The sequence below is a fragment of the Mucilaginibacter sp. P5_A6 genome (genome assembly GCF_056400585.1).
Genome location: NZ_JBFUKZ010000033.1, coordinates 1 through 49,375 on the forward strand (window position 1 = coordinate 1; position 49,375 = coordinate 49,375).

Genomic DNA, 49,375 nt, shown 5'->3' on the forward strand with positions numbered 1-49,375 from the left:
TGTCCCTGTCAAATATTTGCAAACCCGCCGCAAAAGTGCCTATCCATAACCGGTTTGATGAATCTTCCAGGATACTCCATACCCGGTCATCAGCAATGCTCGTGGGCACCTCGTCATTATGTTTGTAGTGAATAAATTTTCTTCCGTCAAAATGGTCCAGCCCGCCAAAATAGGTACCTATCCATAGTTGCTGGTCATGGTCGATACATAAGCTGACAATAATATCACTGCTGAGGCTGTTCGGGTTTCCCGGATCGTGTTTATACTGGGTAAACCTGCCTGTTTTGCGGTCAAAATAAATTAAGCCGCCCCCGTTGGTCCCGATCCATATATTACCTTTTTTATCCCTGGCAAATTTATTAACATCTTCAAAGCTGAGACTCCGGGGATCTGAGGCAAAGTGCCTATATAACGGGAACCTGATAATATTTTTATGATAATAGCTTACCCCCTCCCTGAGCGTACTACCCCACATAATGCCGGTGTTGTCTTTATAAAGCCATAAAGTGTTCTGTCCCAATGATTTTGCATCATCTTCCCTATTTAGTAAATAAGTAATTTTGAGGCTTTTCTTGTCCAATACGTTTATTCCGCCATGATCTGTAGATATCCAGATAAGGCCGTCATCGGCTTGAATAATATTAGTAATGATGTTCGAAGTAAGCGGTGTCTCCGCTGATTCTTTTGAAATTTGCCGGAACTGTCCCGTCCGGGGGCTGTAATAATAGGCACGGGAGTCTATATTCGGATTATACACCCAAAGATCGCCTTCACTGTCAATAGTTATCGAGTAGTCCCTGCCCTTATTATTAGCTGCTTTTTTAAAAATATCAGTATGGTAGGTAATTGCATTACGTTTTACATCAAATAACTCCACTACGCCGTCGTCATAAGCAAGCCATATATTGCCGGTTGCATCCAGCACCATATCTGTAACCAAGCTTGAATATAATGATGGGCTGGAACTATGGTGATGATAATAACGCGTGGCAGTTTTTTTCAGCTCGTTATACCTGTAAAGGCCCGAACCGGGACACAAAAACCAGAAATCGCCTTTGCCGTTGTGAAGTATCTTGGAAACGAACGGATACCCGGGAAGTTTGCAAGCATAGAGCATCGACGATACGTCATTGTTAAACTGCTCGGTTTCGGGGTCATAAAAGGAATATCCAGCCGGGGTTATTATCCATAATTTTTTGCCGGGCCCTTCAAAAATATTCATTATAAAATCGTTATTAATGGAGCTTTTGTTATTTTCGTCGTGCTTAAATACTTTAAAAGTATAACCGTCATAACGGTTAAGGCCCGAAGCCGTGCCGAACCACATAAAGCCTTTGGGATCTTTATATATGCAATTAACCCGGTTGTGAGATAGCCCGTTGCTTATATTGAGCCGCGAAAACTGGTATTGGCTGTTTTGCGCAAAATTGTTCGTGTAAGCAAAAAACAATGCTGAAACGACAATATAAAGTTTTAAACGCATTAAAATTTAGTTGAGATCTTCGAAATCAGGAACCTGGCCCTTTAGCAAGCCGGTACACTAATATAGCATAAAAGTAAGATAAATTCATAATTAACGAGATAAAAGTGGCAATTCCTTTAGATCTGCGGAAAATAAATAACCTTCCTCTGAAACAAACGAGTTGCCGATGCTATGGTACGGGCTATGCCCGAACTCCCCCTGAAATAAGGCTTGTTACAGGTTGTCGTTTAAAAAAAGTGGTGAAACACTCTTAGTTATAGTTTATTAAGTAGTTAACACAGATTCTCTACACCATTTTATAAATTCTACTTCAGATATGACAACTGTTTATACAAAACACCTACAAAACCCACGATTTTTCTTAAAAAAAACATTTACCTCCCTATTTTCTAACTTTTATCTCCCATCATTAAATTATCTCTTCTGTAGTTTTACTACTCAATTAATAAACCTGGTACCAATTCAACTATTGCTAACTAAAACATGCCTGTTGTTTCAACGGCTGTATTATGTTGACTTTAATTGCATTGTTTTCATTAATTGTCCTTCTGCATCGAAAACAAGATTTAACCAATTAAATAAATAAACCGGTTCAGGCCCGTTTTATCCTATCGAAAAATGAAACTAATGTTAAACTCCGCCTTATGCGGATCGGCAATTGCCTTATCATTATTTTTTTTAATACCCCGTTGGCTAAAGGCAGTTATCAACATAACTGCCTGCACCAATACCTATATAAACCTTAAAGGCAATAATAAATATATCCTCATTTTACCTGGTTGCCTGACACCTTCACACGCAATTAACCAATTTATTAATAGCGGCAGATTTAAATATCGCCAACCTAACCATTTTTTTTATGAAGAAAACTTTAAGTTATTTTTTATGCATTCTTGCAATCCCAGCATTGACAAGGTGCACGAAGCCACAAATCGCTTCTCCGGATGTTAAACCGTTTGTTAAAACGAGCACCAAAACGCTGACCGCCACMAGCTATCCGAGTTACAACATTTCGCCGCTTGCGCCCGATCAAACAGGAATGACCAGTACAGCACCTCAACTTGCGGCAAACATGAAGTTAGGTATTAATATTGGTAACACGCTGGAGGCTCCCGGAAACGAAAACGCATGGGGAAATCCCAATATTACCCAGGCGCTGATTGACAACTATAAACAAAGGGGTTTTAACGCAATACGGCTACCTTGCAACTGGAATTGGTCACATGTACCAGATTCAACAACCGCAAAAATAGACCCGGCCTGGCTTGCTCGTGTGCAGCAGGTTGTGCAATACTGCGTTAACGATGGCATGTATGTGATATTAAATATACATTACGACGGTGGCTGGTTGGAGAGAAATGATACCGTCACTGCGCAGGCCGCCGTCAACGCCAAACAAAAAGCACTTTGGGAACAAATTGCAACACAACTGCGTGGTTTTGACCAACACCTGCTATTTGCCAGCGCGAACGAACCTGGCGGAAATACTGCCGCCGCAATGAGTGTTCTACTTTCTTATCATCAAACGTTTATCAACGCGGTGAGGTCAACGGGCGGGCGCAACAGTTACAGAACCCTAGTTGTCCAGGGGCCCAACGGAGCTGATATTGTTCAAACGCCCAATCTGATGACCACGATGCCAACAGATCCGGCATCCAACCGTTTAATGGTGGAAGTCCATCAATATAGTCCATACAACTTCTGTATCATGGACAAAGACGAAACATGGGGCAACAGGTTTTTTTATTGGGGTTCGGGATATCATTCCACCTTCGATGTTGCGCACAATCCTTACTGGGGTGAGGAATCGACCCAGACCGGATATTTCCAAGCTTTGCAGTCAAAGTTTGTTAGCAAAGGCATCCCGATAATAATGGGTGAATTTGGAGCTGTGACCCGGAGCCTTTCCGGAGACTCTTTAAACTTCAATCTTGCTTCCAGGGCGTATTGGTTTAATTTCAATATGCACACGGCATTGGCCAATGGTGTGATTCCATTTCTTTGGGACACCGGTTCGCTCATAAACAGATCGACCTACGCGGTACAAGATCAACAGGATTTAACGGCCCTTGTACAAGGGGCACAAACTAGCGCGTCCCAAACATTTCAGGTTGGTGGTGTGTACCAGGTTATCAATAGGTATAGTTTTAAGCCTTTAGAGATTCACGGTTGGGGAACTGCTAATGGGTCGCTGGCAGATCAATGGGATTATTTAACCGGGGCAAATCAGCAATTTAAAGTGCAATCTGCTGCAAATGGCAGCTACCTGTTAACGCCTATGCATGTTAGCGGGAAATGTTTGGAGGTATTGAATTGGTCTGTCGCTAATGGCGGTGCCGTGGATATGTGGGCTTACTCAGGTACTGGCAGTGTTAATCAAAACTGGTTAATTCAGCCCACCTACGATGGATTCTATAAAATCATCAACGTAAATAGCGGAAAAGCTCTCGAAGTTACGTTAGGGAATAATGGGGATCCATTCAGCAATGGTAATGCGGTTGACCAAAATGATTACTATGGCGGCAAAAATCAGCAATGGGGATTTGTGAAAATTTAAGTTAAATACAAAGAAATCAATTAATTTATTTCACAAAATTGCCAAAAATCTCTAACGCCTATTTTTTAATGAGGTGTTAGAGATTTTTGGTGGCTTGAATGATTTGCGCTGATCAGATAACCAAATTTCGTACAAAAATCCTGCTTGATGTGTTTTTTTTTTGCGAATTCGTGTATATTTTGGTTGACTCAAGGCAATCGAGTAGGAAGTAAGGGATTATTTCCCTTACTGTCCTCTCACACCACCGTACGTGCCGTTCGGCATACGGCGGTTCATTAAACATTAACAGTTTTCAGCGGGGTTATGATGTCTTTTAGACTTACAAAGCCCGCATGCTTTAAAAAGGCATTATTTAACGCTCTTGTAAGGATTGGGCTATGCACCGTCCGCCAGTACCCTTTTCGGGTATTGCCCCATTGATAGGCTTGGCTCCGTTTTATGCCCAATTCTTTCAGTTGGCCGATGCGTGCCTTGGGTTGTTTCCAGTAACACAATCGTATCCGGCTCCTCACCCATTCGTCCAGTCGTTCGAATACTGATTTTGCTTCGCTTTGCTTAAAGTAATTCCCCCAGCCATGGTTTAGCCGCCTGATTTGCATCATGCGCTCATCCATTGCATAAGGTTTACTACGGCATGTTATCTGCCGGATTTTCTCTTTGTAAGCTGCGATGCTTTTTCGATGTACCGATATGCCTTTTTCTCCTTTCTTGTGGTAGAAAGTGAAGCCTAACAGCTTACTAAACCATGGGCGCGTCACTGAACTCTTCTCTATGTTAACCTTTAGCTTCAGTTCCTTTTCTATATAGGTACTTATGCTTTCCATTACACGTTCGCCTGCACGTTTGCTTTTGACATAGATACTCACATCATCTGCATAACGTACAAACCGATGGCCTCGTTTCTCCAATTCCTTATCCAGCTTATCAAGTATAATGTTGGATAGCAACGGGCTTAACGGGCCACCCTGGGGAACGCCCTGTTTACACGGGGTTAGACTTCCTTGTTCCTGAATATCTGCGCGGAGGATTTTGTGGATGAGTTTAAGTACTCGCTTATCCTGTATCTTCCGGCTCAATTCGTTCATCAGGTAATCGTGGTTAACACGGTCGAAGAACTGGGCCAGATCAAGGTCGACTACATGGCTGTAGCCTGCATTAATGTACGCCTTTGCCTTTTGCAAAGCTTGGTGTGCATTCTTTTCCGCCCGGAACCCATAGCTGTTTTCAGAGAAGTCAGCATCATACATTTTAGTTAGCTCCTGCGATATAGCCTGCTGTATCAGCCTGTCCATGTACGTAGGGATGCCTAACTTGCGTTCGCCCCCATTGGATTTTGGGATGGAAACACGTTTTACAGCCTGCGGCTGATACGTTCCGGTTTCAAGTTTAGTCCTGACTGTTTCCCATTCGGCTTTAAGCTGACCCGGAAAGCCGCCTGCTCCTATGCCGTCTACTCCGGCTGCTCCCTTGTTTCCCGTGACCTGTCGGTAGGCCGCCTGCATGTTTGGGTTGCTGGTGATTTCCTCCAATAGCATTTCGTCTGCACTTTTTTTTTCTGTTTCCTCGTTTCTTTCCTTCTTTCAAGTCATCGTTCGGCGCTTCCTGTTACCTTTCTGCTTCCAGCATATCCGTACACAGGGAAGCTCTCCATCCGGAGTTTTCTGCTTTCTTTACGATGATCCCATTGCCAGAGCTACTCCTTGGACGTTTAATGTTCAGCCCTTCTCCGTTAGCTAACGGATACTATGGCCTCTGCTGACTTCTGATAAACAAACTCTGCATCTCTGCATGCTCTTGCTCCTTCGGGACGCGCTTCTCCCTCCGTCCACTATTTACCAGATCTCCCCGGGTAAGAACGCAAGCTTTCTCTCCATACACCTGTCAGATTTACAGCGGCATGCCTTGGATAGTTTTCGGCTTTGTTTTGTTGTGCAAACTCACCCGCATGCAACTGCCTGATCTGCTTCCTGTTCGTCAGGCCAGAGATTTACCGCCGGCTTCCTTCAGATTCGCAGTCACCCACGACACCCTTGCCTTTGGTTAACGCTTCCAACTATCAAGGCGCGTTCGGGACTCTCACCCTACAGCTTGCGCCCGTGCCGGGCGCACACAAAAAACCCTGTAAATGAGACATTTACAGGGTTTTGATACTTCGTGGTATCGCATTTTGTCGGGATGGCAGGATTCGAACCTGCGGCCTCCACATCCCAAATGTGGCGCGATACCGGGCTACGCTACATCCCGTTCCCGATTGGGTTTGCAAAAGTAGGATTTTAAATCAACTTGCAAAACTTTTTTTCAAAGAAGTTTAAACTTAAATCCTAATGCATTCATTTGCACAGGTTTGGGTTTAAATATTTTTTTCACCAATGTATTTTGAGCAGCATTTATAGCTAAACCAAATGTTTGAAACATAAAATAATGTACACTGTTGTTCCTGCACATCCCTATAAATCATATATGAACCTTTACGAGCAGCATCCTTATTGGCTCATGAAGAATGGCCTGGTTACCTCCTACCCTTCTTTACAAAACAATGTGCAGGTTGATGTAGCCATTATGGGTGCCGGTATCAGCGCTGCCTTAACTGCCTGGCATTTGCGCAATTCGGGGTTAAGCGTGGCTGTATTTGATAAAAACCACGCGGCTATGGGGAGCACTGCGGCCAGCACCGCTTTTTTGCAATATGAAATTGATACCCCGTTAACGCAGCTAAAAAACATGGTTGGTGAAGCGGATGCGGTAAAAAGCTATGAACTTTGCCGTAAGGCAATTTATGATATCGGCGATCTGTGCAAATCGTTTAAACCGGCTTTTGATTTTCATTTTCGGCCAAGTTTGCAATACGCAAGTTTTAAAACCCATTTAGCTGATTTAAAAGCAGAGTATGCGTTACGCAAAAAGCGCGATTTTAAAGTAGAATGGCTGGAGAAGGCAGAAATTATTAAAAAATTTGGTTTTGATGCGCCGGGAGCCATATTTTCTAAAGATGCCGGCGAAGTTGATGCTTACCTGTTAACTCATGCCTTATTCAACAGTTTCCAGGAAGCCGGGCACAGGGTTTATAATAACACTCCTATAAATGATATTGAATACACCCGGGCAGGTGTTACCTTGCATACCATTAATGACCTGAAAATAAAAGCTAAAAAACTGGTGATAGCCTGCGGCTATGAAAGCTTGCATTATATCCCCAAAAAAATAGCCGATATTAATTCAACCTATGCTATGGTTTCGGAACCAGTTTCGGATGAGTTTTTCTGGCACCAGAACAGCCTTGTGTGGGAAACTGCAACGCCTTATATGTATTTCAGGGTGGTGAGCGAAAACCGCATCCTGGTGGGCGGCCGTGATGACCCTTTCCATAGTCCGCATATTGCACCATCAATCATTAACAGGAAAGCGGAAATGCTGCGGAACGCTTTCCTGAAAAAAATGCCCCACATTCCCTTAGTGCCCGATTTTAAATGGGCGGGCGCTTTTGCATCAACCAGCGATGGCTTGCCTTACATTGGTTCGATACCCGAACGGCCAAATACTTATTTTGCATTAGGTTTTGGAGGTAATGGTATAACATTTAGCGTAATAGCAGCAGCAATCATTCATGATTTGATTTTGGGCAAAAAGAATGAAAATGCGGCTATCTTCAGGTTTAACAGGTAAAGTTTAATAATTAATTCAGTTTATTAGATCTGTTCATTAAAGCGGCTGATACCCCAACGCAAATTAAAATACCAATCGCAAGCCCGCCAAATAAACGGCCCGAAAATGCAAAGAGCTCATTTCCCATGTCGAAATAATTGATGTAAACAAGTCCGGCCAAACAGGCAAAAATACCACCTGTCAGTAAAATTTTAAAGCTTTGGAATAATGCATCAAAAAAGCCGATCTCGCCTTTTTTTTCATCTTCCCTGTAGCTTTTCACACCAAAATAAACTCCAAAAAGCGGTATCAGTACCGATAAGTATTCAATGGGGGTTACATGGTTACCGGTACTCCTATATCCAAACGACCGCATCACAAATAGCCAGGTTCCGCTCAGGATCCCAAGGATCAACCCTGTTACAAATGCATTTTTCATAACAATGATGGGCATATGTTAATACCCAGTATAAAAATGCGAAATTGAAATCATATGTTAGCACATATAATGATTTTTTTATACGATTTGCATCCAGTTAATCATAACCAGCATGCCGGGGTCATTTAAATTAACAACGTGCAATTGGGCCTGGTAAATTCCGATAGCTGTCCGCGTTCAGGTTACCAATGCACATGCATTTCAAAGCCCCGGCCTAAAGCAAATTATCGGCAACAGGGAGTGTATTGACACATTCACGCCTGCAATATTATTTTTCTTACTAAGCTAAATACTTTCAGAAAACTAAAAACACGTAGTATTACGCACATTGATTTGTGGTTTTTTGCGTACTTTAGCCCTTAGATGATACCTGTTGTTTCAAAACTACCACAAACCGGCACAACTATATTCACTGTTATGTCTGCCCTGGCCCATGAGGCTGGTGCCATAAACCTGTCGCAAGGATTTCCTGATTATAATTGTTCGGCTGAGTTGATTGAACTGGTTAACCAGGCCATGAAAAATGGGCACAATCAATATGCGCCAATGGCCGGTATATTGAGCCTGCGCGAAAAGATAGCCGAAAAAACCGAAAAACTTTACGGCGCGGTTTATAATCCGGATACGGAGATAACCATAACTGCAGGTGGCACACAGGCTATTTTTACAGCCATAAGCGCCGTGATTCATCCAAATGACGAGGTTATTATATTTGAACCCGCTTTTGACTGCTACGCGCCTGCTATTAAACTGATGGGCGGCGTGGTAAAATCGCTGGCGCTTGAGCCACCCAATTACCGCATTGCATGGGATATGGTGAAAAGGCTCATCAACCAAAAAACAAAAATGATCATCCTTAATTCGCCGCAAAATCCAACGGCAACCATTTTACACAAGGAGGATATTGATGAACTTAGCGCATTGGTTAAAAACCAGGATATTTTAATATTAAGCGATGAAGTATATGAGCACCTGATATATGATGGGCAAACCCACCACAGCATGGCCCGCTACCCTGAATTGCAGCAGCGCAGTTTCATAGTAGCCTCATTTGGTAAGCCGTTTCATGCTACCGGGTGGAAAGTGGGTTACTGCATGGCGCCTGCTTTCCTGATGCAGGAGTTTAGAAAAATTCATCAGTTTTTGGTATTTGCCGTGAACACACCTATACAATATGCCATTGCTGAGTATTTAAAAAATGAGGAAACTTATTTAGGCTTGCCCGAGTTTTTCCAACAAAAAAGAGACTACTTCCGTAATGGACTGCAACAAACCAGGTTTGAGCTGTTGCCCTGCTACGGATCGTACTTTCAATCAGTACGTTACAGAAATATCACCGACGAGAAAGATGCGGATTTTGTATTGCGTTTAACTAAGGAGTTTGGGGTGGCATCCATACCTGTTTCTGCCTTTTACAGCAAGGGTATCGATCATCACGTTTTAAGGTTTTGTTTCGCCAAAAGACAAGAAACTTTAGATAAAGCCGTTGATAGGTTAATGAAAGTTTAAATTTAGGATAACTGGACTATAGTTTATAGTTTTACCTTATAACTTTCAATAATTCAATATCATGGACATTAGATAGTCCATACATTTACAACATCCTTGGACCATTGACCATGGTCTATCGACTTAAAAACGCTTATGGATAATCTTAAAATAACTGTTTTTCAAGGCTACCTTTTCTGGGAAAATACTGATAAAAATTTACAGAACATTTCCTTGCGATTATCTGGCGGTATTCGCGAAAAAACGGATCTCATTATCCTTCCTGAAATGTTCAGCACTGGTTTTACCATGGATGCCGAACGGCTTGCCGAACCTATGGGAGGTAAAACCACCAAATGRATGCACCAGGTTGCGCAGCAGTATGATTGTGTAGTTACAGGAACAATCATTATAAAAGAAAACGGCAAATACTACAACCGCCTAATATGGATGCGACCAGGCGGTACTTACGAGCATTATGACAAACGCCACCTGTTTGGTTTAGCTAAAGAAAACGACACCTATACTGCGGGTACAAAAAAGCTTTTTGTTGACCTGAATGGCTGGAAAATTTGCCCTGTTATTTGCTATGATCTGCGTTTCCCGGTATGGCTGCGCAATATTGCCGAAAACCCCTATGACCTGCTCATTGTAGTTGCCAACTGGCCCGAACGCCGCGCTATGCACTGGCGCACCCTGTTACCTGCCCGCGCTGTTGAGAACCAAGCCTACGTAATTGGCGTGAACCGTGTTGGTCATGATGGTAATGAAGTTTACCATTCAGGCGATTCTACCTGTATCGATCCTAATGGCAATGTAGTTTATTACAAACGCGACGAAGATGATGTTTATACCTTCTCGATAATTGCCGATGAGGTGAAAAAAGCACGAAGAGCCCTGCCCTTCCTAAAGGATGCGGATGAGTTTAAGATTAGTCATTAGTCATTAGTCATTAGTCATTAGTCATTAGTCATTAGTCATTAGTCATTAGTCATTAGTCATTAGTCATTAGGGGAAATTGCCTTCGATCTATTTGGTTTTAAAATTGTAAAATTTACTTATCAATTTATCGAAATAATCGCACATCTGTAATGGCAAAGCATTCTTGAACAGCGGTAAAAAACAAATCCATGGTAAAAAATTGCACATCCCCGGTTGGATATTTTTCTCATTTTTCGTAAATTTGTATGAGGCGATTATAACTCCCCAGCTTAATTATTCCTTACAGAAGCCGCAAGCAAACAATCGAATCAAACTACTACATATCAAATAGTTACAGAGATAAAAGACATAAAAACCGGGTAACAACAGGTGATAGGCAGGTATACGCAAAGTGTTTCAAAGGTATACCAAAGGTGTAAGAACGGTATCACTTCGGTATCGGGAAAAGCGCATCAAAAAATCCGGATTATTCCGCATTTGAATATTGAATCTTCCTCTTTTTCCAACCCTATTTATTCGGTCTCCCCCTAAAATATCCGAAATCTGCACATCTATAATTTGCACATCTATAATTTACACTTCCGCACATCTCCCCCCTCTTCATAGAAAATTCATAACCGATATGAATTTTTGTAGCGTTGAATTGAAAGATGATTATGTGTAAAATGAAAACCCTGCTATTTTTATTAGTTATATTTTTTTTCTGTAATACAAGCCGGGCCAGCGCCCAAACTGATACGCTGAAAATTAACTTCCAGGATGCCGAAAAACAGTTTTTAGAAAACAACCTGAGCTTACTGGCTCAAAAGTATAATATTGAGGCATCAAAAGCACTGATACAGCAAGCTAAACTTTGGGATAACCCTGTATTGAGCACCGATCAGAATATATGGGATGGTGGCAGCCGCAAATTTTTTAACCATAACAATGGCGGCGGCCAGGTATTTGTTCAGCTTAGCCAGGTATTTGCCACTGCCGGTAAACGCGGCAAACAAGTACAGGTGGCACAAGACGATGCCAAAGTTCAGGAAGCTGCCTTTGCCGACCTGATGCGTAACCTGCGTTATAACCTGCAATTGGATTTTAGTCAGCTGGCTACCTTAAATGCACAGGAAAAGGTTTACCAGAATGAAATCAACTCCGCAACAAACCTGGTCGGCGCTATCCAAAAATCATTTGATGCAGGTAATACTTCTATGAAGGACCTCATCAGGCTTAAAGCTTTGCTTTTTGGCTTACAAAACGACATGGTGGAAAACAACAGACAGATAAACGATTTGCAAACCGAGCTAAAAACTTTGCTGCAAACTAAAGAAACAGCCTTTGTTTATCCCCTCATAAATGATAAACCGGCAGAAACTGTAGCGCTTGATATTCCAACACTGATAGAACAAGCCAAAACCAACCGGCCCGATTATTTATCAAATCAATATCAGCTAAGTTCGGCCACGCATAACCTGGCCTATCAAAAAGCCCTGGCTGTTCCGGATGTTACTATTGGTGCGGCATATGATCAAAATAGCAGCTATGCCCGAAACTATTATGGCCTGCAAATTGGCTTTCCTCTACCCTTTTTTAACCGTAACCAGGGTAATATTAAATCGGCTAAATACAATATCCAAAGTCAGGAGAGTACCTTAAAGCAAAACGAACTTCAACTTAAAAACGATGTGGTTGCGGCTGTAAACCAGTATAAATTAAACGAGCAGTTGTTTTCAACCCAGCAACTGGAGTTTAATGAACAATATGACAAACTGTTTGGCAGCATGCTCAAAGGTTTTCAGCAAAGGCAAATTAGCTTGGTTGAATTTGTTGATTTTTTTGACACCTATAAGGATACCAAGCTTAAAATACTACAACAACAATATAACCTGCAAAAAGCAATTGCTGATCTGAATTTTGCCACCGGGACAACTATAATTAAATCTTAAAACACTTTATGCTACATATGATGAAAAGAGAAACGCTGATACCTGCTCTTTCGGCTTTACTGTTTTTGGCTGCTTGTAAAGGAAAAACACAGCCTGTTGCCGAAAACAAACCAGTATCTGTAAGCGATTCGATGGCTAAAATAATTACCATCGATACCGCCAAAAGAACTACGATAAAAAACGAGCTCACCTTATCGGGCGAGGTATCAAATGATGAAAACACCGTTGTTAAAGTTTTCCCTTTTTCAAGCGGACAAATATTGGACGTGAAGGTTTCCCTGGGTGATAAGGTAAGCAAAGGTCAAACGCTGGCCATTATGCGAAGTGCCGATGTGGCGGGTAATTATACGGACCTTACTACTACAAAATCAGACCTATCCATTGCAAAACGCCAGCTTGAACAAGCCGAATACCTATATAAAAACGGAATATCGAGCGAACGCGATTATACCGAAGCCAAAGAAAATTACAACAAAGCCGAGGCTGCCAACAGGAAAATACAACAGCAGATAGCCATCAACGGAGGCGGTAATACAAATCCGGGTGGTACTTTAGTGATAAAGGCTCCCGAAAGTGGCTACATCGTCGAAAAAAATGTAACCACAGGCAGCTTTATCCGCCAGGATAATAATGGCAGCATGTTCACCATATCAAACATGAAAGATGTTTGGATCTGGGCTAATGTGTTTGAATCTGACATCAGCAAAGTTAAAACCGGCTACACAGCCAAAGTAACAACCATAGCTTACCCCGGTAAAGTTTTCGAAGGTAAAATTGATGCTGTAAGCTCGGTACTTGATCCTGATAATAAGGTGATGAAGATAAAAGTGGTATTGCCTAATACGGATATGCTTTTGAAACCAGAAATGTTTACCAACGTGGTTATTACCAATAACGATGCGGCCACATCAGTATCAGTACCTGCAAAAGCGGTAATATTTGACAGCAGCAAAAATTTTGTAGTGGTTTATAACAGCAAAACCGATTTAAAGGTACGTGAGGTAAGCGTAATTAAAACGGTAGATGATATAACATACATCGCATCAGGCATTAACGCCGGCGATAAAGTAATCTCCAAAAATGGTTTGCTTTTATATGATGCTTTAACAGGGGATTAATCTATATAGTATCAAGTAGTTAGTATCAAGTATCAAGACCCGGAGCCTGTCGGTTAAGGCCAAGGTCGAATAAAAAACTTGCTACCTGATACTAACTACCCGATACTAATCTTGCTACTTGATACTAACTACTTGATACTATTACTCCAATGAATAAATTCATTAAAAATATAATCTACTTTTCGCTAAGGCACCGTTATTTTGTTTTTTTTATGACACTGGTGCTGGTTGTGCTTGGTATATGGAGTTACATGAACACGCCTATCGAGACGTTCCCGGATGTAACCAATACACAGATCATCATTATTGCTCAATGGCCCGGCCGCAGTGCCGAAGAGGTGGAGAAAATGATTACCATCCCGATGGAAACCGTTTTAAACTCGGTTCAGAAAAAGGCTAACCTGCGTACAACTTCGGCATTTGGTTTATCATACGTACGCATTATTTTTGACGATGATGTGGACGATGCCTTTGCCCGCCAGCAGGTACTAAGCCGTTTAGGCAATGCCGACCTGCCAGACGGTGTTAAGCCCGAAGTTGAGCCACCTTACGGCCCAACCGGCGAAATTTACCGTTATACCCTTAAAAGCCATACCAAATCAATCCACGAACTTACCGCTATACAGGATTGGGTGTTGGACCGGCAGTTCAAGTCCGTTCCGGGTGTTGCCGATGTGAACAGTTTTGGCGGCGAGGAAAAAACCTACGAGGTAAGCGTTAACCCATCCCTTTTACAAAAATATGGGCTAACCTCCCTGGATGTTTATACAGCAATAAACCGTAGTAACATTAACGTAGGTGGCGATGTGATCGAAAAGAATGACCAGGCTTATGTAGTACGCGGTATCGGGGTTATCAACAACATCGAAGAGATCCAAAACATCATCATAAAAAATGTTAACAACGTACCTATACTGGCAAAAGATATTGCCGATATTAAGGAAGGTGGTTTGCCCCGTTTAGGCCAGGTAAGCCGCGACAGGCAGCAGGATGTACTGGAGGGTATTATTGTGATGCGCAAAGGCGAGAATCCGGCCGAGGTTCTGGATCGCATCCGTGACAAGGTGAAAGATTTGAACGACAATGTCCTGCCAAAGGATGTCAGGATAGATACCTTTTACGACCGTACCAACCTGATGGATTTTTGTACCGAAACGGTGATCCATAACCTTTGCGAAGGTATTATCCTGGTAACAGTCATTGTATTCCTGTTCATGGCCGATTGGCGCACTACTTTAACAGTTGCCATAATCATTCCACTGTCATTGCTTTTTGCTTTTGTGTGTATGCGTATAAAAGGGATGAGCGCCAACTTATTATCGATGGGGGCGGTTGATTTCGGTATCATCATAGACGGTGCTGTGGTAATGGTTGAAGGCATCTTTGTGGCCCTTGATCATAAGGCCAAAGAAGTAGGTATGCAAAAGTTTAACGGCCTTGCCAAACTGGGCCTGTTTAAAAATGTAGGTGCCGAAATGGGTAAGGCGATCTTCTTTTCAAAGCTAATTATTATTACCTGTTTAATCCCCATCTTCGCATTCCAGAAGGTTGAAGGAAAAATGTTCTCGCCATTGGCTTATACCTTAGGCTTTGCCTTGCTGGGGGCGCTAATATTTACACTTACACTGGTACCTGCCCTATCAAGCATCCTTTTACAAAAAAACGTAAAAGAAAAGCACAATCCGGTTGTCATCTTCTTTGAGAACGGCATTCGCCGCATGTTTAATTTCACCTATAAAAATCAAAAACTAAGTCTTATAGTCGCGGTAGCCTTTATGGCAGTAACCTTCTTCTCGGCAAGGTTTTTAGGATCGGAGTTTTTACCCGACCTAAATGAGGGTGCCCTATGGGTTGAGGCCGAACTGCCGATGAGTGTTTCCTTAAATGAAGCGGAAAGCATCAATCAAAAAATGATGCAGATACTGGAAAAATTCCCCGAAGTAAAACAAACCCTGGCCCAGGTTGGCCGCACCAATGACGGTACCGACCCTAAAGGATTTTTTAACGTGCAGATCCAGGTGGATCTTAAAAACAAAAAAGAATGGCGCAAAGGCATATCCGAAGATGAGCTAATAGACATGATGGATAAACAGTTAACCAAAATACCTGGTGCTGTATTCAACTACTCCCAACCTATCCGCGATAACGTTGACGAGGCTGTAGCTGGGGTTAATGCATCATTGGCTGTAAAAATATTCGGCCCAGATTTTGAAACCCTTGATCACAAGGCAGATAGCGTACTGGGTATTTTAAAAACAGTTCAAGGCGTTGAGGACCTTGGTATTTTGCGCAATTTAGGCCAACCTGAATTCAGGATCGAACTGAATCAGCGTAAAATGGCACTATATGGTGTATCAACAGCCGATGCAAACTCAGTAATTGAAATGGCCATAGGCGGTAAAGCTGCAACTGAATTATATGAGGGCGAACGCCGGTTTGATATCAGGATAAGGTATCAGCAACAATTCCGGGATACGCAGGATAAGATTGAAAACCTGATGATTCCTACCCTTAACGGATCAAAAATAGCGATAAAAGAGATTGCTACCATCAAAACAACAACCGGCCCTGCATTTGTATACAGGGATAATAACACCCGTTACATAGCCGTGAAATTTTCAATAAGAGGTCGCGATTTGGGCAGTACCATCGCCGAGGCACAGCAAAAAGTTAACTCAAAAGTAAAGCTGGATCATGGCTATTCATATGCATGGGCGGGTGAGTTTGAAAATCAACAACGAGCATCAAAAACATTAGCCCACGTGGTACCAATTTGTTTACTTGTTATATTCCTTATTCTGTTCATCACCTTTGGTAATGCCAAGGATGCTACACTGGTGATCATGAACGTACCATTTGCATTGATAGGCGGTATACTGGCATTGCACATAACGGGGACTAACTTTAGTATTTCGGCAGGTATTGGTTTTATAGCCTTGTTTGGGGTATGTATTCAAAACGGCGTAATCCTGGTATCTGTTTTCAAAAAGAACCTGGAAGAACACATTCCGCTTGACAAAGCCATATTAGATGGTGTAATAAGCAGGGTTAGGCCTGTGGTGATGACAGCCCTGATGGCAGCCATAGGTTTAATGCCTGCAGCTGTATCAACAGGTATCGGATCCGAAACGCAGAAGCCATTAGCTATTGTGGTTATTGGCGGCTTAGTTACATCAACCATTTTAACTTTATTGATATTGCCTATCATATATGCTATAGTTCACCGGCTAATCCATCGCCGGGAAAACCGAAAGCTATTGAAAAAAATAGGCGTTGTTCGTAACGCATAATACCCCTGATTTAAAATCGCTCAGCATACTGGGCGATTTTCTTATTTATATACCATTTAAGTTTTAATTTGCGTAATTATATCCTAAGGTTAATTAATATGCCAAGTATGCGTATCATCTTTCGCAGTTTTATAGCTGCAGTCCTGTTATTTTCCGCGTTAAGTTCATCGGCACAAAAAAGAAAAGATAAAGATTTTGCTCAACTGGTTGATCCCTTTATCGGCACCGGCGGACATGGGCACACCTATCCCGGCGCGGTTATGCCTTTTGGAATGGTACAGCTTAGTCCTGATACACGGCTTAAAGGCTGGGATGGCTGCTCGGGCTATCATTATACCGATACGGTGGTTTACGGCTTTTCGCACACACATTTAAGCGGAACCGGCATCCCCGATTATTGTGATGTATTATTTATGCCCACTACCGGCGATCCACAGTTTAAAAATACCGAATACCGCTCCGTTTTTAAAAAGAAGAACGAAGTAGCCACCCCTGGCTATTATAAAACCCAGCTTGATAAATACAACATAGGCGTAGAACTTACCGCAACTACACGCGTTGGTGTTCACCGTTACAATTATCCAAATACCGAAAAAGCGAATATCATTATAGATCTGCAACACCGTGATGAAGTACTTGATTCCTGGATAGAAGTGGTGAACAATCATGAGATTCGCGGTTACCGTAAATCGAAGTCGTGGGCAAATGACCAGCAGGTATACTTTTATGCAAAATTCTCCAAATCATTTAAAACATACGGCATAGCCAGCAATGATGAAGTGCAGGATGGCAAAAACAAGGCTGAAGGCAAAAACATCAAAATGTACCTTCAATTTGATAACCCCGGAGAAGTGATCTCTAAAGTAGGGATCTCGGCAGTAAGTACCGAAGGTGCTTTAAAGAACCTGGATGCCGAAGTACCCAATTTCGACTTTAAAAAAGTTCAAAAGGCAGCCAAAGCAACCTGGAACGCCGAATTGAATAAAATCCAGGTTGAAGGCGGCGGACCATCGTCTTCGCAACAATTTGAACTTAATAACCAGGGCAACATTAATAACCCCTATGGCAATATGCCCGCCGACAAAAAAGTAAAGGCAGTTGATTATGCAAAGATCAGGCAAACTATTTTTTACACTGCTTTATACCACTGCATGCTGGCACCCAACATTTATAATGATGTTGATGGCCAATACCGCGGTTTAGATCAAAAGGTACATACAGCAGAGGGATTTAATTATTACACCGTATTTTCTTTGTGGGATACCTACCGGGCAGAAAACCCTTTGCTTACCCTGATCGACAGGAAACGCACACTCGATTTTGTTAAATCCTTTTTAACGATGTATGACCAGGGCGGGCTACTCCCCATATGGCCATTAGCCAGTACCGAAACCTATTGTATGATAGGCAATCACTCCATTCCTGTTATTGTAGATGCTTACGCGAAGGGCATCCGCGATTTTGACGCGCCCAGGGCCTTTATCGCCATGAAATCAGCTGTGAACCGTAACCAGTTTGGTTTGGACGTGTATAGTAAGAATGGTGCCGTATTATCTGATCTGGAAGAGGCATCTGTATCCAAAACATTAGAGTACGCCTACGACGATTGGTGCATAGCCCAAATGGCTAAATTGCTGAACAAACCACAGGACTATACCGAATACATCCAGCGGGCTCAATACTGGAAAAACGTTTACAATAACCAGAACGGCTTTATGCAGGCCCGCAGCAATGGTGGCTGGCTTACTCCTTTCGACCCTGCCGAGATCAATGGTAATTATACCGAAGGCAACTCATGGCAATACTCCTTCTTTGTGCCGCAGGATGTGGAGAGCCTGATGGCAAGAATGGGCGGTAAGGACGCTTTTGAAGCCAAACTCGACGAATTGTTTACTACCGAATCAAAACTAAAGGGTAGTGATATTCCCGATGTAAGCGGGTTGATAGGCCAGTATGCCCACGGTAACGAGCCAAGTCACCACATGGCATACCTGTACAATTTTACCAATTCGCCCGATAAAACCCAGTTTTATATCGACCGCATACTTCGCGAACAATACAGTAATAAACCTGATGGTTTGGCAGGCAACGAAGATTGTGGACAAATGTCGGCCTGGTATGTAATGAGTTCATTGGGGATTTATAACATTGCACCGGGGCAACAGCAATTCCAGGTGGGTGTACCACAGTTTGATAAGACTGTTATTAATTTAGAGAACGGGAAGCAGTTCACCATCCTCAATCCCGGTGCAAGCATAGACAAAGGCAATATTTACCTGCAGGGAATGAGCCTTGCCAAAAAGGCCTACAATAAACTATACTTAAACTTTGCTGATATTGCCGACGGCGGAGAGTTTGAGGTATTTGCAGGCAAACTGGCCAATAAAATATTCATTCAGGATATTGAAAGGCCAACTTCACAGATAACCGATAGCCTCATCGTTGCTAACCCTTATATCATAGCACCATCCAAATCATTCAAAACGCCCATGAGCATACAAATAAAAAGCGCTGATGCTGATGCAAAAATTTACTATACCTTGGATGGGTCAATACCTACAGCGAATTCTACGTTGTACAGCCAACCTGTTACTATTTCGGCCAATGTAACGGTTAAGGCAATAGCCATCAGCAATGGTAAAAGCAGTTTTGTTGACCAGGCAATCTTTACAAAACTATAAAGTGACATCAAGCTAACTCTCACCAATAAATACCTGCCCGTGCAGGTGTGTCTTGTCCTGAAATAGGTTTACACTATTATCCTGAAATTCAAAATAAAAGCAATAGAAATATAAAGATTTATGAAGAAATAACAAGTAATAATTCGATAAATCTACCAAACATTTGAGCATGAATGTGGTTAGCTTAATAATCACTTAAATTAACCTCATCATATGGACGACCTGTCAACAAAAGATGACGGCAAATTAGCCGGCATCATTAGCTACTTTACTATTGTAGGGTGGCTTATCGCATACTTTGCACTTTACCAGAATAATAAAACCGCCCTTGCAAGTTACCAGATGAGGCAAACCCTGCTTTTCCACCTGGTTTCGATTGTTGTTTCTTATGCTGCCGGCGCCATTTTATTTTCACCGGGTGCCTCCTTTGGTTTAACAATACTTTGGCTGATAAGAGTCGCCCTTTTTGTAATTTGGGTAATTGGCCTGATTGGGGCAATCGGTGGGCAAAGAAAACCGATGCCGTTGATTGGAGAACCGGCACAGTCGGTTTTTTCGGGTATATAAATACCATTTACAGATTTACGAAGTTTTAAACGGCCAAGCCCTTAACGAACTTCGTAAATCTTTTCTTACTCATTCTCCAGCAACTTTTTCGATTCATTCAGCTTTTTCCTTTCCTCCTTAGCCAGCACCGGATATTTCAAATGCAGCCCCTTTAAAGTGTCAAGGATAATGGATGAAATAGCTATCCGGGTAAACCACTTTTTATCTGCAGGCACCACATACCATGGGCAACTTTTAGTGGCTGTTTCTTTGATAGCTGTTTCGTAAGCTTCCATATAATCGCTCCACTTTTCTCTTTCCTCAATATCTGCCGCTGCAAACTTCCAATTCTTTTTCGGATCATCTATCCGTTCTAAAAAACGTACCTTTTGCTCATGCTTGGAAACATTCAGAAAAAACTTAATGATCACAGTTCCATTATCAACCAAATGGCTTTCAAATGCACGAATGCTTTCGTAGCGTTTTTCCCAAAACTTTGGATGAATGTCTTTAACATCGGTTATTCCGGGCAAATGCTCATTCAGTAAAAGTTCGGGGTTTACTTTGGTTACCAGCACATTTTCATAATGCGACCTGTTGTGGATTCCTATCCGGCCTCGCTCAGGTAATGAACGATAATGTCGCCATAAAAAATCATGTTGATAATCTTCCTCGCTGGGTCGTTTAAAACTGTAAACCTGGCAAGCCCTGGGGTTTAGGCCTGATAAGGTGTGAGCTATGGCGCTATCCTTACCGGCAGCGTCCATCGCCTGGAAAATAATAAGCAATGCATATCTATTAGCTGCGTAAAGCTCTGTTTGAACGTCGAATGTTTCTGCTATCAGGTTCTTTAAAGTAGTTTTGGCATTCTCTTTATTAAAACCGTTCGAGTAACCGGCGTCAAAGTCTTTAAGTGAAAAAGTCTTGCCGTTATCAACCTTAAACTTATTTACGATATTACTCATGATAAAAAATTTGCGTTACGCATTGTTAACATAAAATTTAGGTGTTAAAATTGCGTTTATTATAATGCTGTTTATTTTAACCGATACCTGCATTTTATTCAATACTAATATTATTTACATTTACCAAAATGGGGCCACAATCAATTTACAATAAAGAATGCTTTTGCGCCTTTACCAGGTAAGAAGGCGGATGATGAGTATATCTTTAATTTTTAAGAAAACAGCATATATTAATATTTGTTTTGGGGCTATGATTTAGCGCCATAATTTTACATCTTTACCCAATGTTCAGACGAATACGAAACCGATTTCTGAGGTTCATAGCCATATTTATATACTTCATTATTATCTTCTTTTGCTCTATCGAGCTCAACTTCCTATGGCTTTCGGGGTACTCTCCTGACATGCAGGACATTAAAAACCCTGTAATGTCCGTGGGATCTGAAGTTTACACTGCCGATGGTAAATTAATAGGGCAATACTACAAAGAGAACCGCTCTCCTGTTGATTTGAAACACATCTCCCCCAACCTTGTAAATGCACTCATCTCTACAGAAGATGTAAGGTTTTACAGTCACCATGGTGTCGATTTTTATTCCTTTATTACCAGTTTGCTCTCCACCGCCAAGGGCGATCGCCGCGGGGCCAGTACTATTACGCAGCAATTGGCAAAAAACCTGTTCGAAACCCGTAAACGTAAATCGCAAGGTTATATCAAACACGTACCATTTATCCGCACAATTGTATATAAATGTAAAGAATGGCTTACCGCTTTTAAAATTGAGCACGTTTACACCAAGCAACAAATCCTTACTTTGTATCTTAATACAGTCCCGTTCGGCAATAACTCTTACGGCATTAAAACGGCTTCGTTAAAATACTTTAACAAACAGCCCGACCAGGTTAACCCTGCCGAAGCAGCTTTGCTAATTGGGATGCTGAAGGCTACATCAAATTACAATCCCATCCGCAACCCCGAACGTGCTACCGAACGCCGTAATACCGTTTTAAGCCAGATGGAGAAATATGGCTACATCACCAAAGATCAATACAATACAAGTATCCAATCGCCTATCAAACTTGATCTGAGCTATGTGGAGCAGGATTCGCATGGTGATTCATATATCCGCCGCGCGGTTGAAAAATGGCTGGATAAATGGTGTAAAGAAAATGGTTACGACCTTTATGAGGATGGCTTAAAAATTTATACTACCATTGATTCGCGCCTGCAGCAATATGCCGAAGAAGCCGTTGCCGAAAAAATGAAGATGCTGCAAAAACGTTTCAATAATCTTTGGGGCAATAAAAACCCCTGGCGTGATTCCAAAGGTGTCGAGATCAAGGATTTTATTCTGAAAAACGAGCAAAGACTGCCTATTTATAACCTGCTGAATAAAAAGTACGGCGGCGATACGGTGAAGATTAACGAGTATTTTAAAACAAAAAAAAGGATGACCGTTTTTACCTGGAAGGGCGAACAGGACACCACCTTTTCAACTATCGACTCTATTAAATACTATGCCAAAATATTAAATACGGGCATGATGACTCTGGAGCCATCAACAGGTAAAATAAAGGTATGGATAGGCGGTATTGACCATCGCTTTTTCAATTATGATCACGTTAACCAATCGCGCAGGCAGGCTGGCTCAACATTTAAGCCATTTGCCTACTTAACCGCCCTTGATAACGGCTTTACTCCCTGCGATAAATTTACCGATCAGCCGGTAACCATCAAATACAAGGATAACGGGAAAGACGAAGTATGGCAGCCAAACAATGCCGATTTTCATTTCTCGTACCAGGAAATGTCATTACGCTGGGCCATGGGCAAATCTGTAAACTCCATTACCGCGCAGCTTACCGAAAAGGTTGGCTGGGATAAAATTGTGCAGTATGCCCACAAATGCGGCATCGAAAGTCCGTTAAAATCGGTTCCGTCGGTATCATTGGGTTCAAATGACGTTTCGGTTTATGAAATGGTAAGGGCCTACAGTACATTCCTTAACAAGGGTGAAAAGATCGATCCGTTGCTGGTTACCAAAATCACAGATCAGGATGGAAATGTGCTGGATGAATTTGAATTAAAAACAGAAAAAGTGTTGAGCGAAGAAACAGCCTGGCTAATGCTTTACATGTTCCGCGGTGGTATGGAAGAGCCGGGCGGCACTTCACAGGCCCTATGGGAATACCCTGGTTTGTGGAAAAAAGACAATAACCAGATAGGCGGCAAAACCGGTACATCATCTGATTACGTTGACGGCTGGTATATGGGTATCACTAAAGACCTGGTTACAGGTATTTGGGTTGGCGCTGATGACCGCAGTGTACACTTTACCACATCAGAAACAGGTGAAGGCTCCCATACCGCACTCCCTATTTTTGGGCGCTTTATGGAAAAGGTTTATGCCGACCCTAAATCGGGCTATACTTACGGCCCGTTCCCAAAACCATGGAGCAAAATCACCAAAAGCTATCAGTGCCCATCGCCGCATATTGTTGCCGATACCACAGAAACAGATAGCACAAGCAACCCTATTGATACCACTAACGTAATACCTCCACCAACTACTACTACACCAGAAAACCCTGAAACGACTCCTGTTAATCAAAAATAATGGGTCCCGGGGAAATGGTAGCGTATGTATAAGTTTTTTAATATTAATTGCATACTACAATAGCCTGCAATTAATATTTAAATTAGCCGTAATCTATTTAGTTAAATTATGAATAAAACCTACTCATTTTTAAATACAGCTAAAAAGTTCACCTTAATATTTATATGCCTGTTTAGTTTGCTGCTTATCAGTAACAGTGCAAAGGCGCAATATTTCGGTCAAAATAAAGTAAGGTATAAAAACCTCAAATTTAAAGTTTATAAAACCCCGCATTTCGAAATCTACTATTATATCAAAAATGATAGCATGATCAAACGTTTTGCCCAGGAAAGCGAATTGTGGTACACCCTGCATCAGCAGGTTTTTAAGGATACGTTTAAAACTGCCAACCCTATAATTTTATATGCAAATCATCCCGATTTTCAGCAAACCACAGCTATTGATGGCGAAATTGGCGTAGGTACCGGTGGTATTACAGAAGGACTAAAAAACCGCGTGGTGATGCCAATGATGGAAACCAACCAAATGACCCGTCATGTTATCGGGCACGAATTGGTTCACGCGTTTCAATACCATGCCTTGTTGGGAAGAGAAAATGAAACCTTTGAAAACATCAACAATATCCCCCTATGGATGATTGAGGGTATGGCGGAATACCTGTCGTTAGGTAAAAAAGATTCATACACGGCCATGTGGATGCGTGATGCCTACCTGAACCATGATATCCCTTCGGTACGCGACCTAACGGAAAGCAACAAGTATTTTCCTTATCGTTATGGCGAGGCATTCTGGTCGTTTTTAGGGTCCACCTATGGCGATACCGTTATTGTACCTTTCTTTAAAAACACAGCACGATACGGCTTGGCTTATGGTATCAGGCGCACTTTTGGATATGACGATAAAACGCTTTCCCGTCTCTGGAAAAACTCGATAGAAACAACATATAAGCCCTTTTTAAAAGATACCACACAAAAACCCGTAGGAATTAAACTGGTAGACAAAGAAAATGGCGGCGACCTGGTGGTTGCTCCCGCCGTAAGCCCCGATGGTAAATATGTGGCTTTTTTATCAGCCAAAAGCTTATTTAGCATTGATCTTTACCTTGCCGACGCCAAAACAGGTAAGATTTTACGAAAGCTCACGAGCAAGGTATCAAACACACATATAGACGAATTTAACTTTATCGAATCGGCAGGCGCCTGGTCTCCGGATGGTAAGCGGTTTGCATTTAGCGTATTTAGCAAAGGCCGTAACCGGATGGAGGTAATTGATGTAAGCAGCGGGCGTACGCTTGATGATGTATCAATGGAAAAGGCTGAACAGTTTAGCAACCTTTCCTGGTCGCCAAATGGTAAGGATATGGTGTTTACAGGCTTGTCTGAAGGGCAGAGCGACCTGTACTCCTATAATTTCGATACCAAAAAAATCACCCAGCTCACCAATGATAAATACACCGATTACCAGCCTGCTTATTCCAGGGACGGTAAAAAAGTCATTTTCGCGAGTGACAGATCAACTTACGATCAATCATTAGAGCAGGCTATCACTTTTAACCTGGCCGAACTTGACCTTGCCAGCGGAAAAGTAACTGATCTTAAAATATTTAACGGAGCTAATAATTTAAACCCCCAGTATTCTGCCGATGGCACCCAGATCTATTTCCTGTCAAACAGGGATGGTTTCCGTAACATGTATCGTTACACGATCAGCAGTGGCCAGGTTGAACAAATGACTAACCTGTTCACCGGCATCTGCGGCATCACAGAATTCTCGCCTGCGTTAAGTATATCCGCTAATGATGATGTGGTTTACTCCTATTACCGTGCCCAAAAATATGCGCTGTATAACGCTAAAGCTTCCGAATTTAAACCGGTTATTTTACAGGCACAGGCGGTTGATTTTAGCGCAGCCATGCTGCCGCCGCCACAAGCTGTAGGTGTCGACCTGATCAATTCAAACCTAAACAATTTCCTGGCTTATAAGAAAATCCCTGCCGACTCGGTAAGGGAGATCCCCTATCGCCCTAAGTTTAAGCTTGATTATTTGGCAGGAAGCGGCGTTGGGGTTGGTGTAAGTAGTTTTTATGGCACAAGCCTGTCCAGCGGCATCCAGGGCGTATTCAGCGATATATTGGGTCGTAACCAGATTTTTGCCGCAGCATCCGTAAACGGCCAGATCTATGATTCAGGAGCGGCTGTAACGTATGTAAATCAAACAGGACGCTGGAACCTGGGCACAGGGATTTCTCACATCCCTTACTTGTTCGGTTTGCAAACCCAAACTTTCCCTACGCAAAATGTAGGTGGTAAAAACGTTACGGTACTATCACAAAATACCGATATCATCCGCAATTTTGAGGATGCGGCCAAGGTTTTCACCTCCTATCCTATTAACAAAACAACCCGTTTTGAAGTAAGTGCCGGCGCTTCATATAACTCCTATCGCGTTGATCGCTATAGCGATACTTATAAAATAGATACAATTACGGATGCACAAAGCAACAAGTCACTACAGTATACCTATATCAACTCTGATAAAAAGAAGGTACCAAACAGTGAAGAGAGCGCCTTGTTAAATTATAATTTAAAGTCATATTCGCTTTTCCAGTTATCAACCGCATTGGTAGGCGATAATTCCTTTTTTGGAGTGACAGCGCCTTTAAATGGTTTCAGGTACAGGCTCGAGGCGGGGTATAATTTTGGCACCTACCGTTTCTTTTCACCAACTATCGATCTAAGGAAATATGTACGGGTAGAACCGGTAACATTTGCAGCCCGCTTTTTTGGATATGGCCGCTTTGGCGATTCAAACGGTATATACCCGCTATTTATAGGTTATCCGTTTTACATACGGGGGTACGAGGGGCAAACATTTTACAGTAACAATAAAAAGGCTACCAACGGATTTAATATCGATCAGTTATCGGGAAGCAGGATGGCTGTATTTAATTTCGAGACACGATTGCCATTTACCGGACCAGAAAAGCTGGCCCAGATTAAGTCAAAATTCCTGTTTACCGATCTGAACTTGTTTTTTGATGCAGGTTTAGCCTGGAATGCAGGCGATCATATTTATTTCCGGAAAAACCCACCTATATTAGGTCAAACCCCGGTGCTTGATGAAAACGGTAACCAAACAGTTGACGGCAGCGGCAACCCGGTATTTAATACAACTTATGGCCGCGTACCTGCTTTAAGCGCGGGTATATCGTTAAGGATAAACGTATTTGGAGCATTTGTATTGGAGCCATACCTGGCTGTTCCGTTTAACCGTACCGATGTAGCCAAACCTGTATTTGGGTTAGGCTTTACGCCGGGATGGTAAACAATTTGCAGAAATCCATTGGTAAACCCTGATTTTATAAATTGTCTTTAACCTTGATATTGAGTATTTTTGCATAACAGCTTAATTGTGGAATAGCTTAAAAAAGCAAAAAAATGTATTTTGACGACTTTAAAAAGTTTCCGGGAGCAACACTGAATCCAAAGTTATTATGGGAATATAACATGGCGGATTTTGATTACCAGGATATGCGCAACGTAGTAATACAAAGAGTGATTGAGCGGGGATGGCCAAATGACTGGTATTTCATATTAAACCTATATGGGGTTGATGGTGTCAAATCAGCAATTAAAAGCCTGGCTTATCTCAATGATAAAGACATGAACTTTGTAAGCCATCAGTTCGGCATTCCCTTAACTTCAATGAAATGCTACGAAAAGAAACAGTTAGTGACACAACACTGGAACTCTTAAAGACTTTAATGCAGGATGATCTCCTGAAAGATTTTTTTCTTGTTGGCGGTACAGCACTTGCTTTACAGATCGGTCATCGTATCAGTATTGATCTTGATTTATTTACTACTGATTCCTTTGACGATAACGCCGTACTTTCGGAGCTTGAAAACAAGTATAATTTTCAGTTGGACTATCAATCAGGAAATACACTAAAAGGGGAAATTAAAGGTGTAAAAGTTGACCTGATTGCACATAAATATCCTTTGGTAAAACCATTGGTATTTATTAGTGAGATACGCATGGCTGCTCCTGCTGATATAGCCGCCATGAAACTCAATGCGATTGTTGGCAACGGAACAAGACTGAAAGATTTTATAGACATTGCTTATCTTGCTTCAACACTTACGCTATCAGATATGATAAATGCTTATGAAGAAAAGTATGCGTCCAGGAACCCGGCTATGGTGATTAAGGCGTTAGACTACCACATTGATATCAATTTTAAAGAAAATATAGAAATGCTTAAAAGTGATTATAACTGGAAAAATATCAAAAAGCGCTTAAGCCAAATGACACTGAATCCGGGGAAATTATTTAATGAACAACCCTGATGATAATAGAAATTAAGAGGGCTATTAAAAATATAATGCATCCACTACATTTTATTCAAATAAATGTAGCCTCAACCTCTTATTTAAAACCTAAATCAATAAAAACAGTTAACTGTTATGAACCTATAATCAATTTGGTATGAAAAAATTAATATTGCTTATTGTTACGCTGTTATTTGGATCAATGCTGTTTGCGCAAGGCCCTATAGCTTCCATAAATCCAAGGGCTATAGGTCCGCTTAAAATTATTGCCGGTGATGACATGCTGCCGGCCAATGATATTGTTAAAAATATCGCCTTGTCCAAAGATCTGTCCACGTTTTACGATTTGATGAGTAAAGCCAGCCTGCAAAGTACGCTTCAAAGCCGGGGGCCTATTACCATATTTGTACCCGTTAATAGTGCTTTTCTGAATTTACCTGATGGCAAGGTCGACTCGCTGATGCAGCCTGCACACGTTTGGGAGCTTACCAGTATCATTAGCTATCATGCTATTCCCGGGCGATTAAAAGCAAAAGATATTGCAAAGGAGATAACCAAAAATAAGGGAACAGCTACATTCACCACCCTTGCCGGCGGTAAACTGACCGCTAAAATTGATGCTAACCGTAATATTGTTTTAGTTGATGAGAATGGCGGTGAAAGTATCATTAACCGTTTTGATATTGAACAAAACAACGGCATGCTTCATGTAATAAATAAAGTATTATTACCCAAAGCCAGGGTTATATAATTGGACCCGCGGATGACAATCCACCCGAAATATTATTTCGTATTTTAAGTATAATAGATTGTAAGGATAAGCTAAGTTTTACGACTAATCCATATAATTCAAACAACAAAACTTAAAATGAATAAGGGAATGAGAAAATTAATTTTTGCAATAGCTATAGTAAGTATTATAACAGCTTTTGGCTGCCAAAACAGCAATGGGCAGGCAAAACGTAAACTGAGCAAACCAGCGGCGGAGTGGAAAAAAACGCTTACGCCAAACCAATATTATATTATGGTTGAGAGTGGCACCGAGCCACCTTATAAAAACGATTACTGGAACAACCACGAAAAGGGCGTTTATGTAAGCGCTGCCACAGGCGAAGTATTATTCAGCTCTGAGGATAAATTTGATAGCGGTACAGGGTGGCCAAGCTTCGTAAAAGCCGTGGACCCCAAAAAAGTTGCCGTAGTTACCGATAACAGTTACGGCATGAGCCGGGACGAGGTTATCGAAAAAAGTACAGGCTTGCACCTTGGTCACGTATTTGACGACGGCCCTGCCAACCGTGGCGGCAAAAGATATTGCATGAACTCGGGCGCTTTAAAATTTATTAAAAAGCAATAGTTCTCCTGTTAGCATTTACCGATGGGCGTAATTGTGGCCTTACACGAACCCCGCTCTCGAACTTTAAACCAATGGTCAGATCTACCCAGTCGGGGTTAACAGGTCTGATCATTTTTTCTTTTTGAGGCCTTGTAAAAGTACTTACTGTTTTAAAGCGCTCCATGGCCTGCTCCTCGGTATTTATTTCTTCAAAATACACTAAGCGATTAAGCTGCTGTGCGCTGTCAAAAAACAAAGTTGGCATATCGCTGTAAAACTGCAGTGTTTTTACCAGGTCAGAGCATAAGCCTACATGTAGATTTTTCCTGTTTCTGTCGGTGATGATATATACAAAACGTTTCATTTTTTGATAAAAATTTTGGTGAATGAATAAATATTACTAACTTTATGAGCATAAAATTACTAATAAATTTAGCAAATGCAAATTTTATGTCAATAATTTCACAAAATATTAAGTTCCTTCGCAAAAAGAAGGGAATTACCCAACAGCAATTCGCTGACGAAATGGGTATAAAACGTTCATTAGTAGGTGCTTACGAAGAAGAACGTGCAGAGCCAAAATACGAGTTACTAAAAGCATTAGCAATATACTTTGACATTAGCATTGATGATTTTATTAACGAAACTATCAACGAAAAATGGGCTCCAAAGCCTAAAGGCAACCCTGCTAACCTGCGCGTACTGAGTATTTCTGTTGATAAAGAGGATAACGAAAATATTGAAATGGTACCGCTTAAAGCCAGCGCCGGCTATTTAAACGGTTATGCCGATCCGGAATATGTTGCCAAACTGCCCAAGTTTTATTTGCCCATGTTTAAACAGGGTACTTACCGGGCGTTTGAAATAAAAGGCGATTCGATGCTGCCTATTATATCCGGTGACATTATTATAGCCGAATACCTGGAGAATTGGGCAGATGTTAAACCAGGCGAAACCTACGTGGTAATATCAAAAGACGACGGTGTTGTATACAAGCGTATTGGTAACAAATTTAAAGACCATAAAAAATTAAAGCTGATATCAGATAACCCGGTTTACGAACCTTACGAAATAAACGGCGAGGACGTATTGGAGATATGGAAGGCAAAAGGCTATATATCAACCCAGTTACCGCAGCCAACACCCGAGCCTACCATGGAAAGCCTGACCAATATGATGGCCCAGATGCAGCGCTCGATATCAAACTTACAGCAAAGCAACAATTAAGTTACATCAGCTTTTTTAAACCTTTACGATATATCTTTATCATACAATTAAAACGTAAATTAAATTTAAAAGAGCTATGAAAAAATTTCTGTTGATGTGCTGTTTCCTGATGGGGATTGCAGCAGTAAGCCATGCACAAGGTGGCGGCATGAGAAAGAGCCCCGAAGACAGGGCTAAAGATCTGCAAACACAATTAAAGTTAACTGACGATCAAACCACAAAGGTAACGGCTGTTTATAAAGAGCAGGCAACTAAAATGGATAGTGTAAGAACTGCCGCCAATGGCGACAGGGAAGCCATGAGAAGCGCCATGATGCCAATGAGAAAAGCTACCAACGATAAAATTAAAGCCATTTTAACACCCGAACAGGCTACTGCCTTTGATAAAGTTCAAAAAGATATGATGGACAGGATGAGACAGGGCGGCGGCGGCGGAGGCGGCTCCCAAAATTAATCTGACAAAAGAAGCGGCGATGAGCCGCTTTTTTTATTTTTACACAAAAAACATACATTGACTTTAGCCAGCAAATACCTTCAAAACAAACTCGATGAACGGCGATCATCAGGTATATACCGAACACTAAAGCCCGAAAATAGCCTTATTGATTTTTGCTCGAATGATTATTTAGGTTTTGCCCGGTCGGTAGTTTTAAAAGAACGGATTGAAGCAGAAGTAAAAAAATACCCCTTAAGTTTAAACGGATCCACAGGCTCAAGGCTGCTCTCGGGTAACCTTCAATATGCCGAAAGTCTTGAACAGGAAATAGCAACATTTCATGGCTATAACGCGGGTTTACTATTCAACTCCGGCTACGATGCCAACCTCGGCCTGCTGTCGTCCCTGGCACAACGCGGCGATACCATTATTCTTGACGATTTGATACATGCCTCTGCCATTGACGGAGCGCGCTTAAGCTATGCCAACCGGTATAGTTTMAGGCATAACGACACCGGGAGCCTGGAGGCCAAATTAAAGCTATCTAAAGGCAACTGTTATGTGATTGTGGAGAGTATTTATTCTATGAACGGCGATTCATCACCCTTAAAGGAGATCCTTGATATTACAGAAAAATACAATGCCCAGTTAATTGTTGACGAAGCACATGCAGTTGGCTTATATAAAAAAGGTTTGGTGAATGCGCTGGGTTTGCAAAACAGGGTATTTGCCTCGGTAGTCACCTTTGGTAAAGCCTTGGGCTGCCACGGAGCCATTGTTTTAGGAAGTAACCTAATCAGGGAATACCTTGTTAATTTCGCCAGGCCATTTATTTATAGCACCGCCCCTTCCTTCCATAATTTAGCATCGATAAAAATGGCTTATCAGCTGTTAAATTCTGCAGATGAGGAGATCCTCAGCCTAAAAAAAAATATCACCGTATTTAAAAAGCACATTGAACAATCAGAAGCTGCCCCCCTGCTTCAAAGTGATAGTGCCATTCAATGTATTATTTTAAAAAACAATGATAATGCACGTAAAATGGCGGACACTTTACAATCGGCCGGTTTAGACGTAAGGCCTATCTTGAGCCCTACAGTAGCCGCCGGAACCGAGCGAATAAGGATATGCCTGCATAGCTTTAATACATTAAATGAATTAAATTTGCTTACCAATACTATAAACAATTTTATTAATGTCCGTTAAACAACCTATATTTATTACCGGCATTGGCACCGGGATAGGTAAAACCATTGTATCGGCAGTTATAACCGAGAAACTAATGGCAGACTACTGGAAGCCCATTCAATCGGGCGATCTGGACAACAGCGACACTTTAAAAGTTAAAAGCCTTATATCTAATAAAACTACCAGGTTTCATCCAGAAGCTTACCGTTTAACCCAGCCATTTTCGCCCCATAAATCGGCAGCGATAGATAAAATTACTATCGATATCCAAAACATCATTTTACCCGAAACCGATAACCAATTGGTAATAGAAGGAGCCGGCGGGTTAATGGTTCCGCTCAATAATAATTTTTTAATGATCGACCTTATCAGGCAGCTCAATGCCAGGGTGATTGTAGTATCGCAAAACTATCTTGGTAGTATCAACCATACCTTGCTGTCATTACATGCCCTTAAGGTGTATAACATCCCGGTTATGGGTATAGTATTTAACGGCGCGAAGGATATTTATTCAAAAAGTTATATCCTTAATTACTCCGGCCTTACCGAGCTTGGGCAGATACCGGTGTATGATCCCATCAATAAAAAATCGATCATTAAAGCAACGGCGCTTATCAATTTTTAACCCTGATTTATACTTGGCAAAGCAAATAATTTAGCCCAACTTAGCATTTATATAACCCGGTAAACGATGAAAAATATAACTGTTATTGGCTCCGGAACAATGGGTAACGGCATTGCCCACGTTTTTGCGCAACATGGTTTCGAGGTATCATTGGTTGATATTAACGCTCCTGCATTAGATAAAGCGATACAAACCATAACCAATAACCTCGATCGTCAATTAAAAAAAGGCAGCATTAACGAACAGGACAAAGCGAATACTTTAAGCAGGATAAAAACTTATACCGACATAAGAGAAGGAGCAGCCACCGCCAACCTGGTTATTGAAGCTGCAACCGAAAACCGCGAAATAAAACTTAAGCTATTTAAGCAACTCAGCGATATTTGTGCCGATGAGGCGATCCTGGCCTCCAACACATCATCTATATCCATAACCGAAATTGCCGCCGTAACCAAAAATCCCGGCAATGTAATAGGTATGCATTTTATGAACCCTGTGCCGGTTATGAAACTGGTAGAGGTGATAAGGGGATATGCCACAACCGATGAGGTTACACAAATCATTATGCAATTGGCCAAAACACTGGATAAAGACTCGGTTGAGGTAAACGATTACCCTGGTTTTGTGGCCAACCGTATACTAATGCCTATGATTAACGAGGCTATTTATACCCTGTACGAGGGTGTAGCCGGTGTAGAAGAAATTGATACCGTAATGAAATTAGGCATGGCCCACCCGATGGGTCCGCTGCAATTGGCCGATTTTATTGGACTGGATGTTTGCCTGGCTATATTAAAAGTTTTGTACGATGGTTTCGGCAACCAAAAGTACGCCCCCTGCCCTTTGCTGGTAAACATGGTTATGGCCGGCCACCGGGGAATAAAAAGCGGCAGCGGCTTTTACAAGTACACAGCAGGCAGCAAAGAGTTGGTGGTAGCAAACAAGTTCACCAAATCTAAGCCCCCCGGCCCCCTGAAGGGGGAGTTTTAAAGGAGAATCAACTTACACAACAAAGCGCGAGTCGAAAAAATCGGACTTCATTATTAGCTAATGTTCCCCCTTCAGGGGGTTAGGGGGCTTTTACATACGTTCCGGCACATCAATACCAAGCAGCGCCATCGCTTTGCTGATCACTTTGGCTGATGATGCTGATAGCTGCAAACGGAACTGCTTCAATACTTCATCCTCGGCCTGCAATATTGATTTTTCGTGGTAGAATTTATTGTACGCTTTGGCCAGCTCATAAACATAATTGGCAATAACTGCCGGGCTATAACCATTTGCTGCTTCTTTTATTACAGTTGGAAATTGGCTTAGCAAAACAATCAGATCGCGTTCAACGCCAGACAATTCTGTTATTTCGATATTTTTATTGGGCTGATATTCGGCCCTGCTTAGTACCGACTTAATGCGTGCATGAGTGTACTGGATGAATGGCCCTGTATGCCCCTGGAAATCTACCGATTCATTAGGATCAAACAGCAACCTCTTTTTAGGGTCAACCTTCAACAGGAAATATTTAAGCGCCCCCATGCCAATAGTATGGTATAAAGCAAGCTTAACCTCTTCTGTAAAAGCGTCAACCTTACCCATGGCCTCGGTTTGCTCTTTTGCAGTAGTTTCCATTTCTGCCATCAGGTCATCGGCATCCACTACCGTTCCCTCACGCGATTTCATTTTACCCGATGGAAGATCAACCATTCCGTATGATAAATGGAACAAGCCGCCTGCACCGGCTTTGCCTAACTTATTCAGGATCAAAAACAATACTTTAAAATGATAATCCTGCTCGTTACCAACCACGTAGATGGATCTATCTATGTGAAAGTCGTTGTACTTTAATTGAGCAGTACCCAAATCTTGGGTAATATAAACCGATGTACCATCAGAACGTAGAACCAGTTTCTCGTCCAGCCCGTCAGCAGTAAGGTCGATCCAGACAGAACCATCCGGTTTTTTAAAGAAAACCTCTTTTTGCAGACCTTCCTCAATAATATCCTTACCTAATAAATAGGTATTTGATTCGTAATAGTATTTATCAAAATCAACACCAAGTTGTTTATACGTTTCAGTAAATCCTGCATAAACCCATTCGTTCATGGTTTTCCACAGGTTTATTACTTCGGCATCGCCTGCTTCCCACTTCTGGAGCATTTGCTGTGCTTCTTTTATAAACGGCGCGTTCTTCTTTGCTTCTTCCTCAGTTTGGCCTTCGGCTTTTAGCTCCTCTATCTGGGTTTTATAAGCTTTATCGAACAACACATAATACTTACCCACCAAATGATCACCTTTTAAACCAGATGACTCCGGCGTTTCGCCATTGCCGAACTTTTGCCAGGCCAGCATCGATTTACAGATGTGGATGCCCCTATCATTCACCAGGTTTACTTTAACAACATCGTAACCGGCTGCAGCTAATATTTGCGCCACAGAGAAACCTAAAAGGTTATTGCGGATATGACCCAAATGCAGTGGTTTATTGGTATTAGGCGATGAATACTCCACCATTACCTTTTGTCCGTTTGGTTTTGCTAACGCGAAATCATCCGGCAAAATCTTATTATAAAGCTGGTCTATCCAATACTCGTCGCTTATGGAAATATTAAGAAAACCTTTAATTACATTAAAAGCAGATACTTCCTTCAATTCATTTTTAAGATACTCTCCTATTTCGGCGCCGGTTTGCTCGGGTCCTTTACGCGAGAATTTGGTGAACGGAAAAGTAACTATGGTGATTTGCCCCTCAAATTCTTTACGGGTTTCTTGTAAGCCTATAGCTGCCGGCGCCACATCTGTTTGGTACAGATGTTTAATCGCTTTAACGGCCGCATCAATAATAAAATCCATGCGGCAAAATTAATTAAATTGAGGATACTGGCTGTAATAAATTTAAGTGGAGTATAAAGACCTTATAAAGCAGCAAGCTTTTTTTTCTTCCACTTAACAAAACCCAACAAATCTTCAAGTTCAATTAACCCGAAATCTTCAGGCTTGCCAGGCGGCATCCCTTCAATTTCTATATAATCAACATCTAACGCAAATACTTTTTCGCCCAAGACAGTATCAAGCACTTTATACACAGCGGCCTTCAACCACTTACTATTGTTAACCAACTGGTAGTTGGGCAGGCAAATCCTTAGCCCTATTGATTTTGGCTCCTTGTTATTATTAAGCGGCAAAAACCACATTTCAGATGGTTTGAGCTCCACATCTTCAAAAATGCTGGTATATTCTAAATCCCGAGGTGGCATAAATGCAGTAAATGACCAGCCTGGGATTTCAGGGGCGGCACTAATTAACTCTTCTACCTTGTCGAAGTAATCGGCTTTTCCCTCTGCTGTAATAACCAGTTCCTGGGCTTCGCCATGCTCCCCTCCTATATCAAAGTATAATTGGTCGCAATATAGATGTAAAACCTCCAACATCGCGTCAAGTAAAAGATCCTTTTCATCCTCATCAATATTGGGTGCATTTAAAGCTGCTAACTGCTTGCTATTGTCTTTAAACCAATTCCAAAAGCTCGATATTTCTTGTGACATATTTTTGTTTTAGGTCTGATAAACCCGACTATAATTAGTAAAGACTTAATCGTTACTTTTTCTTATTTCCATCTTCTTCTTTTCCTGAATTCAGCATATTGTTCATCGGTCATCACCGGTCCGTTTAAAAGTAGTTTTTGAAAATCAGTTAGCTCGCCTGGCATATGTTTTTCAGCGTTTGGGGTTGGTTTAATGAGAGGCTTTCTTAACTCCTCCCTCAAAATCGCACGCTGGTCTTCAGATAATTCCCGAACGGCAATTAATATTCCCGCAAACGTCAGCTCTGATTTTGTTTCCATATTCAATTATAATCAATATTTCTTTTTATATAAACCCAAGTATCAATTTTAACTACCCACTATCTTTTCTAAGTTAATTTCTGATAGATTTGTGTTTGATTATCCTCGTTTATGACACTTACAAATCAAGATTTTAAAATAGATGTAACATCCGAAATTGGCACCCTCCGTACCCTGCTTATCCATAGCCCCGATAGCGGTTTGGGGAAAGTTGTGCCTTCAAAAGCACAGGACTGGCTGTTTGAAGATATTGTACACCTGGATACCATGCGCCGCAACGAGTACGATTATTACGTAAAGCTATTACTCTATTTTTTAGATCCGGGTAAGATAAAGGGTAAACTACAACAGGTTGAAAACGATTACGACCGCCTGTTTTTTAAACCCGACAATGAAAACTTCCACGCATCAAGCAAAGTCATCGAAATACAGGCCCTGCTGGCCGATATTTTACAGCAGCCGGATATCCGCAAAAAACTGGTGGCATCGGTTTGCGCCATCGAGAGCTGCAACTACCGCCTGCAACAACAACTGATAGATACCGACCCTGTAGAGCTGGCCAAAATATTCATATCTGGATCATTAATTAACGAAGAGATGATCTTCGCTCCTATTCCAAACCTTATTTTTTCACGGGATTTGGGTATAGCGGTAAACAATTTCATGTTGCTGAACAAGCCGGCCAAAAAAGCCCGCTTCCGCGAAACCTTATTGATGCGGTACATATTTTTTAATCACCCGCTGTTTGCTGATTATCAGAATAATATTTTAGAGATCCCGGAAACGGCCCAGCATTTTTTACGCCCGGGAGAAGATAGCCAGGGCAAAACTACTTTAGAGGGCGGGGATGTGATGATGGTTAGTCCGCAGCATTTGTTAATAGGCTGCAGCGAGCGCACCTCCATCAGCGGGGCCAATGAAGCCATTAAGTTGTTGTTTGACAATGATGTGGTAAAAAAGGTAACTATTGTAAAAATTCCGCATAAGCGCGATTATATGCACATTGATACCGTGTTTACTCAGGTTAAGCGCAATACCTGGGTGTTGCTGCGTTCCCTGGCCGTTGCCGAGGCGCCTTTGGAAGAACAAGAGCCTATGTCATGGTTCGCCGATAAAAAATCAAAGGAAAAGCCAGAGATAGTACAGTTCAGGAAAGGTAAAAAACCAAAAACAATTGCCTGCCTTGAAGACCTGCTATCAGACATCAGCGAAAAAGACCTGCAAAGCAGCGGAAAAACACAGTTTATCTATTCGGGTAATAACACCTTCCCTTTTGATGCCCGCGAACAATGGACTGACTCCTGCAACCTGCTTGCATTAAAAGAAGGCGTAGTTTTAGGCTATGACCGTAACGACAAAACCGTTGAAGCCTTTAAACAAAGCGGCTTTGAGGTAATACGGGTGAACGACCTGCTCCAAAAATTTGAATCCGGAGAGCTTGATCCACAAACTTTAACCGATACATTAATTTTAATGCCATCGGCAGAACTTTCAAGGGCTCGCGGTGGTTTCCATTGTATGAGTATGCCATTGTTAAGGGATAAGGTTGTCTGAACCTGAATTAAACGAATTTATGAATGACCGGAATTTTAGCTGCATTTGAATTCTGGAAATTCCTTAATTCGTTTAACGGCAGAGACCTCTTGAACACCAATAAAGAACAAATACCTGTGAGAAATTCCGGTTCAGACAAAATAAATGACTAAAAAAAAATGAATCAATCTACCAGCAACATATTAATGATTCGCCCGGTAAACTTCGGGTTTAATGAAGAAACTGCCGAAAGCAATACATTTCAGAAACGTAACACCGATCAGCAGGCTGTACAGGATAAAGCTCTTGCCGAATTTGATCACTTTGTAAAAACACTGGAACATAACGGCGTAAGTGTTACCGTAGTGAACGATACGCCGCAGCCTTATACTCCCGATTCTATTTTCCCTAACAACTGGATATCATTCCATAATGATGGCACCGTTTTCCTGTACCCCATGCAGGCCGAAAACCGAAGACTGGAACGACGGGAAGATATTATAGCCACCCTTGAAGACAAATTTAAAGTTGCCCATGTAATAGATCTTAGTCGTTTTGAGGCAGATCACCGGTTTTTGGAGGGCACCGGCAGTATGGTGCTGGATAGGCAAAATAAAATCGCTTACGCCTGCCTGTCGCCACGTACAGACAAGGATGTATTGAACTATTTTTGTGCGCAAAGCGGCTATACAGCCATTAGCTTTGAAGCAGCAGATGAGCGTGGCAAAGCCATTTACCACACCAATGTTTTAATGTGCGTGGGCAGCAAATTCGCGGTTATTTGTGCCGATAGTATTCCAAACCCGCATGAACGTATTACGGTTTTAGAATCACTCAAATCATCTCAAAAAGAAGTAGTCTCTATCAGCTTTGAACAAATGAACCAGTTTGCGGGTAATATGCTGGAAGTGAAAAACAATAAAGGTGAAACGCTGATCGTAATGTCGAAAAACGCTTTTGATGCATTGGATGAGGATCAAAAATCTACACTGGAAAAATATGGCAGGTTGGTTTATGCTGATATCAACACTATTGAAACCAATGGAGGCGGCAGTGCCAGGTGTATGATGGCAGAGGTGCATTTGCCATTAAGTTCTTAATCGATGTTTATAGATTATAGCGAATTTCCATCTCACCTACCATGGTTTATGAATCCTGATCTATAGCGTACAAACAAATTACATTCAGACTATAAATTTTATCCCAACAAATAGCGGTTTATTCCGTTTAAAAATCACATTTTTGCCCCAAATTTTTTAAGGATGCAGAGTTACCAGGAATTTCTTGATTTAAGCGTAGGTTTCCCACAGGATGGTTTTGAGATCATCGAAGATGAGCTATACTTTCAGGACCTTAATTTGATGGAGATGATTGAAACGTACGGTACCCCCCTGCGCTTCACTTATCTGCCCATGATATCTAAAAAGATACAGCAGGCAAAGCTGCTATTTCAGCAGGCTATTATTAAAAATAATTACCGCGGCAGCTATAAATACTGTTATTGCACCAAAAGCTCGCATTTTAAACATATTGTTGAAGAGGCCCTTAAAAACGAGATCCACCTGGAAACATCATCAGCTTTTGATATGCCGATGATTGATGCTCTTGAAAAAAAGGGATCCGTGAACAAGGATGTAACGGTAATTTGCAATGGCTTTAAAACCTTCCAGTACAAAACCTATATTATTGATATGCTGCATGATGGCTTTAAAAACATCATCCCGGTATTGGATAATAAGGAAGAGTTTAACCTTTATGATGATGAAATTGAGATGGACACCCCTTGTAACCTGGGCATCCGTATAGCTGCTGAAGAGCAGCCCGACTCTCAATTTTACACTTCGCGTTTGGGTGTACGTATGGAGGATGTGATCGATTTTTATCATAATAAAATAGAGGACAACCCCAACTTCCAGGTGAAGCTGTTGCACTTCTTTATCAATTCCGGTATCTCTGATACGCCATACTACTGGAACGAGCTGGAAAAATATGTAACGCTTTATTGTAAATTCAAAAAAGTAAACCCGGCACTTGATACGCTTGATATTGGCGGCGGGATGCCGTTTAAAGATTCATTGGTTTTCGATTTTGATTATGAGTACATGATCAACGAAATTGTGAGCCGGATTAAAGAGATCTGTGCAGAGCACGATACCATGGAACCGGATATCATTACTGAGTTTGGTAAGTATACAGTTGCAGAAGCTTCGGGCATCCTGTATAAAGTATTGGGCCGTAAACAACAAAACGACCGTGAGCGCTGGCTGATGCTTGATGGATCATTCATCACCAACCTGCCCGATGTTTGGGCTTTGAACCAAAAATACATCCTGTTGCCGGTTAACAACTGGGACAGCGAATATGAGCGCGTGAACCTTGGCGGCATTACTTGCGATGGCCAGGATTATTACAACCAGGAAGCGCACATGAACAGCGTATTTATGCCTAAAACCCGTAAGGTACAATACCTGGGCTTTTTTAACACGGGCGCTTACCAGGAAGTATTAAGCGGCTACGGCGGCATACACCACTGCCTGCTGCCATCACCTAAGCATGTGATCATCCGCCGCAACCGCGATGAAACATTCAATTTCGAGGTTTTCGGCGAGGAACAGAACAGCAAGCAGGTGTTGAAGATTCTGGGTTATACAACTTAGGTTGTTGCGGTTGGCGGGTTGCCCGTTGCCGGTGAAAATTATAGAATTATAGCGATGGGTTTGTACTCATCGCTTTTTTATTGCTTTATTTCGTCTTAACCGGGAATAAACAGATTCATCGGATATTTTGGATTGAGTTTCAGATCAGAACATCAAAAAACCATCTGCACATCTGTAATCTGCATATTTGCACATTTAATAATCTCACTTGCCCGAAGCCACACCCCAGTAACAGCTGTTGCGGATTTGTTTCAACAATTCGGGGGTAATGCTTGATACTGCATGCTCCGGTTTGTTTTGGTTGTTGATTACGTACATAGTACCATCAGTATTAYTGTACACGTATGAAACAAGCATTTTGTCTTCACCTTCTTCTATTCTCTTTACATCAATCCGTATAGCATTAGTACTGTTACTGGTATCGGGCTTTAAAGTTGGATCTGACGCTTTTACCCAATTAACGGTATAATTTATATCCCGTGACGATAAACTGCCTGTATTATCTTTAAAGCTTTTACTTTCCTGTATTACCAGTAACAGGCATTTTACGCAGGGATCCGGAACAGTTGCTGTACCATAGTTTTTTTGCGGATTATTGAACACGCTATCTTTTTTCCCCGCTACCTGTACTGCAGTTTTTGAAATATCTTTTGACACAGGCTGAGGTTTAGTTTTAGGCTGACCACAGGCGGTTATAATTGAGCCCGCTATCAACATAAAAAACCAGGCATTTAACTTAGTTCGACTCATAATTGGTTTTACAATGGTAGATTAATTTATATACAACCTTTCGGCCATTTTGTGTTAATTAATCATAAATATAGCCGTAGTAATTTGTACAAAAACCTGTCTGTTTAAATTTAAACACGGTTTATTGCAATTTTCGGACAGTTTAAAGCCTGTTTTCTCTAAAAAATCCTTAAAATTGTCCGATTTAATTTCCCCCTGCCGTAAATAAATCCGACAGGAGATTGTTAACATAACAATTTGGCAAAAATCAGGTTATAAACTGGTGTATTTAATTTCAAAATACCTGTTACAAGGTATCATAATAAGATGACTAATAGCGAAAAAGTTTCGGGCACAACGGTTGATGTAGTTTTAATAGGCGCGGGCATTATGAGCGCCACACTGGGAGTAATGCTTAAAGAACTGCAACCAGATTTAACCATCGAAATTTTTGAACGCCTGGATGTCATCGCAGCAGAAAGTTCGGCCCCGATGAATAATGCAGGTACCGGGCACTCCGCCTTCTGCGAGCTGAATTATACGCCCGAACTTCCTGATGGCACCGTAGAAATTAAAAAAGCTATCAAAATTGCCGAGCAATTTGAGATCACCAAAGAATTCTGGACTTACCTCATCGATAAAAAATATATCGCATCGCCACAAAGCTTCATTCGTAAAGTACCGCACATGAGCTTTGTTTGGGGGCGCGATAATGTAAATTATCTTAAAAAACGCCAGCAAGCCCTTGTTAAACATCACTTTTTTAAGGGGATGGAATACTCTGAGGATAAAGCGCAGATAAAAAAATGGATTCCGTTGGTAATGGATGGGCGCGATGAGCACGAAGAGGTATCTGCTACTTTTATGGATATTGGTACCGACGTAAACTTTGGTAGCTTAACCAGCGGCTTAATAAATAACCTTAAACAAAAACCTGGCGTAAGTCTGCATCTAAACCACGATGTAAGCAACCTGAAACGCAATAAAGATAGTAGCTGGCTGGTTACGGTAAAAGATAAAACCAGCGGCCAAAAAAGAAAGCTGAACGCCAAATTTGTATTTGTTGGTGCGGGTGGCGGCGCTTTGCCCCTGTTACAAAAATCGGGCATCCAGGAGAGCAAGGGTTTTGGCGGTTTCCCGGTGAGCGGGCAATGGCTGGTTTGCAATAATCCTGATGTGATTAAACGTCATGAGGCCAAGGTTTATGGCAAGGCATCGGTAGGTTCGCCGCCAATGTCGGTACCGCACCTGGATACACGGATGATAGATGGCAAACGCGAATTGCTTTTCGGTCCGTATGCAGGTTTCTCTACCCGTTTTTTAAAGAAAGGTTCGTTACTTGATCTGTTCTGCACTATTAAACTAAACAATATACTCCCATTGCTTGCCGTAGGGCGCGATAACTGGCCTTTAACCAAATACCTAATCAGCCAGGTAATGCAATCGCCTACCGACAGGCTTAAAGCCCTGCAGGAATACCTGCCAACCGCCAAAGCCGAAGACTGGACGTTGGACATAGCCGGCCAGCGCGTACAGGTAATTAAAAAAGACGCCAAACATACCGGCGTACTGGAATTTGGTACCGAAGTAGTAACATCGGCAGATGGCAGCATTTCCGCATTGTTGGGCGCGTCACCGGGCGCGTCAACATCTGTACCTATTATGGTACACTTGATTGAGCGTTGCTTTAAAAGCCACGTTAAATCCGCCGAATGGCAGGAAAAGCTGAAGCTGATGATCCCATCGTACGGGCAATCATTATCAAACGATGAAGCTTTGAGCGTTGCCACGCGTAAGCGGACAAGTAAGGTTTTAGGCCTGGATTAAACCAATATTAATGACATTAAAAAGCGGGAGTTAGTTTAATTACTACCTCCCGCTTTTCAGTAACAGCGCTTAGGAAATCGCTTATTTCAATTTAACCCTGTTTTCGATTATAGAAATGGGTTGATAATTCTTAATTTATTTTCAATCAATAAATCGTGTTGCATATCTTCTGAGTATAGAATTGAACAATCGCTAATTAAAGCTGAAGCTACTATTACCCCATCAAACATTTGAAATTGATATTTTTCTACCAAATGAATAGCAGTATTAAAGACGGATAATTTAAATACAGCAAGATCACAAAATGGCAGCCATCCCATTAACGAATCAAGACATTCCTGCTTGGTCATCTTTAATCGCCTATGGCATACATTCAAATATTCACTTACTACTTGTGATGAGATAAGCGGCCCATCCGAAACTAATTCACTTGCAATTAACCTTTTATCAGACACCGGATTAATCTCGTGTAGGTAGATTAATATATTGGTATCAATAGCAATTTTACTCATAATTATTCGCCTCGTCTCTGTCAAATTTATAACCCGACAGATCTACACGGTACTTACTAAGGGCTTTATCAATTGCTTCTATTTTTTTTGACCTTTCAATATCCTGGAACTCTTTCGGAGGACTAATTTGATCTATTTCAAAGGCAATAACTTCGATTGTTTTTCCAACCAGGTCATCAGGCAACTCAAGAGTCAAACTATTCTTTGTAGATTTTAGTATTGTCCGTATCATAATATCAAATTTACTAAAAAATCAAATCATTATACTAAGAGGCTGTTTAAAATTAAATAAGCATGCCATCATTGCACAAAGCAATCCCAGACTATGCAGATCGGATTTGCAAAGCTACGCTCTAAAGCGGAAACTGCTTCGTGCCTACCTATAACAAGTCGTAGAATCCCAGACTTACGCAGTTTTAAAAACTTCGCAAGTCTTTCGCCGATTTGTCACTCCCCCTTCAGATTCCCCAGATTTTAGCCCTCAGCATGGATACGATAAAAGCCATTCTTATTTCAGAAAACAGCACCAGCACCCCAAAACGTACAAATATTAATGAAATAATTACTGAAATGACACAGCCGGCATATTACTATTCACGGCGGTTTCTTTAACCTTAAAATCGGCAGGGTGGCCCAGTACAACTGTTTTTATAATAAATGGCACCTTCACTCCTCCGTTTATACCTTCGTAATCGCCCCATTCAACAATTGAATTTACCGGGCCATCCACCACCTGCTTAACTTTCAACCCGGTTTTTTGATCATAAAAATTTCTGATCGTGGTGCCATCAGCTATATTTATGTCAATTTCATAAGCCATCTCATTATTTACAACCTTAAGGGTTGAATCAAGTACCATAGCATTGCCGTTATTTTGATAATCAAGTTCGGGGAATGGTTTACTTTTTTCTTTTACCAGTTTTTTGGCTACATCATCTAAAGGAACATCACGGTTTACCTGCTTCACGCTTATGTTATTATCATTCACCAAAATATGACTAAGCACCAGGTTACTGTATGATGGTACGGTGATTTGCTGAAAAAACATTCCCGGTGTGCGATATCTTGTAACCATTTGCACCTCAGAACCCTGTACACTTGCCGTTGATGATATTTGCAGGTCCTTTATATTTTTCAGTTTATCAGCACCGCCAATAGCATCAAGGTAGTTTTTTATAACACTGGCCGCCGTTACTCCTTTTGGTACAGGTAAACCGCTAAATGAATTATTTTCGGTATTTACATCGGGCAGCTTATGATCAGGATCAATGGTTGCAACAATTATCTTCGAAGTTGATTTATAAGGGAATGTCCATACTCCGCCCCGTTGCCATATTTCGGCAGGCAGCTTTACAATACCTGTTTTACCGTTTTCTTCTTTTATACTGATGGTAACCGGCAAGGCCATTTCTTCCAGGTTCTCAATGGTGATAAAAGCTCCTTTAGAGGCATCCCCATCAGGATAATTAATGGCGCTTATACCCTGGTCAAGCTTCCAGGTGGTAAAAAACCACTCGTTCCAAAACCAGCTCAGGTCTTCGCCTGCGGCATTATCCATGGTATGGAAAAAATCCCATGGTGTTGGATGCTTAAAAGCCCAGCGTTTAATATAGGTGCGGAAAGCATAATCAAATCGCTGTTCGCCCAGGATCTGTTCGCGCAAAATGGTTAAACCCAAAGCCGGTTTTTCATAGGCCGCCACACCTAAAAAATTCTCCTGTAAAACATCGGGGATATTCATAATGGGTTCTGCATCGGCGCTAAACAAACCAGAAGCTGCTTTTTGCTGATCTGTTGCGTCATAATATTCGCCTTTATTAAAAACACGGGTATCCACGTTATTTAAAAAGGTATTAAAACCTTCGTCCATCCAGGCATATTTACGCTCATTTGAGCCTACTATCATCGGGAACCAGTTGTGCCCAAACTCGTGGTTGGTAACTTCCCATAAACTACCTGCTTTATTCTCCGATCCGCAGAAAACAATTCCAGGGTATTCCATGCCGCCAACAGTACCGGCAACATTTGTTGCCACGGGATAAGTATACCCAAACCATTGGTTTGAATATAGTTCAATGGCCGCCTTTACATATTCTGTTGAACGGCTCCAGGCATCATGCCCTTTTGCCTCTGCAGGGTATACAGATTGTGCCAGCGCCTTTTTACCGCCGGGCAGGTTAATACGGGCTGCGTCCCATATAAATGCTTTTGAAGCTGCCCAGGCTATATCACGGGCGTTTTTGCAAGCAAAATGCCAGGTTAACAGTGGCTTTTTTGTATGATCGTTACCACGCAAAATATCGGCCTCATCCCTAATCATTACCGTTTTATCGCTATTGCGGGCAGCAGCAAGCCGGGTAATGGTTGATGGCGAATAAACCTCCGACGGATTAAGCAACTCGCCCGATCCTGTTATTACTAAACCGGCCGGCGCGGTAATGGTATAATCAAAATTGCCGTACTCCAGGTAAAACTCGCCTGCGCCAAGGTATGGTAAAGTATTCCATCCGCTTACGTCGTCATAAACCTCCATACGCGGGTACCATTGCGCCAACTGGTATATCCACCCATTTTTGGTTTGCAGGCGGCCCATGCGGTCGGTACCATATTGTGGAATCTCAAAACCATATTCTATTTTTATCTGCAGCTTGCCACCGGTAGCTTTAAGTGAATCTTTGAGTTTAATTTGCAGGCGCGTATCTGTCACCAGGTAATCAGCTTTTTCGGTTTTGCCGTTTTTGATAATATAGATAGCCTTTATTTCATCACCCCGGGTGTAGCTTTTGTTAGCAAAGCGGCCACCGTTAAGACCACTCGCAGCTTCTGCCCTTGAATCCGCCCGGTAAATATTTTGATCGTCCTGCAGCCATAAAAATGTCAATGCATCCGGACTGTTATTAGTATAGGTAATAACAGCAGTACCATCAATACGATGCTTTGCCGTATCTAACGTAACATTGATTCTATAATCGGCCCGGTTTTGCCAGTATTTTGAACCAGGCGCACCGCCTGCGTTCCTGAATTCGTTACCTTTTTCGGGATAAAATAAAGGGCTAAACACTTTATGCTGGTCGTACTTTACACCCTGCTGATCGCCGTTTTGCGCATAGCTTAATACCGCATAAGTACACAAAAGCACAAGCAGAATTGCTTTATTAAATTTCATAGGGGTTTTATTTATAGTGAAGGGCAAGTTATAAAAATATTTTCAAGTGCTTTTAACGTAATAGATGAGTTACATAGTATAAAAGCCCCGCATAAATCCTCTCCTTTGGAGTGGATTTATGATTTGCAAGATTTAACAGTTATAAAGCCCTCTCCTTTGGAGAGGGTTAGGGTGAGGCAAAAATCATTATACAAACCATTACCTATTTTTTATATTTTTGCGGATGATTGCGGGCAAACTTTATTTCAGCCCAACATTGCATCCCGACTAAATGGATATATCAGTTGTAGTACCGCTTTATGACGAAATAGAATCATTGCCCGAGCTTACCTCATGGATAAGCCGCGTGATGGATGATAACCGTTTTACTTACGAGATCATATTGATTGATGACGGCAGTAAGGATGGTTCCTGGGAAATGATCAGGAAATTAAGTTTCAACAATCCCTTCATAAAAGGAATAAAATTCAGGCGTAATTATGGCAAATCGGCTGCTTTAAATAAGGGTTTTGAAGCTACCAGGGGCAATGTGGTGATCACCATGGATGCCGACCTGCAGGACAGCCCCGACGAGATTCCGGAGCTTTATCGCCGTATTGTTGAAGAAAAATACGACCTGATATCGGGCTGGAAAGCTAAACGTTACGATCCGCTAAGCAAAACCATACCAACCCGGTTGTTTAACGCCGCTACCCGTAAAATGAGCGGAATTGATAACCTGCATGATTTTAACTGCGGTTTAAAAGCTTATCGCAGTGTGGTTGTTAAAAATATTGAAGTGTATGGCGAAATGCACCGGTATATACCGGTATTGGCCAAATGGGCAGGTTTTACCAAAATTGGCGAGCAGGTGGTTGAACACCGGGCCCGCAAATATGGCAAAACAAAATTTGGCATGAGCCGCTTTGTTAACGGTTTTCTTGATCTGCTCTCTATATTTTTTGTAGGCAAGTTTGGCAAGCGCCCAATGCACTTTTTTGGCACCATGGGAACACTAAGCTTCTTTACCGGGCTTGTGATAGCTATTTGGATGATAAGTGATAAACTTTACCTGATAGCTCACGGCGAAAAGTATAGGGATGTAACCGACAGCCCAATGTTTTACATTGCGCTTGTAGCCATCATTTTAGGCTCCCAACTATTTTTAACCGGCTTTGTTGCCGAACTGGTTTCCCGTAATTCAAGCGAACGCAATCATTACCAGGTAGAGGAAGTTATTTAAACAGATATGAGACGTGAGATATGAGACAAAAAAATAAGCAGTCTTGATCTCAAATCTCACATCTCATATCTCATATCTAAAAAAAAGGCATGTTTTTTTCCATCATCATTCCATTATATAACCGCCCGCAGGAGATTAAAGAACTGCTGGATACCCTTGTACTGCAAACGTACCGGAATTTTGAGGTTTTGGTGATAGAAGATGGCTCTGTTAACGATGCCGAAGTTATTGTAAACAGCTTTGTCGATAAACTTGATGTTCGCTACTTTAAAAAAGCCAACGAGGGTCAGGGCTTTACCCGCAACTTTGGCTTTGAACGGGCCAAAGGTGATTACTTTGTTATATTCGATTCGGATTGTTTAATCCCGGCTGATTACCTGCAGATAGTGAACAATTCTTTAGCCTCAAATTATTTAGATGCTTACGGTGGCCCGGATGGCGCGCATGCTTCATTTACACCAACGCAAAAAGCCATCAGCTACTCCATGACCTCCCCTTTTACTACCGGCGGCATACGCGGTAATAAAAACGGCATCGGCCAGTTTCACCCGCGCAGCTTTAATATGGGGGTATCAAGACAGGTATGGGAAAAGGCCGGTGGTTTTATCATAACACGCCTTGGCGAGGATATTGAATACAGCATCCGCATCCATTCTATGGGTTTCAGGATCGGGTTGATACCTGAGGCTATCGTTTTCCATAAAAGGCGAACCAATTTTATCCAGTTTTTTAAACAACTGCATTTTTTTGGAAGAGCGCGGATCAACATTTATAAATTTTTCCCAAAAGAATTAAAGGCTGTACATTTTTTCCCGGCAGCTTTTACGCTTTTCATTATTTTTACGTTAATTTTTAACCTGCTCGGCTGGCAAATAGCCGGGTTGGGGAACTTTATACTGGCCGTTATTATTTTGTTAATATTTTTTCACGCTTGGTGGAAAAACAAATCAGCAAAAATTGCATTTTTGAGCATTATTGCGGCCTTCACTCAACTTACAGCCTACGGGATAGGATTTATGCAGGATTTTTGGAAGCGGGTAATTTTAAAC

Annotated in this window: 38 protein-coding genes and 1 tRNA gene; 26 read left to right on the forward strand and 13 right to left on the reverse strand. The window is 41.7% G+C overall.

Annotation, left to right across the window (positions count from 1 at the left end; all coding sequences use genetic code 11):
* Positions 1-1,483: ligand-binding sensor domain-containing protein (locus AC1DO4_RS25420; RefSeq protein WP_477420530.1), on the reverse strand; the 1,483-nt coding region annotated here is incomplete at its 3' end.
* Positions 1,484-2,342: 859 nt separating this feature from the next.
* On the opposite strand from AC1DO4_RS25420, the gene AC1DO4_RS25425 reads away from it, so the two are divergent.
* Positions 2,343-4,040, forward strand: a complete 1,698-nt coding sequence (locus tag AC1DO4_RS25425; RefSeq protein WP_477420532.1) for a cellulase family glycosylhydrolase — start codon at positions 2,343-2,345, stop codon at positions 4,038-4,040.
* Positions 4,041-4,315: 275 nt separating this feature from the next.
* Here AC1DO4_RS25425 and ltrA read toward each other — a convergent pair whose 3' ends face one another.
* Together ltrA and AC1DO4_RS25435 are read right to left on the reverse strand one after the other, a co-directional pair.
* Positions 4,316-5,575 carry a group II intron reverse transcriptase/maturase gene (gene ltrA, locus AC1DO4_RS25430; RefSeq protein ID WP_477420534.1) on the reverse strand — a complete coding sequence of 420 codons (1,260 nt, stop codon included), beginning with the start codon at positions 5,573-5,575 and terminating at the stop codon, positions 4,316-4,318.
* A gap of 635 nt (positions 5,576-6,210) precedes the next feature.
* Positions 6,211-6,284: transfer RNA gene (locus tag AC1DO4_RS25435), tRNA-Pro, on the reverse strand.
* Between the two features lie 177 nt (positions 6,285-6,461).
* On the opposite strand from AC1DO4_RS25435, the gene AC1DO4_RS25440 reads away from it, so the two are divergent.
* Positions 6,462-7,703: an NAD(P)/FAD-dependent oxidoreductase gene (locus AC1DO4_RS25440; protein WP_477420536.1), complete on the forward strand. Its 1,242-nt coding sequence runs from the start codon at positions 6,462-6,464 to the stop codon at positions 7,701-7,703.
* Between the two features lie 10 nt (positions 7,704-7,713).
* On the opposite strand, the gene AC1DO4_RS25445 is transcribed toward AC1DO4_RS25440, so the two are convergent.
* Positions 7,714-8,136, reverse strand: a complete 423-nt coding sequence (locus AC1DO4_RS25445; RefSeq protein WP_477420538.1) for a DUF4199 domain-containing protein — start codon at positions 8,134-8,136, stop codon at positions 7,714-7,716.
* A gap of 348 nt (positions 8,137-8,484) precedes the next feature.
* Between AC1DO4_RS25445 and AC1DO4_RS25450 the strand changes: the two genes are divergently transcribed.
* From AC1DO4_RS25450 to AC1DO4_RS25480, 7 genes are all read left to right on the forward strand, one after another.
* The gene (locus tag AC1DO4_RS25450) at positions 8,485-9,630 is read left to right on the forward strand and encodes a methionine aminotransferase (protein WP_477420540.1); all 1,146 of its coding nucleotides are present in this window, start codon (positions 8,485-8,487) and stop codon (positions 9,628-9,630) included.
* Positions 9,631-9,765: 135 nt separating this feature from the next.
* Complete coding sequence (locus tag AC1DO4_RS25455; protein ID WP_477420542.1) at positions 9,766-10,551, forward strand: nitrilase family protein; 786 nt, start codon at positions 9,766-9,768, stop codon at positions 10,549-10,551.
* A gap of 665 nt (positions 10,552-11,216) precedes the next feature.
* Entirely contained in the window at positions 11,217-12,482 is a 1,266-nt protein-coding gene (locus AC1DO4_RS25460; protein ID WP_477420544.1) for a TolC family protein, read from the forward strand.
* A 17-nt stretch (positions 12,483-12,499) separates the two neighbouring features.
* Entirely contained in the window at positions 12,500-13,600 is a 1,101-nt protein-coding gene (locus AC1DO4_RS25465; protein ID WP_477420546.1) for an efflux RND transporter periplasmic adaptor subunit, read from the forward strand.
* A gap of 149 nt (positions 13,601-13,749) precedes the next feature.
* The gene (locus AC1DO4_RS25470) at positions 13,750-16,890 is read left to right on the forward strand and encodes an efflux RND transporter permease subunit (protein WP_477420548.1); all 3,141 of its coding nucleotides are present in this window, start codon (positions 13,750-13,752) and stop codon (positions 16,888-16,890) included.
* A gap of 107 nt (positions 16,891-16,997) precedes the next feature.
* Entirely contained in the window at positions 16,998-19,571 is a 2,574-nt protein-coding gene (locus tag AC1DO4_RS25475; protein ID WP_477420550.1) for a GH92 family glycosyl hydrolase, read from the forward strand.
* Positions 19,572-19,784: 213 nt separating this feature from the next.
* Positions 19,785-20,138, forward strand: a complete 354-nt coding sequence (locus AC1DO4_RS25480; RefSeq protein WP_477402238.1) for a magnetosome magnetite crystal formation protein family — start codon at positions 19,785-19,787, stop codon at positions 20,136-20,138.
* Positions 20,139-20,203: 65 nt separating this feature from the next.
* Here the strand turns inward: AC1DO4_RS25480 and AC1DO4_RS25485 are convergent, their stop codons facing one another.
* Positions 20,204-21,082 (reverse strand): polyphosphate kinase 2 family protein, encoded by an 879-nt coding sequence (locus AC1DO4_RS25485; RefSeq protein WP_477420552.1) that lies wholly within the window; start codon positions 21,080-21,082, stop codon positions 20,204-20,206.
* Between the two features lie 284 nt (positions 21,083-21,366).
* On the opposite strand from AC1DO4_RS25485, the gene AC1DO4_RS25490 reads away from it, so the two are divergent.
* From AC1DO4_RS25490 to msrB, 6 genes are all read left to right on the forward strand, one after another.
* Positions 21,367-23,700 carry a penicillin-binding protein 1A gene (locus AC1DO4_RS25490; protein ID WP_477420554.1) on the forward strand — a complete coding sequence of 778 codons (2,334 nt, stop codon included), beginning with the start codon at positions 21,367-21,369 and terminating at the stop codon, positions 23,698-23,700.
* Positions 23,701-23,808: 108 nt separating this feature from the next.
* Entirely contained in the window at positions 23,809-27,024 is a 3,216-nt protein-coding gene (locus AC1DO4_RS25495; protein ID WP_477420557.1) for a TolB family protein, read from the forward strand.
* 113 nt (positions 27,025-27,137) lie between these two features.
* The gene (locus AC1DO4_RS25500; protein ID WP_477420559.1) at positions 27,138-27,455 is read left to right on the forward strand and encodes a DUF6922 domain-containing protein; all 318 of its coding nucleotides are present in this window, start codon (positions 27,138-27,140) and stop codon (positions 27,453-27,455) included.
* Positions 27,410-28,048, forward strand: a complete 639-nt coding sequence (locus AC1DO4_RS25505) for a nucleotidyl transferase AbiEii/AbiGii toxin family protein (protein ID WP_477420561.1) — start codon at positions 27,410-27,412, stop codon at positions 28,046-28,048. The genes AC1DO4_RS25500 and AC1DO4_RS25505 overlap by 46 nt, the downstream gene beginning before the upstream one ends.
* A gap of 139 nt (positions 28,049-28,187) precedes the next feature.
* Positions 28,188-28,781 (forward strand): fasciclin domain-containing protein, encoded by a 594-nt coding sequence (locus AC1DO4_RS25510; protein WP_477420563.1) that lies wholly within the window; start codon positions 28,188-28,190, stop codon positions 28,779-28,781.
* 129 nt (positions 28,782-28,910) lie between these two features.
* A complete protein-coding gene (gene msrB / locus AC1DO4_RS25515) occupies positions 28,911-29,387 on the forward strand; it encodes a peptide-methionine (R)-S-oxide reductase MsrB (RefSeq protein WP_477420565.1) in 477 nt (158 codons plus the stop codon).
* On the opposite strand, the gene AC1DO4_RS25520 is transcribed toward msrB, so the two are convergent.
* Positions 29,374-29,730, reverse strand: a complete 357-nt coding sequence (locus AC1DO4_RS25520; protein WP_477402228.1) for a GIY-YIG nuclease family protein — start codon at positions 29,728-29,730, stop codon at positions 29,374-29,376. The two genes, msrB and AC1DO4_RS25520, sit on opposite strands and share 14 nt — an antisense overlap.
* An 86-nt stretch (positions 29,731-29,816) precedes the next feature.
* Between AC1DO4_RS25520 and AC1DO4_RS25525 the strand changes: the two genes are divergently transcribed.
* The 5 genes from AC1DO4_RS25525 to AC1DO4_RS25545 all read left to right on the forward strand — a co-directional run bounded on the left by AC1DO4_RS25525 (position 29,817) and on the right by AC1DO4_RS25545 (position 33,832).
* Entirely contained in the window at positions 29,817-30,593 is a 777-nt protein-coding gene (locus AC1DO4_RS25525) for an XRE family transcriptional regulator (RefSeq protein ID WP_477402227.1), read from the forward strand.
* A 76-nt stretch (positions 30,594-30,669) separates the two neighbouring features.
* Positions 30,670-31,047 carry a hypothetical protein gene (locus tag AC1DO4_RS25530; protein WP_477420567.1) on the forward strand — a complete coding sequence of 126 codons (378 nt, stop codon included), beginning with the start codon at positions 30,670-30,672 and terminating at the stop codon, positions 31,045-31,047.
* 57 nt (positions 31,048-31,104) lie between these two features.
* Positions 31,105-32,235, forward strand: a complete 1,131-nt coding sequence (locus AC1DO4_RS25535; protein ID WP_477420569.1) for an aminotransferase class I/II-fold pyridoxal phosphate-dependent enzyme — start codon at positions 31,105-31,107, stop codon at positions 32,233-32,235.
* Positions 32,225-32,842 (forward strand): dethiobiotin synthase, encoded by a 618-nt coding sequence (gene bioD / locus AC1DO4_RS25540; protein ID WP_477420571.1) that lies wholly within the window; start codon positions 32,225-32,227, stop codon positions 32,840-32,842. The genes AC1DO4_RS25535 and bioD overlap by 11 nt, the downstream gene beginning before the upstream one ends.
* Before the next feature lie 66 nt (positions 32,843-32,908).
* On the forward strand, positions 32,909-33,832 hold the full coding sequence (locus AC1DO4_RS25545; protein WP_477420573.1) for a 3-hydroxyacyl-CoA dehydrogenase family protein: 924 nt from the start codon (positions 32,909-32,911) through the stop codon (positions 33,830-33,832).
* 90 nt (positions 33,833-33,922) lie between these two features.
* Here AC1DO4_RS25545 and argS read toward each other — a convergent pair whose 3' ends face one another.
* The 3 genes from argS to AC1DO4_RS25560 all read right to left on the reverse strand — a co-directional run bounded on the left by argS (position 33,923) and on the right by AC1DO4_RS25560 (position 36,680).
* Positions 33,923-35,689, reverse strand: a complete 1,767-nt coding sequence (argS, locus tag AC1DO4_RS25550) for an arginine--tRNA ligase (RefSeq protein WP_477420575.1) — start codon at positions 35,687-35,689, stop codon at positions 33,923-33,925.
* A 62-nt stretch (positions 35,690-35,751) separates the two neighbouring features.
* Positions 35,752-36,381, reverse strand: coding sequence for a hypothetical protein (locus AC1DO4_RS25555; RefSeq protein ID WP_477420577.1), 630 nt, complete (start codon positions 36,379-36,381; stop codon positions 35,752-35,754).
* 62 nt (positions 36,382-36,443) lie between these two features.
* Positions 36,444-36,680 (reverse strand): hypothetical protein, encoded by a 237-nt coding sequence (locus tag AC1DO4_RS25560; protein ID WP_477420579.1) that lies wholly within the window; start codon positions 36,678-36,680, stop codon positions 36,444-36,446.
* A gap of 111 nt (positions 36,681-36,791) precedes the next feature.
* Between AC1DO4_RS25560 and AC1DO4_RS25565 the strand changes: the two genes are divergently transcribed.
* From AC1DO4_RS25565 to AC1DO4_RS25575, 3 genes are all read left to right on the forward strand, one after another.
* Positions 36,792-38,234 (forward strand): arginine deiminase family protein, encoded by a 1,443-nt coding sequence (locus AC1DO4_RS25565; protein ID WP_477420581.1) that lies wholly within the window; start codon positions 36,792-36,794, stop codon positions 38,232-38,234.
* A 158-nt stretch (positions 38,235-38,392) separates the two neighbouring features.
* Entirely contained in the window at positions 38,393-39,313 is a 921-nt protein-coding gene (gene ctlX, locus AC1DO4_RS25570; RefSeq protein ID WP_477420583.1) for a citrulline utilization hydrolase CtlX, read from the forward strand.
* 162 nt (positions 39,314-39,475) lie between these two features.
* Entirely contained in the window at positions 39,476-40,870 is a 1,395-nt protein-coding gene (locus tag AC1DO4_RS25575) for an arginine decarboxylase (protein WP_477420585.1), read from the forward strand.
* Positions 40,871-41,074: 204 nt separating this feature from the next.
* Here AC1DO4_RS25575 and AC1DO4_RS25580 read toward each other — a convergent pair whose 3' ends face one another.
* Positions 41,075-41,620, reverse strand: coding sequence for a hypothetical protein (locus tag AC1DO4_RS25580; RefSeq protein WP_477420587.1), 546 nt, complete (start codon positions 41,618-41,620; stop codon positions 41,075-41,077).
* Between the two features lie 306 nt (positions 41,621-41,926).
* On the opposite strand from AC1DO4_RS25580, the gene AC1DO4_RS25585 reads away from it, so the two are divergent.
* Entirely contained in the window at positions 41,927-43,426 is a 1,500-nt protein-coding gene (locus tag AC1DO4_RS25585) for a malate:quinone oxidoreductase (protein WP_477420589.1), read from the forward strand.
* A 107-nt stretch (positions 43,427-43,533) separates the two neighbouring features.
* Here the strand turns inward: AC1DO4_RS25585 and AC1DO4_RS25590 are convergent, their stop codons facing one another.
* The 3 genes from AC1DO4_RS25590 to AC1DO4_RS25600 form a co-directional block, all read right to left on the reverse strand.
* The gene (locus AC1DO4_RS25590; RefSeq protein WP_477420591.1) at positions 43,534-43,938 is read right to left on the reverse strand and encodes a PIN domain-containing protein; all 405 of its coding nucleotides are present in this window, start codon (positions 43,936-43,938) and stop codon (positions 43,534-43,536) included.
* Complete coding sequence (locus AC1DO4_RS25595; protein ID WP_477420593.1) at positions 43,931-44,170, reverse strand: hypothetical protein; 240 nt, start codon at positions 44,168-44,170, stop codon at positions 43,931-43,933. The genes AC1DO4_RS25590 and AC1DO4_RS25595 overlap by 8 nt, the downstream gene beginning before the upstream one ends.
* Before the next feature lie 330 nt (positions 44,171-44,500).
* Positions 44,501-47,104, reverse strand: coding sequence for a M1 family metallopeptidase (locus tag AC1DO4_RS25600; RefSeq protein ID WP_477420595.1), 2,604 nt, complete (start codon positions 47,102-47,104; stop codon positions 44,501-44,503).
* A gap of 271 nt (positions 47,105-47,375) precedes the next feature.
* On the opposite strand from AC1DO4_RS25600, the gene AC1DO4_RS25605 reads away from it, so the two are divergent.
* Both AC1DO4_RS25605 and AC1DO4_RS25610 read left to right on the forward strand, forming a co-directional pair.
* The gene (locus tag AC1DO4_RS25605; protein ID WP_477420597.1) at positions 47,376-48,326 is read left to right on the forward strand and encodes a glycosyltransferase family 2 protein; all 951 of its coding nucleotides are present in this window, start codon (positions 47,376-47,378) and stop codon (positions 48,324-48,326) included.
* 89 nt (positions 48,327-48,415) lie between these two features.
* On the forward strand, positions 48,416-49,375 hold a 960-nt coding region (locus AC1DO4_RS25610; RefSeq protein ID WP_477420599.1), incomplete at its 3' end, for a glycosyltransferase family 2 protein.

Coding starts and splice junctions, on each gene's coding strand:
- ltrA (WP_477420534.1), bottom strand. CDS start 5,575: ATGCTATTGGAGGAAATCACCAGCAACCCAAACATGCAGGCGGCCTAC.
- AC1DO4_RS25440 (WP_477420536.1), top strand. CDS start 6,462: ATGTACACTGTTGTTCCTGCACATCCCTATAAATCATATATGAACCTT.
- AC1DO4_RS25445 (WP_477420538.1), bottom strand. CDS start 8,136: ATGCCCATCATTGTTATGAAAAATGCATTTGTAACAGGGTTGATCCTT.
- AC1DO4_RS25450 (WP_477420540.1), top strand. CDS start 8,485: ATGATACCTGTTGTTTCAAAACTACCACAAACCGGCACAACTATATTC.
- AC1DO4_RS25460 (WP_477420544.1), top strand. CDS start 11,217: ATGAAAACCCTGCTATTTTTATTAGTTATATTTTTTTTCTGTAATACA.
- AC1DO4_RS25465 (WP_477420546.1), top strand. CDS start 12,500: ATGATGAAAAGAGAAACGCTGATACCTGCTCTTTCGGCTTTACTGTTT.
- AC1DO4_RS25470 (WP_477420548.1), top strand. CDS start 13,750: ATGAATAAATTCATTAAAAATATAATCTACTTTTCGCTAAGGCACCGT.
- AC1DO4_RS25475 (WP_477420550.1), top strand. CDS start 16,998: ATGCGTATCATCTTTCGCAGTTTTATAGCTGCAGTCCTGTTATTTTCC.
- AC1DO4_RS25480 (WP_477402238.1), top strand. CDS start 19,785: ATGGACGACCTGTCAACAAAAGATGACGGCAAATTAGCCGGCATCATT.
- AC1DO4_RS25485 (WP_477420552.1), bottom strand. CDS start 21,082: ATGAGTAATATCGTAAATAAGTTTAAGGTTGATAACGGCAAGACTTTT.
- AC1DO4_RS25490 (WP_477420554.1), top strand. CDS start 21,367: ATGTTCAGACGAATACGAAACCGATTTCTGAGGTTCATAGCCATATTT.
- AC1DO4_RS25495 (WP_477420557.1), top strand. CDS start 23,809: ATGAATAAAACCTACTCATTTTTAAATACAGCTAAAAAGTTCACCTTA.
- AC1DO4_RS25500 (WP_477420559.1), top strand. CDS start 27,138: ATGTATTTTGACGACTTTAAAAAGTTTCCGGGAGCAACACTGAATCCA.
- AC1DO4_RS25505 (WP_477420561.1), top strand. CDS start 27,410: ATGCTACGAAAAGAAACAGTTAGTGACACAACACTGGAACTCTTAAAG.
- AC1DO4_RS25510 (WP_477420563.1), top strand. CDS start 28,188: ATGAAAAAATTAATATTGCTTATTGTTACGCTGTTATTTGGATCAATG.
- msrB (WP_477420565.1), top strand. CDS start 28,911: ATGAGAAAATTAATTTTTGCAATAGCTATAGTAAGTATTATAACAGCT.
- AC1DO4_RS25520 (WP_477402228.1), bottom strand. CDS start 29,730: ATGAAACGTTTTGTATATATCATCACCGACAGAAACAGGAAAAATCTA.
- AC1DO4_RS25525 (WP_477402227.1), top strand. CDS start 29,817: ATGTCAATAATTTCACAAAATATTAAGTTCCTTCGCAAAAAGAAGGGA.
- AC1DO4_RS25530 (WP_477420567.1), top strand. CDS start 30,670: ATGAAAAAATTTCTGTTGATGTGCTGTTTCCTGATGGGGATTGCAGCA.
- bioD (WP_477420571.1), top strand. CDS start 32,225: ATGTCCGTTAAACAACCTATATTTATTACCGGCATTGGCACCGGGATA.
- AC1DO4_RS25545 (WP_477420573.1), top strand. CDS start 32,909: ATGAAAAATATAACTGTTATTGGCTCCGGAACAATGGGTAACGGCATT.
- argS (WP_477420575.1), bottom strand. CDS start 35,689: ATGGATTTTATTATTGATGCGGCCGTTAAAGCGATTAAACATCTGTAC.
- AC1DO4_RS25555 (WP_477420577.1), bottom strand. CDS start 36,381: ATGTCACAAGAAATATCGAGCTTTTGGAATTGGTTTAAAGACAATAGC.
- AC1DO4_RS25560 (WP_477420579.1), bottom strand. CDS start 36,680: ATGGAAACAAAATCAGAGCTGACGTTTGCGGGAATATTAATTGCCGTT.
- AC1DO4_RS25565 (WP_477420581.1), top strand. CDS start 36,792: ATGACACTTACAAATCAAGATTTTAAAATAGATGTAACATCCGAAATT.
- ctlX (WP_477420583.1), top strand. CDS start 38,393: ATGAATCAATCTACCAGCAACATATTAATGATTCGCCCGGTAAACTTC.
- AC1DO4_RS25575 (WP_477420585.1), top strand. CDS start 39,476: ATGCAGAGTTACCAGGAATTTCTTGATTTAAGCGTAGGTTTCCCACAG.
- AC1DO4_RS25585 (WP_477420589.1), top strand. CDS start 41,927: ATGACTAATAGCGAAAAAGTTTCGGGCACAACGGTTGATGTAGTTTTA.
- AC1DO4_RS25590 (WP_477420591.1), bottom strand. CDS start 43,938: ATGAGTAAAATTGCTATTGATACCAATATATTAATCTACCTACACGAG.
- AC1DO4_RS25595 (WP_477420593.1), bottom strand. CDS start 44,170: ATGATACGGACAATACTAAAATCTACAAAGAATAGTTTGACTCTTGAG.
- AC1DO4_RS25600 (WP_477420595.1), bottom strand. CDS start 47,104: ATGAAATTTAATAAAGCAATTCTGCTTGTGCTTTTGTGTACTTATGCG.
- AC1DO4_RS25605 (WP_477420597.1), top strand. CDS start 47,376: ATGGATATATCAGTTGTAGTACCGCTTTATGACGAAATAGAATCATTG.